The organism is Hafnia psychrotolerans (assembly GCF_014639435.1).
In the GTDB taxonomy this organism is placed as follows: domain Bacteria; phylum Pseudomonadota; class Gammaproteobacteria; order Enterobacterales; family Enterobacteriaceae; genus Ewingella; species Ewingella psychrotolerans.
Genome location: NZ_BMFZ01000002.1, coordinates 230,686 through 288,356 on the forward strand (window position 1 = coordinate 230,686; position 57,671 = coordinate 288,356).

A 57,671-nucleotide genomic window follows, 5' to 3' on the forward strand; every position below is an offset into this window, starting at 1 on the left:
TATGTTCAGCCTCATCCTGCATATAGTAGTACTGATGATAGCCACATGGAATTGCACCAAGTTGTTTCAGTTGCTCGGGTACCCATGTTACTTTGCCAAGGTTTTTCGGCAGTTCAAAGTCATCCCCTGAACACATTCTGTCAATGACGTCTTTAATATGGTCTTTCCCATGATTATCCCAAATGTGAAATGCATGGATAAAATGGTTTAGGCCTGCAAACTGGATCTGAACCTTTTTCCCAAGCAGTTCCTCAATGCCGTATTGAGTAATCACAGGGACATTGCATAAACCAATCACTTTAACGTTAGTATGCTTTAATACCGTTTCAGTAATGATACCTGATGGATTAGTAAAGTTAATCAGCCAGGCATCCGGGCATATTGCTTCAATATCCCGACAAAGATCCAGCGTAACCGGAATGGTGCGCATGGCTTTTGCAAACCCACCGATGCCATTGGTTTCCTGGCCAATCATTCCATATTTATGTCCAAGGCGTTCGTCTTTAATTCGTGCAGGGATCATACCCACCCGCATTTGCGAGCACACAAACGATGCGCCCTCTAACGCCTCGGCGCGGTTAAATGTTATCGTGAGATTAATCGGCAAGCCAGCCTTTTGAATCATTCGGATGGCAAGCGCACCAACGGTTTCAACTTTATAGCGGCCTTCTTCAATGTCATAGAGGACGATATCAGTAATAGGCAGTTCGTGATACCGCTTGATGAAGCCCTCCACTATTTCCGGAGTATAGCTGGAACCACCACCAATAATTGCGATTTTAAGCATTTTGTTTCTCCTTACATTGACGATACAACTCAACAATTTCAGTTGCCATTTCTTTGCATAACATACCGTTCATAATATGGTCTTGGATGTGGGTTAAAATCAGAGTCATCGTGACTTTGCCTTTACCTTCATCTAAACCAATTAACTCTGTCTGGCATTTATGGACTTCTTTAAATATTTCATCAGAGATCTGTAACTGATGAAGTGCTTCCGCATAACATCCCTCGAGGGCTTTATAAATAGCATTCATCGCCGCGCTTTTTCCCGCACCGGCCTGGCAAAGCAAATTCATTAAATATTCTTCATCAAGAAGAGAATGAGATTCCATAATTAAACCTATATCTGTTGTTTATATTAGATTATTCAGTTCGAAGGTGCTGTTCCGACTCTTCTTTTAATAATGACCTTTCATATATCTTAAAGAAGGGGAAATAAATAATGGTGGCAAGTGTAAAGTTAATCGCAACAATGACCAGAGCCTGAATTGACCAGTTTGTTGACCACATGGCACCAATCGGTGCTGGAGTCGTCCATGGCGGAATAATAACGATTCGATGGAGTAGCTCAAGTTTAAAGGCAAACCATGTCACCGTACCGCAAACGAGAGGCGCCACGACCCATGGAATGAAAAACAAAGGATTGAGCACAATTGGCGTACCAAAGACTACCGGCTCATTTATGTTAAAACATCCTGGAATTAATGATAATTTTCCAATTGATTTTAAATGTAATGAGCGTGACCGCAAGAACAGTAGGACTAACCCAAAGGTCGCGCCTGATCCCCCCAACTGAATAAAAAAGTCAATGAATGGCTGAGCAAAAATTGTGGGCAGTTCTTTTCCTGGAACGCCTGCGGCGAGCGCTTGCTGGTTCACCGCTAAGTTGGATAAAACAAAGGGGGCGATAACTCCGCTCGCAATCGTTGCCCCATGAACACCCGCCCACCATAACACCTGAGCAATGAGCGTGATCATCAGTACGGCCCACAGACTGTCAGAAGCAGAAATGAGCGGTTTGAATGCCTGCATGATTAGCTCAGGAATGATCATCCCCGTTTTCTGGTAAATAAACACACTCAGGGGATATACAACAATCATCACTAAGGCTATTGGAATCAGTAAGTCAAACGATTGCCTGATTTTATCGGGAACTTGCTCTGGTAATTTCAATCCAATGTTGTTTTTTATTAAAAATTGCATCATTTCAGGAATAAAAATCCCGATGATCATTGCCGTAAAAATCCCCGTTCCCCCCATATTTTTTATAGGTAACGCTCCGTCAGTCATGGGGGCTGAAAGCATTAAAAAGGTGACCAGTGATAAGAGGCCCGCGAGAAATGGGTTAAGCTTGCGGTAGTTTTTGGCTAAGTGATAACCGAGCCCAGTGACGACCCATAATGCCATCATAGCCATAGTGTAATTATACGGGGCCATAATTTCATTATGATATTTAGTTGCAAATACAGTCCAAAAATTCACAGTTTGCTTTGAGAATGGAGGGTACGCAATAACCAGTGCAAAGGAACCCACAATAATAAAAGGGATCGCACCAATGAAAGCATCCCTAATTGCCATAACATGTCGCTGGGCCCCAATTCTGCCAGCAAAAGGTGCAAGATGCTCTTCCAAAAAATAGAATAATTTGTTTTTCATAAGACACCTGATAAGTAGATTTTTGACAGGTCTCGATTTAGGCCTGCTTTTCTATTAAGCATGCCGCAATCTTTCTTTTTTATTCTAAAACAGGGTGGTTAATTTTTTGACAAGGCTTGATTTAGGATGGCTTCGCCATTAAGCATTCCATAATCTTTCATTTCTATTTTATAACACGGCTTATTTGACTCATCGCATCGCTTTTTGAAATCCTTGAATTTGTAACTGACCTGGGGAGCCACCATGCAAACATCATAACGTGGTAGCACATCTTCAAATTCAGAAATTGAATAGGCTTCAATCTCTACATCAAGATTTTTCTCCGTGACCACCTTCCTCATTTTATTAACAACCATTGATGTCGACATACCTGCAGCACAACATAAAAAAATTTTAGTCGTCATAATATCCCCTCATTGAACATGATTATATTGCGAATATTTTTTCATCGTGCATAGAATTCAAAGCTGTATTGGTTTAGTCGGAAAATATTAATGCTATACTCAAAGGCTTTCCCCTCTTCATACTCCCCAATTGAAATAACTTTCAACAGTGGGTGGTTGATTTTAACATCAAGCATTTTACTTAGTTTTTTATCAGCGAGTTCAACGGACACAATTTGTTTATTCCCATAAATATGCATTCCTTTCGAACGAACATAGCCATATTTTGAGCCTGACATAATCTCAACGGTCAGGTCCGAAAACATATTGACTGGCATATACGTTCTTTCAAAAATCTCAGGCTCATTATTGATATACCTGATGCGCTCAATATGAAAAACCTGATCTGTCGGTGCCAGGCTAAGCCGCTCACCGGCGACGGCATCTGGATGAATGACCTCAAATGTGATGACTTTGGTCGTGACCTCTTTTCCTTGTTGCTTAATCTCTTGCTGAAAACCGGTTAACTCAGCGGCGCCATGAATCGCTGATTTATTCTTTTTAACATAAGTGCCTGACCCTTTGACTCTGACCAACAGGTCCTGCTCCATCAGCAAAGCCAACGACTTACGTAGCGTCATCCTGCTGACGTTATAGATCTCACACAACGCCACTTCGGGGGGAAGCATGTCTCCTTCCGAATAAAAACCTTCATTAATTTTATAGACGAGGTCATCCGCAATACTGATATAAACAGGCTTCATAGCAACTCTTGTACATATTCATGAATGTACATATCGTATACATATCGCACTGGCATGTATACCATTAGTATACCTATGAGTTTGTTATTTTGTGACCGATCTCACATCATTTAGGCGTCAACACCCATGCTGAGTACCAATAGCGGTGATGAGTCAGTGTTATTGACACTGACGCCCCCAGATGACCAGGTGGTAGAAGACGTCAATGTAATAGAAGAATTAGCGTGGAAGACCTTCCTGGTGCAGGTTAGCTCATGGCCTCACTGGCGCGACAAACGCACGGCCCGTCGGTAGCGACGGGCCGTGGTACAAACACGGGTGAGTGCTTTAAGAGGTTTGAACAAAACGATCAAGCTGCCTGCGCAATTGATCGTTTTCTTTTTTTAACTGCTCCACTCTCTCAAGCAGTGTCAATGTCATGGCGACACCAGACCAGTCCAAATCTAGCTCATTTTGCAAGCGCCGGGCACGTTTAAGACCGTTCAATGCCTCTGCATTAAAAATCCAAACGCGGTCTGTTGGCTCTAACGGCACAATCACACCCAGCCCGACGACCTCGATCAATTCATCCTGCATGATCCCCGTTGACTGGCATAATTCAGTCACGGTATAGGTGATTTCTATTTCAGTCATAATCGGTTACTCCCATGCAGTCCGGGGATTAAATGCCGCCTGCTCTGACAGTTGTTGCCAAAGCGCCCGTGTTTTCTCGTCTGGTTTTGGTGGCATGACCACTTTGAGGATGGCGTACAGATCACCCGCGCCCTTTTTACTGACCAGACCTTTGCCTTTAATGCGCAATCGCTGACCACTTTGGCTACCCGCCGGGATAGTGATGGCAATTTTCCCCGTCAGTGTCGGTATTTCAACACTGGCACCCAAGGCCGCTTCCCAGGGAACTAACGGCACCACTATGTGTAAATTCTGGCCATCAACATCAAACATCGGGTGTGGCGCAATGCGAATAATCAGGAATAAATCGCCATGGCTTCCCCCACCAAAACCCGGCGCTCCCTGCCCCTTAAGACGGATGCGTTCGCCATCAGACACGCCTGGCGGTATTTTGACGTTGAGTGTCTTCGTGATCTCAGGGCCCGGGAAACCCGATGCATCAAGGGTCGGTATCTTGTAAGAGATCGAACGAGTCTGTTCCGTTAGCGTTTCTTCTAAAAAGATGGGCAGTTCCATCTCAAGATCCTGCCCGCGTACCCCAGCAGATGCTCGATGAGATGCATGTTGAGCGGAAGAACCACGATGACCAAAGTAAGATTCGAAAAAGTCTGAGAAGTCATGTGAACCAGCGCCTGCACTGCCGCGCCCCTGTTGACCACCGGTATTGTAGGCGGCCTGTTGTTGACCAAATCGTGGATCATTGCGGTGTGATCTTAGTTCGTCGTATTCAGCTCGCTTTTCAGCATCCTTTAATACTTCGTAAGCCTCGGCAACTTCTTTAAACTTACTTTCAGCATCGGTTTCAGAACTCACATCGGGGTGGTACTTACGTGCCAGCCTGCGATAGGCTGTTTTTATCTCTTTTTGGGAAGCCGTGGGCTCGACGCCCATGACGGCATAGTAGTCTTTAAATTCCATGCGGCAATATCCTTAAATTCAATGTGTTATACACAATAGATTTCAAGGTGCAGGGCGACAGCAAACGGAGACAAGCCCGGTAGATGGGCCGAGTCACAACTCAGCCAACCCCTGCAGTTTGAAAAATGACGGGCATAGTCCCTATAAGATATCCCCATCAGGCGGAGATAAAACCTATTTATGTCTCTTTCCAACTTTTTCAGCCCATCAAACGGGCAACCCTAACGGAGTCCTGCTTATCCACGTTCGTCTATAAGGCGACACTCTCAGCCTGAGGAGAATCATTCTCCAGACGCTGACGACGGCGCAGACCTGGGAACCACTTCATCCACAGCGCCACTACCACCAGCGTGCCTATCCCTCCGAGGGTAGCAGCCGGGACTGCGCCGAGCCATGCTGCCAGCATGCCGGACTCGAATTCACCAAGCTGGTTCGAGGTATTGATAAATATTGAATTGACCGCACTGACGCGGCCGCGCATATCATCCGGGGTATCAAGCTGTACCAGCGAGCCGCGGATCACCATGCTTATCATATCGAATCCACCGAGCGCAAAAAGCGCCAGCATCGACAACCACAGCGTACTCGACAGCGCAAACACCAGCGTAGCAACCCCAAAACCGGCGACAGCAGCAAACATAATCATGCCAACGTTACGGGTAAGAGCACGGCGACTGAGCCAGAATCCTACCAGCAGCGCACCCACGGCAGGCGCACCGCGCAGCAGGCCGAGCCCCCACGGACCCGTATGCAAAATGTCGTGCGCAAAAATAGGTAATAACGCAGTCGCCCCCCCGAGCAGGACGGCAAACAGATCGAGTGAGATCACCCCCAGGACATCAGGACGGTGGCGAATAAAGCTTATACCAGCAAAAAGCGTCTTGAAGGTTGCAGGGACACGGCGAGGAAGCGCTTGTTCGTAGCGCAGGCGATTGACCATCAATACCGAGATGAAGTAAAGCAGTGCGCAAACGCCATATACCACTTCGGCACCGCAAATATAGAGCAAGCCACCCAATGCGGGGCCAACCATTCCGGCTGCCTGACCGGCGACACTGTTGGCTGCCATGGCCCGGGGTAACACCTTAGGCGGTACCAGCGCCGGAAGCATTGACAGTAAAGAGGGCCCTTCCATCGCTTTGGCCATTGACGTGATAAACACCAGCCCCAACACCACCCACTCATCAACGTGATGGGTCAGGGTCAGCACCGCTAAACACACGATCGCCAGACCTTCAACGCACTGTGCCAGTACCACGATACGGCGTCTATCGAACTGATCGGCAATATGTCCGGCCACTAATGCCAGGGACACCGACGGTAAAAACTGCACCAAGCCAATCAGGCCAAGATCCAACGCGCGACCGGTTAATGAATATATCTGCCAACTCACTGCAATGGTCAGCATCTGAAAACCAAAGCTGGACGAAGCACGCGCTATCCAAAAAGCAACAAATGAACGGTGTTGTAACAGCGAATCCGGATTAACGGAGGGAGAGGACATGGTGATTCCCTGAGCGAGAATAGTGCTAATAATTAGCCACTATTCAACTATGCGAGAAATCTTTTTACCATAAAAAATTAACAAAAATTAAACATGCCCATCTTAAGTACTGCGCCGTACAACGGACAAACCTGGCAAACGTTGAAACGGCTTGAGAAGCGGAGCGAGCTTACCCGAAGGGGTATAACTGTGCTGATTCATATCAGCTTTATGTACCGCTAATATCACGTTATGACCACTCTATACGCCCTGATAATAATGTCAGGGCGTATAGGTTGAGCGAGTTCTTTATCGTTACTGTTTAGAGTCAAACCAGATTTTCCAAAGCGGGACTGCCGTGGCAAAGGTGCCTCTATGCGTCGTTTTCCCGGTGGATATGGCCTCAACTAACGTATTACCTACTCCCATAGACTGTGCATAAGTCATTGCCATTTTACCTACCCCTATTGTGATCGCTTCATCAGTCTCTCCGTAGTAGTTGTGTACCGGAGAAGCGATCACCCAACGATAGGCCTGGGCAGCGCTAATTAGCCGACCATAGGCGGAATTGGCGAAATATTGCGGGTCGAAATATTCAGGACGAATAAGTTTGTGCAGGTCAGAAGTAATATCCGCTGGATTAAAAGGTTGGCGGTCATAGGCTTTTTTCGCCACATCATAATATTCATCGGTAATAACAGAGTGCGCCAAGCCTGGAATACCGTAATAGTTTTCATAGGCAAAGGCTGAAAGTATCATAATACTATTTAACCAGTCCGCATCAAATTTGCGCGGAAATGAAAGAAATCCATTCATGAGGGCAAAAACATCTAGTGGTGCGCTGGCGGTTGCCGTCGCTTGTACTTTCATTCCTATAGCTTCGAGTTTTTCAAGCAATGCCATGGTCACAAAACCACCTTGTGACCATCCCGCCAGCAAAAGATGGGGATTTTCCAGCCCCATTTGTGCCAGAACCTGCCGCGATGAGTTAATCATGTCGTAAGTTGCCTGTTGATGACTACCTTTTACCATATAACCTTCGGGTTCAGTAGAGACTCCCAGGCCAAAATAATCAGCCCCAATAACGATATAGCCCTGTGAGGCAAATTGCGCGATCATCAATTGCGTCTCAGGAGATTCATCAGGAAAAGAGGGAACCTGGTGTTTTCCATAAATAGTCCCATGTTGGTAAGAAACCATTGGAAAAGATTTTCCCGCGGTGTCAGGAATGGCAAGCAGTCCTGAGGTCATCGTGGGTTTGTTGCCGCGTTCAGGAATGGATGAAGGATAGATCACTCGATAAAGCTTAACGGCATTTTGGGCCGGTGTGTATTTCACATTAACGCCTGAAAATGCGGGTGTATCAACTGTCAATATTTTATTCAAACGAGCTACGTCCCAGCGGCCAATAAACTCATAGGTTATCCCATCGGAAACTTTAATCGGTTGGTGCGTTGTCTCTTGTGCAAATGCCGATACCGCACAAAGCGCCAGCAACATATAGAAGAAATAATTAAAAGCTCTTAACATTTTCATCCCCTTATCTTTTTTATATAAATAATATTAAGCTCATGAAAAACAACGTCAACCCTATTACGTCCATTACCTATAAAAATGCAAGCCACTTAATTAAAAGTTATTATTTACTCAAAAATAAGTACTGTCGGGAATAATGATTGAAAAGACATTTCAAGCCCTGTCTGATCGTACAATAACACCCGTTTTTATAAATGCAATCTAGTAAAGCAGATAAAAATTTCTTATGTGAAGTTAGTTGAAAAATCGCAGTGGAGAATTGCATTAATAGAAAAGAATCCTTCTTTGGCTTAGGTGCCTATCGTATCACTGTCAAGGCAGGCCATTGCCATTCTTAAACAGATTACGAATATCTCCGTCCGGCCCTACATTCATCCTGCGATCGGGGATAACGCTAATCCTTACCGACAAAGATTTCCACTCGCTGTCACTTCTGACAAAGCGATTGTCTACCTCAACAAAGCCGCTATGGGCTGGCTGTTCTAGTTTGGAGTGACCCCCTTTTTCCGCTGTTGATCGGCGGCAATTCACTCTGAACAGGAAACAACACCATGGAAAACCTGCACTATAAAAGCTTGCTTGAGATAGGCCTGATCATCCAGTCGCGCGAAGTCTCATCCGTAGAAGTCACGCAAAGTTTGCTGAATCGTATTGCTCATCTCGATCAGACGCTACATAGCTTTTTCCACGTCATGGAAGAAAGCGCTTTGCAGGATGCCAAAAAGGCGGATGAAGAGATTGCCCAAGGTATTATTCGCGGCCCGTTACACGGCGTACCCATTGCCTTGAAAGATTTAATCTGGACCAAAAACGCGCCGACCACCCACGGTATGGCGATCCACCAGGGACGTATTCCTGCCGAAGATTCCACAATAGTCGAACGCTTTAAACAAGCTGGCGCAGTGATCCTCGGCAAGCTGGCACAAACCGAGAGCGCCTTTGCCGACCATCATCCCGACGTCACCCTGCCGACTAACCCGTGGCGTCAAGATCTGTGGACCGGCGTCTCCTCCAGCGGCTCAGGCGTGGCGACGGCTTCAGGCCTGTGCTATGGCGCCATCGGTACCGACACCGGCGGATCGATCCGTTTTCCCTGCAATGCCAACGGCCTGACCGGCATCAAACCAACCTGGGGTCGCGTGACTCGCCACGGTGCCTGTGAACTGGCCGCCTCGTTGGATCATATCGGACCTATGGCCCGCTCGGTAGGCGATGCCGCCGCCATGCTGCAGGCCATCGCCGGGCGTGATGATAAGGACCCAACATCAAGCAGTGTGCCGGTGCCAGACTATCTGGCGCTGATGACGCGTGGTGTAACGAAAATGCGTATTGGCGTTGATAAATCCTGGGCGCTGGAACGGGTTGATGCTGAAACGCGTGACGCATTACAAACAGTGATCGCCACATTCTCCTCGCAGGGCGCTGAAATCGTGGATATTTCCATGCCTGATACCGATCAGGCTGCCGAAGACTGGAGCGCGCTGTGTGCGGTTGAAACCGCGTTGGCTCACGAACACACTTACCCATCACAGAAAGATCGATACGGACCGGGTCTGGCCGGGCTGCTGGATCTGGGCCTCAGCGTTTCCGCGCTGGATTATCAGCGCCTGTGGCTAAAGCGCGCCGCGCTGCGTGGCAACATCAGCGCGCTGTTCACTCACGTCGATTTGATTCTCTCACCGGCAACTGCCTATGCGGGGCTGACCTGGGAAACCATGTCGCGGTTCGGCACTGATAACGCACTGTTCAGCGGCGTGTTGCGCTATACCAGTGCATTTGATCTCAGCGGGCACCCAACCCTTACCCTGCCTGGCGGGATGACAACCTCCGGGGCACCGATTGGATTCCAACTGGTCGCAGCCCATTTTGACGAAGCGCGGATGATTCAGGGCGGCTGGGCGTGGCAACAGGCCACGGACTGGCATAAACAGCACCCCGATTTCTGATTATTTCTGAAAAAGTTAGCGCAGGATGCTTCCCGGCATCTTGCGCTGATCGTCGGTAAATCCACAGCTAATGGCCTGAAAGTTGCATTAAAAATCATGTAGCAGCGTTGTTTGGGTTACCTGAAGAGGCATTGGCATGAAAGAAAACTTCACCACTGAAAACATGGATACCCGCCATCGGTTTGATGCATGGCGAGACGCGGTGTGCTCAAGATTAATCAAAGCAGAAGCACGCCAGACGCTAAAAGATGACTTTTCCGGCAGCTTTAGTTACAGCTCCTTGGGTTACGTCGACATCGCCACCCATACCTCGCATGCCTCACTGGTGTGGCAACGCACAGATCACTGTATTCGCCAGCATCCCAATCCTGACTTTTACCTGGGGATTGTGCAGTCCGGTGAAGGCAAACTCTCGCAGAATGGTCATTGTTCGGCGGTCAGCGAGGGAGATATGATCATTTACGATGCCGCGACGCCTTTTGATTTTGCCATGGAGAATATGGTGATTGATATCGTGCATTTGCCGCGGCAGATTATGGAAAAAGAAGCCCAGGGCATTGCGTCACTGGCGGGAAAATCCTTTGACCTGTCACGCCCTGGCATCACCTCGCTGAAGCAGATGATGGCCGAGGCTTACCTATTTAATGCCGAGCAGGAGCCGCCTTTTTTAACCGAGCAGTTTGCCAATACCCTATTCAGCGTGATTTCTGTCAGTATCAATTTGCAGAAAAGCAATGACGCGATAAAACCCGATCTTTACCGCCGTATCCTTCACTATTTGCGCCAAAATCTGCACGATCATCAGCTATCGATTGCCACAATTGCCAATGCGCACCATGTCTCCCCACGCACCGTCAGTCGGATTTTTGCCGCCCACGATACCACGCCGATGAACGTCGTTTGGTATGAGCGCCTGACGGCCAGCCGCAAAGCCTTAACCGAAGGCAAGGCGCGCAATATTACTCAGGTAGCGCTGGACCATGGCTTCAGCGATATGTCGCATTTCAGCCTGGCGTTTCGCAAGGCCTTTGGCTGCTCCCCCAGTAGCTTAGTTAATCGCATGCCTGATAACCCCGACGGCTAATCACGCGCTCGGCGGTGCTGTCCAAACTACTGCGCGAGTTCATCGCCTCACGGCGCATAAAACGGTAAGCCGTGTTTTCATCGATGCCATGTTTACGCATCAGGATGCCTTTCGCCTGAGTCAGCTTCTGTTTATCGCTCTGTCGACTGTGTTCTATTTTTTGACGAAGCGCCTGACATTCTCGCGCCAACCCCAGCGTCCCGATAATCTGCACGATCAGTGCGAACGGATTGATCGTTTTATCAAGTATCGCAGCGGGTTTTAGCTCAATCAACAAAGGGAATAATGCGGCATTTTGATAATCCGCCAGGGCGATAACCGGCACCTGCACGGCGGCTAATTCGGACATCAGTGTCGCCAATCGGTGTGGGTTATGCGGCTCAATACACAGAACCACCAGTTCGACATCCTGAGGGGCGCGGGCTGGCAATGGCCAGCAGTGCGTCGCTTCGCAGCCAAGTTGCGCCATGGAGGCAACCAGCACCTTGGCGCTCTGATGATCAGGATGGATAATGCACAATTTTAATCCGGTTAATGTCGCCAGTAAGGATGGTTCAATCATGCTTCCCCCTATCAGATTGTCTGTTTATCAGATCTCACTGTAAGGCACTGGCGGGCATTGTTCTTTGTTAAAACTGCCGGTGACTGTGTCGAACAGGACAGCCGTCACCGGCCAGTAAAATCAGGCATGAAAACCTAAATATTGCTCGGCGATAGACGCACTGGTGGTGGTCTGAGGGTCGATGACCTGGGTGATTTTCCCCTTTTCGATCACGTGAATACGATCGGAAAGCGAATACAAAAACTCGATATCCTGTTCCACTAAAATGATTGAGATATCCATGGTATGCCGCAGTTTTTGCAATGTTTCGATGATCTCCTCGCAGATATTCGGTTGAATGCCTTCGGTCGGCTCATCCAACAGCACCAACTGCGGTTCACCACACAAGCAGCGGGCCAACGCCAGCAACTGCTGTTCCCCACCTGACAGCGCCCCACCCGGTTGCGTCAGCAGACGTTTGAGGCGTGGGAAGATCTCCAGCATCTGCTCAATAATCTGCTGAGATCGCGAGAAGTGCTTCACGCAGCCCATGCGCAGGTTTTCCTCCACGGTCAGCAGCGGGAAAATCTGTCGTCCCTGCGGCACAAAACCGATCCCAGCCACCGCTCGCTGATGCGCCTGATAGCCGGTGATATCGATGCCATTCAGCAACACCTGGCCTCGCCATGCTGGCAATTCGCCCATGATGGCTCGCAGCAGTGTCGTTTTCCCCATGCCGTTGCGACCCAACACGCCGGTGAAAGATTTAGCGCCAACATACAATTCCGACAGGTTCAGCACCGGGATTTTATTGTATCCAGAGACCAACTGTTTAATTTCAAGCATGTTTTATCTCCATATTTCCGAGGTAAGCATCCTTAACTAATGGGTTACTCGTCACGTCCACAAACGAGCCCTCCGCCAGTACCTCACCCTGATTAAATACCGTGACCTTCTGCGCGATCATACTGATGAATTCCATGTCGTGCTCAACCACCACCACGGTGCTCTGTTGATTAATGGCCTTGATCAAATCGGCGGTTTTTCTCACTTCATGGTGCGTCATGCCTGCGGCGGGTTCGTCGAGTAATACCAGTTGAGGGCGAGAAATCAGGATCATCCCCAGTTCGACCCATTGCCGCTGGCCGTGCGCCAGCTCAGACAAAATGGCGTCTTTAAGATCCGTTAAGCCGATATCCTGCAACACGCTCTTAATGGCCCCGCTCAACGCCCGTTTCTCCATCTTGTTGGCCGCCGCCTGCCAGAGATTTTCCCAGACACTCAGTCCTTCAAACACGCTGGGTACCTGCGTTTTAATACCAATGCCGAGGCGGGCAATATCCCAGGGACGCATGCCAGAAATAATCTTGTCACGGTAAACACATTCGCCCCGCGTGGGCGAAATCTGTCCGCTGAGCATTTTGAAAAAAGTGCTCTTGCCCGCGCCATTAGGGCCAATTAAGCAACGTAACTCCCCTTCACGCAGCGTAAAATCGACCTCTTTAACGGCATGCACGCCACCAAAACTGACGCCTATTTTTTTAGTTTCAAGCAAAATGGCACTGTTCATGGTTTTACCTCCTGCACATCGGCATTAATTCGCGCCTGGGGCCGTTTTTTTTTGCGCATAAACACCCGCTTCAGTGTTGGCAAGATGCCCCCCGGAATAAGCAAAACAAAAATAGCCAGAATAATGCCCAGCACCAGATTGGTATCGACGGTCTGCTGGGCGCCAAGACGCGTGACCAGCCATTGCAGTGCAATACAGCTCAATACGGGGCCGATGAGCGTCCCACGCCCGCCGACAATCACCCAGATAATGATCTGCGCCGACTGGCTGAGACTGAACACGCCGGGGCTGACAAAAGCGCCCCAGTTGACATAAAGACACCCCGCCAACCCCGCAATCGCGGCGCCTATCGCGAAGGTACACAGCTTGTGTGCCGGAACGTTATAGCCGAGCAATCCGGCACGCTGTTCATTCTCACGGATCGCCACCACCGTCTTGCCGAAGCGACTCATCAGCGTGAATTTCAGCAATACGTAACACAGCACCAGACTACCGACAGTGACCATAAACAGCGCTTCGGGAGAGAGAACGTTGTCTGGATTGAACGGGATATTCAGCGTCGGCACGGAAGGAATACCGTTGAAGCCGCCGAGCAAGGCTTGCCCAAGATGGTATTCACTTCCGGAGGTGGAATTGATCCAGTTGAACAACACCAGGCTGACCGCCAGAGTAATCGCCCCCAGATACACATCGCTGACACCGCCATAAAAAATCACGTAGCCCAGCAGCAGGGAAAACAACATGGGTACGGCAATGGCCGCCAACACCGCCCAGGTTGAATCCCCCCAGTTAATCACCGCAATCGAATAGGTATAGGCGCCCAGGCCAAAGAATGCGGCCTGTCCAAAGCACAAAATACCGCCGTATCCCCAGATAAAAGCCAGGCTTAACGCCAAAATCCCCATGACAAAAAACACCGTCAACGACAGGAGCGTATACAGCTCGATAACCCCAGATAGCCACAACGCGGCCAGCATCACGACCACGGCCAATGCAAGGGTTTGATACGTCTCGGAAAATTTCTTCATTACAGCGATCTCCTGAAGAATCTGCCGGTGATACCCTGGGGTAACAGGCGCAGCAACACGATGGCGCTGAGCAATAACGCAACGGCACCAAATACGGGGGTATAGAGATACGTCACGATCTGCGAGATCACGCCAAACAGCGCTGAAGCAGAGAGCGTGCCAGCAATAATGGCGCTACCACCGCCGATCACCGTGATAAAGGCTTTGGCGATAAAACTGACGCCCACCGTCGGGATCACGCCGGTGATTGGCGCAAGCAGTGCGCCACCCAACCCCGACAACGCAGCGCCGAGGCCAAACGTCAGGCTATAGATTTTCCCCGGATTCGTGCCCAATGCCGCCGCCATCAGCGCATTTTGCATGGTGGCGCGGGCGCAGAGCCCCAGCGTGGTAAAACGCAACAACACCCATAGCGCAGCCAGTAAACACAGCGAGAAAACAATCATAAACAGTGAATAACCGCTGGTGCTGTAGCGCCCTATCGCCACGCTGGATAAAGGCGAGCTGATCCCCAGCGTGGTATTGCCAAAGATCATCGTTGCCGCACCAATCAGCGCCAGGCTTAGGCCCCAGGTCGCCAGCATAGTGTCAATCATTCGCCCATAAAGATGACGGATGATGACCCGTTCAACCACCATCCCAAACAGCCCAACGACCATCGGCGCGACGACCAGCATCGAAATCCAGATAGGCAATCCGAAGTGATTGGTCGCCAGAATCGCGCTGTATCCGCCGAGCATCATGAATTCGCCGTGGGCCATATTGACAATTTTCATCATGCCAAACACCACCGCCAGTCCGAGGCTCATGATGATCAGCACCGCAATCGCGTTCATCACTTCAATGGCATAGATAATAAATAGATCCATAGCGACTCCCGTTAAAGTTTGATCTGGTACTGTTTATTATCTCGGGGATTTTTTTGCAGATTGCACACCATGGCGGTATCCGCTGGGGCCTGCTGGGAGTAGGACTCCAGGATCTTCATCTCATGGTTTTGAACCTCTGCGATATGCACATCCAGGATGCAGTGATGGGTTGGCGGATCGACCGTGACTTTTCCGCTTGGCGAGGCCACTGAAATCCCGGTTTCAAGCGCAGCGATAACTTTCATGCGGTCAATATCACCGGCTTTACGCACTCCTGCAGCCCACAACAACATTCCCTGATAAGCCCCCATCGCAAGGTCATGCACGTAAGGGGCATTTTTGCCGTATTTGGCTTTGAATTTTTTAACAAAGGCTTCATTGTCCGGCGTCGGGATCTCCTGCATATAGTTGGCACAAACCAGAATTCCGTTGCTTTCTTCTGGCGACAAAATAATGTGCTCGTTACCACTGCCGAATACCGTTGAAGCAATAGGAATTTTTCCTGTCATGCCCGATGCGTGCCACTGGCGATAGAAAGAAAGATGCGCGCCGCCGACCAGCGCTGACCAGACGATATCCGGCTTGGCCTTCTGCACTTTAGAAATAGCAGCGCCAAAATCGGTGACATCTAACGGGAAGAATTCAATATCCATCACTTCACCGCCATTATCCTGGACATATTTCTTCACCCAGGCAGAAACGATTTGCCCGTAGTTATAGTCGGCCGCCAGAATATAAACTTTCTTGCCCCACTTTTTCATGGCGTAAGGCACCAGTTTTTCTACCGTCTGTGATGGCGTCGAGCCCGATGAGAAATAGTTTCTATCGCAGACACCGCCTTCATACTGGGCAGGATAAAAATAGAGTGTGCGGAAACGGTCCAACACCGGCCTGATCACTTCACGGGAAGCCGAAGTAATACCGCCATGCACCACCGCGACTTGATCTTTTAATGCCGCCTGCTGAGCATATTGCGCGTACAGCTGCATGCTGGATTGCGCATCGTAATTGATCATCTGCAAGGGACGCCCCAACAATCCCCCCGAGGTGTTAATCTCTTCTGCCGCCAGATTGATCGCATCAGACATCGCCTTACCATAAATATCTAATCCGCCCGATAGATCGAGGATAGTGGCGACTTTAATCGGCCCGTTGCTGTCGGCCGCAAAACCGAATTTAGGTAAGCCAGTCGCAGCCAAACCAACAGCAGACAACACCGTGTTATTAATGAATGAACGACGAGTAATAGCCATAGCATCCTCAGCAAATAGTTTTATAGGACTTTGGGGGAATAAGTGTTTCCGGGAACCGGAAATGGGTAAAAAAATGGGCATAAGCTGACGTCATTGTCAGTTATCAAATTAAGGAGTTACCACGTCGTTGGGGCAACAGTGAAAATAAAGCAATATTCAGGCCAATTACGATACTGCTATTTTATCGACTCAAAAAATGAGGGTTATTAGTCTAACCGCTAAAAAATAAACTTTAGAATGCTGATTGAGGAAGGGGTAAAAGTTGGAATAATTAATCACACGCACTACAGCGTGACAATCAGGCACTGAAAGAGTGCGCAACAAGCCAACCCTTTAAATAAGGTATTCAATGAGGTGTCCTTCTTAACAAAGTCATTGTCATTTTAAACAAAGCATTTTATTTAAATATAAATACTGATCAGCCAGGCGGATTAACGATAACAATGAGAATACGCTTTAATATCGCCAGGCGTTATTGGTGACCTTTTCCCTGAAAACCGGGCAAAATCCAAAGGTCACATTATTTAGCTGGCTAAACTTAACGGTATTTCCACAACCACTTCCCGCTCGCCAGACGCCAGTAAAAGAAAGCGCCGCGAATGATCCAATCCAGACACATACCGAGCCAGATCCCTACAACCCCAAAGCCCAGCACCACACCCAAGGTGTAACCTGCCACGATACGACCACCCCACATACTCAGCAGTGATATCCACATGGTGAAGCGTGCGTCACGCGCCCCTTTTAACCCTGCAGGAAGTACCCATGATGCCGCCCAGAAAGGCATAAATGCGGCGTTGAGCCACACCAGGACTTTGACCACGTGAATCACGTCATCTTCTTTGGTATAAAACGAAGCCAACACACCGGCCAGCGGCACTGAGAGCAGTGAGAGCGCGCACAAGCCGATAGTAGACAACCAAAAGATATGCTTGAGCTGATGCTCAGCCTGCCCCATTTGTCCTTTGCCTAAGCGTGTGCCGACAATAATGGTGGAGGTTGAGCCGAGTGCGTTACCCGGCAGGTTAATCATTGAGGCGATAGACGCCGCAATAAAGTTCCCGGCAATAACGTCAGTCCCCATTCCGGCCACGAAAACCTGCGTTAACAACTTGCCGCTGTTAAACAGCACCGATTCAATACTGGCAGGCACACCAATACTCAGCACTTCAATCAGAACACTGATATTGAGCGGCTTGAAATAACTTTTCAGCGGAATACGCAGCGCCGGGTTAAAGCCAATCATCAGCACATAAATGACCACGGCAGCACCGATATAACGGGCGATGGTTAGCCCCAATCCCGCACCGGTAAAACCCAGTCCACCCCAGCCAAAACAACCATAAATCAGCACGCTGCTGATCATAATATTCAGGATATTCATGCCGCCGTTGATCAGCATCGGAATTTTGGTATTGCCAGCGCCACGCAAGGCACCACAGCCGATCAGTGCAATGGCCGCTGCGGGGTAACTCCAGGCCGTGATGGTGAGATAATTGAGGGCCAGGGCTTTGACCTGCGGTTCGGCACTGCCGGCAATCAAATCGACAATGTGCGTCCCGGCAAACTCGATGCCAAGCGCCAGCAGAAACGCAAAACCGGTCATTAATACCAGAGACTGGCGGGCAGCAGATCGGGCGCGTTTACGGTTGAGTTTACCCAGGCTGAAAGCCACCACGACCGTGGTCCCAAGGTCTATCGCCGCAAAGAAAGCGATGATCACCATATTGAAGCTGTCTGCCAGGCCGACTCCCGCCATCGCCTCCTTGCCCAACCAACTGACCAGAAAAGTACTGAGGACACCCATCAGCAATACACACATATTTTCGAAAAATATCGGTATGGCCAAAGGCGTGATTTCTCGCCAGAACAACACACGGTAAGAACGCCGTTTGTGATACCACTTAGTGCGATCCAATGCGTGCTGCACAGAGACTCTGATGTTTTGCAAGATGGTTCCAGCGTTGAGTACGGACAAAGACCTGAAACAAGAATGGTAAAAACCTTCCTGTTTTGCAAAGTCTTTTCACGCAAAGAGAGGGAAAATTGTTGGGGAAATGTAAAATAGTTTAGTCTCAGGGCAGCACCGTCCTGACTTCGCCACATCACAGGCGACACATCCTGATACAGGTTCCTTTCAGACGATGTACTGACGCCGCAAAAATTTGACTCCCATCACACTTTACTAAAAATCGAACAGACCCTAACCGCTGGCTATCAAGTTTTCACGCTGAAGAGCCGATGACTTAGTCAGTGAGTCTATCAATCGCCACCAGCAACTCGCATTGTCTCTCGGTGAATTTTCATGCCCTTGCATAAAAAGAGAATGTCACAAAAAAGCATTAAAAACATAAAGTTGAATGATTTTTCCAAGGTGGTTGGCCTACCTTTTTAATGACAATTTCAGGGAGTTAAATCTATGCATTTTAAAAATACCACCGTGCGAACCCAACTGACTCTGGGGTTTGGCGTTTTAGTTGCGATTGTCCTTGCTGTCGTCCTGCTCTCTATTAACTCCCTGAGTCAGGCCAACAACAGATTCAAGAATCATGTGCAGCAAGTTTCTGCCCGTGAATCGTCGGTTAACTTAATCCTTAGTGGTGTCAAAGACAGCTCGCTGAGTATTTACGGCCTGGTATTGGTCAGCGAAGCTGCTGATATCGAAGCCGGTAAAAAACAAGTTGCCGCCGCTGAAGAGAAAACCGCTGTCGCGCTAACCCAATTGCAGGAGGCCATTAAACAGCACTCTGACGTTACCGACCAGGACCGGCAATTTGTGGCTGCGATTGCGCATGCTGAAGAGGAATATCGGCCTATTGCTAAACACATTGTCGATTTGGCCCTTGAAGAAAAGAAAGCTGAAGCGATCGACCGGATGAACCGTGAATTACGGCCTCAGTTGACCCTTTTACTTAACACGGCCAATGAATATCTCAAATACAGCACAGCACGTGCCAAAGAAAGTCTGAATACGTCACAAGACACTTATCAGCAAACCCGACTCATTTTCATCATTATCAGCTTAGTCGCGCTGACGCTGGCCATTATTTTGGGCGGGATTATTATCCGTTCTCTGTTCCGTGCTTTGGGAGAAGAGCCGGTAGTGTTAGGTCAGGTCGTACATCGCATTGCCGCAGGTGACCTCAGTCAGGTTAAAGGCGCAAACGACGCACCACAAAATAGTGTGCTGGCCGCGATTGGCCAGATGCAGGAGAAACTGCGCCAGCTCGTTAATCAGGTCGCCAACTCGGCTGAGAGTATCGTAAGCGCTTCAACCGAGATCACCCAGGGTAATGAAGATTTGAGTCGCCGCACAGAAGCGCAGGCCTCTTCACTCGAGCAGACGTCTGCCAGTATGGAGGAGCTAACCGCCACCGTTAAACACAACGCTGACAACGCGCATCAGGGGAACTTGATGGCAACGAATGCATCACATGTGGCGCAGCGCGGCGGCAGCGTGGTCGAACGCGTGGTGAGCACAATGCATGAAATTGCCGACAGTTCAGGCAAAGTGACGCAGATCATTACTGTCATTGAAGGCATCGCTTTTCAGACTAATATTTTGGCGCTTAACGCCGCAGTAGAAGCGGCGCGGGCCGGTGAGCAAGGCCGGGGTTTTGCCGTGGTGGCGGGCGAAGTGCGCACCCTGGCACAACGCAGCGCGACTGCTGCAAAGGAAATTAAAAACCTGATTGGCGAGTCCGTCGAGCGGATAAATATAGGGTCTAAGTTGGTTGATGAAGCGGGCAGCACCATGCAGGAAGTGGTTAATGCCGTTAAAGGTGTCAACGATCTTATGGCTGAAATCACACTGGCTTCAAGCGAACAGCACACGGGAATCGATCAGGTTAACAAAGCGGTTGTCCATATGGATGAGGCAACGCAACAGAACGCCGCGCTGGTTGAGCAAAGTGCAGCGGCAGCCGAAAGCCTCAAACAGCAGGCTTACATCTTGTTGGAAGAAATCTCTGCGTTTGATATTTCACGCGCGGGAAATATCACTGCAACGGCGATTCGCTAAGGTATTGAAATGAAAATTTTCTACACTTTTGCCATGGCGACAGTCATGCTGAGTTCAACAGCGTTAGCCGGCAGCAACGAGAGTATTACCATCGGGCTGATTACCAAGACAGACACCAACCCCTTCTTTTTGAAAATGAAAGAAGGGGCCATGCTTGGCGCTACAGTGCATGGTGTGAAACTGCTCACCGCCGCGGGTAAAGAAGATAGCGATTACCCTACGCAGATAACGGCAATCCAATCCATGGTGTCGGCTGGGGCCACTACCCTCCTTATCACCCCCAGCGATGCTAAAGCCATTGTGCCAGCACTGGATGAGGCACGAGCAAAAGGTGTTCAGATCATTGCTCTCGATTCGCCGACGGATCCCATCAGTGCGGTCGATGCACTCTTTGCTACGGACAATTACAAAGCGGGCGAATTGATTGGCCAATATGCCCAGGCCGCGATGCCATTACGGTTTTCGGGACAACCCTTAAAAATAGCTATGCTGGACTTATCAGCAGGGCATTTAGTGGGGGCAAGACGACACAATGGCTTTATGAAAGGTCTGGGACTGCAAGCTGTGGGCGCCGACTCCAGTGACTTATCTGCCGCCACCGAAATAGTCTGCTCTGGCTTTACGGAAGGGGCGGAAAAACAAGGTTACGAGGTCATGGCAAGCTGCCTGAAAGCACATCCTGATATCAACCTTGTCTATACCGTCAATGAACCTGCTGCAGCAGGTGCTTACAAAGCATTACAGGAAGCAGGTAAAGAAAAAAATGCCATGATTGTGTCGGTTGATGGCGGGTGTGCGGGAGTCAATAACGTTCGCGAAGGAAAAATTGCGGCGACAGCCCAGCAATATCCTCTCACGATGGCAGCGATGGGCGTTGATGCCGCCGTCGCCTACGCCAAACACGGCAAAAAAGTGTCTGGGTATGTTGACACTGGTGTCACACTTATCGCCGACAAAACAATGCCTGGCCTACCAAGCAAAGACACTCAGGCAGGACTTAATGCGTGTTTTGGTGCCAAATAATCTGCACAGACATTGTAGCGTTGGCACCTGGCATTGATGTTTTTAAAAATAAGGTCCTGAGTTCAATGATTTTTATCGCAACGAGCTCAGAGACCCAAAATTTATTCACAGCCTTGGTTATTCTAATCAAGGCCCCTCACCTCATCAGATATTGAATTAACTGTCTTCGTTGAGAATAAAACGACACCAACCGTGATGCATTAAATCACGAAGCCCTTTTCCTATAACCGCTAACAGAAAACACCAAGAAAATAAAACCTCACTTACCTATAAAAACACTTCACAGAAAGCATTATTATACAACACTCAAAAGATCAACAACCTTCATCTATGGATGGATGGCGAGTCATTTTCACCCACTTAAAAAGTATTGACTGGCACCATCAATATAAAAATTTATCGATTGATATACCCAGGGAGCGCATTAGCGCCAGAAAATTCAATACAAATTTAGTACTTATACTATATTTTTTTTTGCTGAAAGTGATAGCTTGGCTTTTCGCTTTCGCACTTTTAGTGCGTCATTTTTATTTAAAATTAATGGACTAATTATCATGAAAGAACTTTCTATTGACCAAATTGAACAAGTAAGCGGTGCGAGTGTCCAGGCTGCTTTTGAGGGTGCTGTTATTGGCGCCACTAGCTATGCTCTTAGCGCCGGGAAATGGGGTGGCCTGAGCATCCTGAACTTTGGTATAGGGCAAGCAGTCGGTGTATCCCTGGGAATTATTATTGGCGGTGTGGGTGGAGCGCTCTACGGTGCGACACATGACTCAATCCAGACAGAAAACTTTTTCAATAATATTTTAGCGAATGTTGGCTAATAACTGTTTTTGCTTGATCACAACAACATCATCTCCTCTGGCGGTGATGTTGTCTATGCATGGCAATATCCTGACAACACAAACTCCTCTCTGTTACCCCGACGACTGCTACGCATGCTGCGTGGAGTAAACCGGTCCTCATCTTAGTTAAAACCAACACACGGCAAGATTGCTCATTGGATTATTCTTATCCGGGATTGGCACCCGCCAGGTTATTCGTCACTCAGGGTACTATCATTCCTAAGTCTATTTAATTAAACAAAACCTATATTTTATTAAAATAAGTCTGAATGAGATCAAGTATGGATGTCATGACAGATGACCCACCCTCATTTTCATGGTAAATACACCCTCTTGGAATCGGATTCCATAAATATTAACAGGTTGTTAATAGCTATTGCTTTATGTTTATAAATTTAAAGGGACTTAAATGAAGATCAAGTATCTTGCCATATTTTGTTGTGGATTTTTTACGTCAACCTCCCTGATTGCGGGCATTATGCGCGAAGACGTCTCGGTTCAGGACTATCGTGATTTCGCCGAAAATCTTGGGAAATATCGCGTTGGTGAAAAAAATATCGAAGTTTTCAAAATCGACGGGACTTCTGCCGGTACGATCGCTTTCCCGATGCCCGATTTTGGTGCCATTGTATCCGGCGGTTATGCCACTTTATATTCCCCTTCTTATCTGGTGGGCGTGAAACATAATGGGGGTTATAAATCCGTCGATTTCGGCAATAATGCTAAATACAAAACATCCTATAAATTAATTAATCGTAACGAATACTCCGCACGTGACTTTCATATGCCGCGCCTGAATAAAGTGGTCACCGAAGCATCCCCTGTCCCCTCGATTGTCGGTACTCAATTAGCGGCGAATCCAGACCGTTATACCTGGTATGCACGTGCCGGAGCCGGTACGCAACTACAGGTTAATGCAGAAACACAGGAACTTATGCAGGTTGCGTCCGCTTACAGCTGGAAAAGCGGCGGAATGATGACCAATCCAACGTTTGAGAGCTGGCGTCTGCGTTGGTATAACTACAGCCCTGACGACCCAAAGGTGCAGATATTTGATAGCGCAGCTCAAGGTGGCGATAGCGGAAGCCCGTTGTTTGTTTATGATAATTATGAAAAAAAATGGAAATTAGTGGGTGTTACCACCTCCGGTTCCGGTACGCCTCCGTATAACATGCGAACCTATAACTTATTCATTCAGGATAAGTTTGTTTCTGAGGTTATCACTGCCAATACGGATCCGGATGTGACTGACATACGCACTGACGGCATTATTTCATGGAATAAGGACGCGATTACCCAGGGAAAGAATAGCTGGGCATGGCATGGCGTGGAGGCCCTATTACCCAGCGATGCGACGAACAATGCGCTGGATGCAACCAAAGATCTGCGTTTTAACGGTGAGGGTGGAACTCTCGTGTTGGATCAATCCATCAACCACGGCGCCGCAAAATTACAATTCTCAAATGACTATCGGGTGACCTCTACTGATGGTCAGAATAACACCTGGGTCGGCGGCGGAATCGACGTCGATGCGGGCAAGACCGTACTGTGGCAGGTCAATGGCCTGGCTGGCGATGCCCTGCACAAAATTGGGGAAGGTACGTTACATGTCAATGCTAACGGGGTGAACGGGGGGCGCTTAAATGTCGGCGACGGCACGGTCATCCTGGATCAACAGGCGGATGAAAACGGTTTAAAGCAGGCTTTTTCTACGGTCACATTGGTCAGCGGACGCCCTGTGGTGGTGCTGAGTGATAAAGACCAGGTGGCGACTAAAAACATTCAGTTCGGCTACCGCGGAGGCACGCTGGATCTCAATGGTACCCACTTGAGTTTCAAGGAAATTAATCATAATGATAATGGTGCGACGCTGGTTAACCGCAATCGGGCTCAAACATCGTCCATCACTCTCTACGGCAAGGGTTTCAACTTCCTGGGCCACATCGGCGAACAGAACAGCGGCAAACTCAACCTGGCGTATTACGCGTCTGACAGCGCGTATCGCGCTACGTTGTCTGGCGGAGCGGATGTGCAGGCTCTTAATGTTAAACAAGGTGAGCTGGTTCTCTCCGGTGAGCAAACCTTACATGCTGGCAATGTGTTATACGCCGACGATTGGCGTTTTCACTCCTACCTTGCCGATACGGCAAAAGTACTGACGGGGGCAACACTGACAGTAAGCGATCATGCTGAACTGAGTGCAGATACCACCGTCGATGAAGGTGCCATCCTCAATCTGTACGCCCATGCCGCGCTGTCCGGCAACCTTGTGCTGACCGGGATCAACAGTCTGCTAAAAGCGGATATTGTCGAACGAGACAGCACCGTAGCAGGCCTGTCCTCAATGATCACCGCCGATGTCAGTGGTAACGGCCAGCTGATCAAAACGGGTGAAGGCACCTTGCAAGTTGATGGTGATATCACCACCACCGGGGATACCGAGCTACGGGCGGGCACGCTGGCGCTAAATGGCAATGTCAGCTCACCGGTAAAGATGGCCTCCGGCACCGTCCTCGCGGGAAGTGGCACACTGCAGGATCTTTATGCGGCGGATCAGTCAACCCTTTATCCTGGCGCTTTGTTCGCCAATACAGCCCAATACGCGACGCTGCGTGTCGGCTCTCTCTACACTACCGGCACGGTTAATGTGGCACTGAACAGTGACTTCAGCCGCACGGCGACGGATAAACTGTTAGTCGATGGCGACGTCATTGGCGACAAGCCAATCCTGGTCAGCGTGAGCAGCCAAAGCCCGTGGACAGACAGCGATATCAATCAGAACAGCATCGCTGATAACACCGAAGGTGTCTCGATTATTCAGGTGGGCGGTCAATCAACTAAAGACAGCTTCGCGCTGGCTGGCAACTATATGGCTCGTGGTGCATGGGCCTACGGCCTGTATGCCTTTGCGCCGGGTAAATCGGCTGAGCGTGAGCGTGACGTGAGCGGCACAGGCGATCAGTACTGGGATTATCGTCTGCAAAACATCATGTTATCTGAAGGAGGCAATTCAACCCCTGCGGTGCCGGATGAAACCCCCGCCGTCGTGCCGGATGAAACACCCGCCGTCGTGCCGGACGAAACACCCGCCGTCGTGCCGGATGAAGCACCCGCCGTCGTGCCGGATGAAACACCGGCAGCCAGCCCACCACAGCCTGTCAAACCAGTACGCCGCGCAGTAACACCTCAGGTTCCCAGCTATATCTCTTTGCCTTCGGCATTATTCCGCGCCGACGAGCAGCGCACCATACTGTTTAAAGAAAGTGCACTGGATGCCTCACTGGAAGGCCATTCAAGCTTCTTCCTGTTTGGCTATCGGGGTGAAGAAAACTATCAGTCCGGCAATGGTTTTATGCAATACGGCTACAACTACAAAAGTCGCGATAAAGGCTGGATGATGGGCGCCAATCTGGCCTCGTGGCAAAATGAGGGACAATCTTTGAGCGTGAGCGGTGCTTTTTCCAAAGGCGATACAACCTTTACGCCTGAGGCTGTCGATGGTGACAGTCAGGGGAGTTTCCATTCCAACGCGGTGAATCTGATGGTTTCCTGGCACGATGAGGATTATTACCTTAACTTGCTGTCCGGTTACGGCTGGTCGAAAGGCGACATAACCACCAACCTGCGCGGCAAGGTCGCCTCACCCCATGTTAAGCAGACCTTTGCGGAGATTGAAGGCGGAAAAAACCTGCGTTTCGGCGCACATCGTCTCCGCCCTTATGCAGGTTATCGCCATCAGCAGATGCAGGTTAAAAGCTTCACCGATGTCGATAATACGCGGGTCAATTATCAGCAACAACGCCGGGAAGCCTGGATTGGCGGGCTGGCATATGATTACACACTGCCACTAAATCGACTGGGCACCTTACGCCTGGGCACCGATGTTAGCCTCGCCATGCGCCCATCAGGGAAAGGGAAAGTGACGATCGGTGATGGTCAGCAAAGCGATGCTTTCCGCACCGGTAATGGCGGCGACAACCTGAATATCAAAACCGAAGCTAAGCTGGAACTGAGTCAGGATATCGCGCTCACGACGCAAATACGCCACCAACGAAAATTGCAGCAAGAAGGGACTAATGACTGGCTGTTCGCGGGTGGAATCAATTTTTACTTCTGATCCTGACGCCTCACTCAGGGTAATGTGCGGATACACTGTTTCTCACAATATTGCGCACATTACCCAAACAGTCATTGCCCGTGTTGCAGCCTGAGAGAGCACTGGTGTCGGATTAACCCCAGACCCTTTTAAGGATATATCGCCTTAAATTGGGTCTTCTTCCTGGGTCCGGTCATGATCCCCTCCAGCGCCTCAACACACTGGAGATAATGTGGTGTTTTCTTATGTGCCGCGACCGCCGTGTCATCGACATAGGCCTCATAGATATAAAATCTTGTCGGCTCCTGCTCGTCCTGTAATACATCAAACCTGAGATTCCCTGGCTCTTTAAGCGCCCCTAAATGGTTAGCATGAAAGACCTTCAGAAACTCTTCAACCTTGTCCTGATGGACATTAATCTCAACCAGTGTCACTTCCATGATTCACCCCTTTTCGTTAAGAAACAGTTCATAAGCGTGGTCGGCGCGGGCGTTATCATGCACCACGGCGTGGACCGCCCTGAGCATGGCAACAGGCGATTCCGACTGGAAGATGTTTCGCCCCATATCCACACCGGAGGCGCCCTGATCGATCGCCCGGAAACACATTTCCAGCGCATCACGCTCCGGCAACTTCTTACCGCCGGCGATCACAATTGGTACCGGACAGCCTGCCGCGACGCGCTCAAAACCGCTATCGACATAATAGGTCTTGATGATCTGCGCGCCCATTTCAGCGGCAATACGTGTCGCGAGCGAGAAGTAACGCTGGTCCCGCACCATATCTTTACCGACGCCAGTAACCGCCATGGTTGGCATGCCATAGCGCGTACCCTGATCGACCAGTTGAATAATATTTTTGATCGACTGATGCTCATATTCACTCCCGATATACACCTGCGCGGCCATCGCCGCGACATTCAGACGCAGCGCATCTTCGATGGCCACGGCCACCGTTTCATTCGACAGTTCCGCCAGAATCGAATTACCGCCGGAAGCCCGTAGCACGACAGGTTTATTCACCGCAGGCGGCACGACACTGCGCAGAATACCGCGCGTACACATCAGCACGTCGGTATGAGCAAACAGCGGCGCAATATTGATGTCGATACGTTCAAGACCGGTAGTCGGCCCCTGAAAATAACCGTGATCAAAAGCCAGCATCACGGTGCGCCCGGAGGCAGGATTGAAGATCCGCGCCAAACGCGACTGCATACCCCAGTCCAGCGCACCGCTGCCTTTGAGGAAAAACGCGCTGTTGGTTTGCGGCGTGCCAATGCCAAAATCCTTACCGTCTTTGATGTCGTCTAAATCAGCCATCTCTTTTTCTCCCCGCAGTAACGTTAAAAGTCGTATTTGTCGATGTTATCTTTGGTGAATACCACGCGTTCTGGCAGCAGCACGATGCCGTTACCTTTCGCTTCATACTGGTAGCCCTGTACGCTGTTCGGTGACACTTCCACTTGCCCTATTTTTGGTATATCGAGTTTATCGCCAACGTTCATCTGACCTTTTTTCAGCAGCTGATCGGCGACGTAAACTGAAATTTTCCCTTGTGCCACCACGTCCCAAAGACCAAATTGTTTTACCGTGCCGCGCTCAACATAAGGCCGCATTACGTTTGGCGTACTGAAACCGACGATGGCGATATTTTTACGCCCCAGATTTTCTGCTGCCTGTGCAGCGGCCGGTAACGCATTGGCATCCGGCGCGATAATGGCATCGAGATCACCCCAGGATTTCATGATGCCTTCAGCCGTTTGCAGTGATTTAGTGGCGTCGTTGTAGCCATACTGCGTGGTGACGACTTCCCAGCCAGGATGCTCTTTGGCAATCTTCGCTTTAGCCTCTTTCACCCACTGATTCTGGTCAGTTACCGTTGGGCTGGAGTAGAAAAAGGCCACCTTGGCTTTCTCTTTGGTGACCTGGCTGGCCGTCATGTCCACCAGCATTGACCCCAGTTGCTTTGGCGTCCCTTGATCGATATAAATCGAACGACATTCCGGTTTAGTGTCTGAGTCCCAGGTGAGGACTTTCACTCCGCGTTGCATCGCGCGTTTCAGCGCCGGGCAGAGGCCATCCGGTGACACTGCCGCCACCACAATCGCGCCGTAGCCCTGGTTTACGAAGTTGTTGATCATCTGCACTTGCCCCGACACGCTGGGTTCGGTCGGGCCATCGTAGGTCACATCAATGCCCAATTCTTTGCCTGCGGCCATCGCGCCATTACCGCCGCTGGTGAAGTAGCCGACCCCCACCAGTTTAGGGATAAACGCGATACGGTCTGCGGCCTGTGCCCCCGCACAGACCAACGCCAGTACGCTAACGGCGGCAAGATTTTTCCACGGTGTTGTTTTCATCATTCACTCCAGATTATTTTGACGTCAGGGAAGGAGAAGACGCAGACCAGCGACGGCGATAGCGCTGGAAAACACTGCGGATAAGGCCACGGTTAAGGCTGGCAGAACGGCCAATCACCACCAGAATGAGCAATGCGCCGGACAGCGCACTGGAAACCTGGCTGGAAATACCGACCATCTGTAACCCTTGCTGTAAATAACCGATTAATAATGTCGCCAGCGCGGTGCCCAGTACTGAGCCAGCACCGCCGTAGATGTTGGCGCCACCGAGTACCACCGCCGTGATGGCGGGCATCAACAAAGAAGCACCAAGGTCGGAGCGCGCCGAGCCAAAATAGGACGTCATGACGATGGCGGCGACCGCGGAAGCCAGACCGGTCATGCCATACAGCGCGAACAATGTGCGGCTAACCGGCAGTGCACCATAACGCGCCACGCGAGCATTTTGCCCAATGAGAAACACGTTGCGACCAGTGCGGGTACGGTGCATCAGCATCCAGAAAAACAGCGTCGCCAATAGGAATATCACCAGCGGCATCGGCAGGCCGAATACCACCTGATTAGCAAAATCGGTGAAGGCGGGAGGGAAATCCCCGATGCCTTCAAAACCGGTCGCACCGGCCAACCCGGAGAGCAGTAAAGCACTGCCGCCAAACAGATAGAGCGTTCCCAGCGTGATCACCAGCGGGTTAACGCCGGTGTAAAGGATCAGCGCGGCGTTAAGCAGGCCACAAGCCGCGCCGAGCGCCAGCGTCAAGCCAATCGCCAACGGTAATGGCACGTCAGCCTGACACAGGACGCCAAGGGCAATCGCGCACAAACCGATGGTGGAACCGAAAGAGATGTCAATGCCGCCACTGACAATCACCATCGTCAGCGGTAAGGCAACAATGCCGATGGTGATAAAATCACTGGTGCTAAACAGCAAGGTATTGGCATCCAGCATGCGTGGATTAGCCAAGCCAAACAGCAGGATCTCGGCGATTAACAAACCTAATAGCGCGGCTTCCCACCCATAGCGTTTTAAAATACTCATCACAGCACCCCATTTTTATTGGCGTTCATCCGCCGCGACGGGCGCGGGGCTTCCGGTTTGGGCTTAGATTTATCTGTCTCCTTTTGGGGCTGAAAACGGGCATACTTTTGCCGCCTCAGATTCTTGTCCAGCGCCTGATGCAACCGCCCGTCAAACACCAATACCGCCAGCAAAACCAGTCCGGCAATAAAGTCATTCCACCAGGCTGGAAGCCGTAACAGCACTAATACACTGTCGATTTGAGTGAGGAAATAGGCCCCCAGTACCGCGCCAATAATGCTGCCGGTGCCGCCGAGCAGGCTGATACCACCCAATACACAAGCGGCGATAGCTTTCATCTCTAGCCCGCTACCGGTCTGGTTAGGGACAAAACCGATTTGCGAGGCAAACACCATTCCTGCCAGCGCCGCCATCGCGCCGTTAATACCGAAGGCCAGAATACGGATACGATCGACCGGTACACCGAGCTGGCGCGCGCCCTGCAAGTTGTCGCCAACCGCATAGAAACTGCGGCCCAACGTGGTGCGCGAGAGTAGCCAGAACATCCCCAGCAGCAGAATAATCACCAACCCGCCGAGCGGTGAAATGCCAAGGAAGATCGGCGAAGAGAGAACTTTAAGATTGGCAGGCAACCCTTCGATCCATCGGCCGCCGGTGAGCAATAACATCAGGCCGCGATAGAGCCCCAACGTACCGAGAGTGGCAACAATGGCCGGAATACGTAACCAGGCCACCAGCACACCATTGAACAACCCGGCGGCCATACCGACGCCCAATGTCGCCAGACAGGCCAGCAGCAAACTCACGCCGCTGTTGAGTAAAATGCCGAGCGATACCGCACACAGACCGGTGATAGAGCCGACCGACACGTCAATATTACGGGTCAGCATCACCACCGTGGCCCCCATTGCCAGCAGCATCAGGATCTGTGCACTGCCAAAAATCATGCCCAACGTCTGAAAGCTGAATGATTGACTGTCCAGCGCACCGAGCAGGCCAAACAGTGCAACGATTGCCAGCAGCGCGGTCAGTTCACGGTTACTCTGAATCAGTTTCAGCATGATGATGCTCCGGCAGACGTTGGTTGATGGGCATTGCCAAACGCAATGTGCATGATGCCGTTAACGTTGATATCGTCTCCGCGCAATTCGCCGCTCATCTCTCCCTGGTGCATGACAAAAACTCGGTCGCCCAGCCCTTCAATCTCATCCAGGTCGGAGGAGATCAGCAGTACCGCCACCTGTTGTTTCACCACGCTGCGTAATAGCTGGTAGATGTCGGCGCGTGCCGATACATCCACACCACGCGTCGGTTCATCGACAATCAGCAACACCGGTGCTGCTTCCAGACACTTGGCGATCAATAGCTTTTGCTGATTACCGCCGGAAAGTGTGCGGGCATGCTGTTCGCCATCGGAATATTTGATGCCTAACGCACGGTGGTAGCGCTCCAGAATGGCCGCTTCACGTTTAGGATTGAGCCACCAGCCACGGCGATTAAATGTCAGTGAGTTGGTATTCCATGACAGCGGCGCATCGAGATAGAGACCCGATGCCTGGCGATCTTCCGGCAGATAGACCAGCCCATGCGCCAGTCGCTCAGAGGTACGCTGCCCGGTGATCTCTTTGCGGGCCAGCCAGACTTTCCCCTCACGAGCCGCTCTCAGGCCATAGAGGGTTTCTGCCAATTCGGTGCGCCCTGCTCCCACCACCCCCGCCAGCCCAACAATTTCTCCGGCATTGACGCTAAAGGAAATATTGATAAAGCCTTCTCCGGTTAGATTTTCCACCGTCAATACCGGCTCAGCCTCTGTCAATGCGCTCTTGCGCCGCGCACCGGGTAAATCCAGCCACAGTTGCTGTTCCGCTGGAATCGCAGCATCCGGGGTTTGCGGGGTAATGGCACGGATAAGCTGATCATTGTCGATATCATCTAGCTTGCCGCTCAGCACAATCTTCCCGTCACGCATGACGCTGACCCGGTCAGCTATCTGGCGGATCTCCGGCAATTTGTGCGAGATAAACACCACGCCCACGCCCTGTGCGGTGAGTTGACGCACCTGAGTAAACAGGCGGGAAGACTCCGCTGGCGTCAGCGAAGCGGTCGGCTCGTCGAGGATCAGCAGACGGGCGTCACGCATCAGCCCGCGCAAAATTTCGACCAATTGTTGATCGGCCACTTCCAGCGTTCCCGCCAAGGCATTAAGTGGCAGCGCACAACCCAGCTGATCCAGCCGTTGCTGTAGTTTCTCGCCGTTGGCCTGATGGGCAGGTAACCGAAATAGAATGTTCTCTTTCACCGTCAGGCTTGGGAATAACATCGGCTCCTGCGGCACCAGGTAGATCCCGGCCTGATGCGCTTTTGCCGGTGTCATTCCGGTCTGTAATTCACCCTTCAGCCACAGATTGCCGCTGTCAGCCGTTTCGACCCCGGCGATGATCTTCATCAGTGTGGATTTTCCCGCCCCGTTGCCACCCAGCAGTGCCAGGATCTCGCCGGCATACAGCATGAAATCAATGTTCTTCAGTACCGGTACGCCCGAAAAACCTTTGTTGACGCCGGAAACCTGTAATAACGCGATATCGGGTGATAGCTGCATAAACGGCCCTCAAAACAAAACACACGAATTGAACAAATGTATTTATTATTCAACATTGTTCAAAATCCTAGTCTGGCTGATGAGATAAAACTTTCGCGCCGATCACAATTTGTTCAATTCATATACTGTGCGTTATGATTGAAGCAGCAATCATTCAAGATTTGCCATACACATCACAGTTAACAACATTTCGTTAACGAACAATTGATCTATATTTTGAAAAGTGTTCACTATGAATGACAAAATAATGCTGACCGACCCGACGACTCCACTGGAATACGGCATGGGTGAAGAAGAGCTATTGGCACGTACCGCATGGTTCTATTACCACGATGGGCTAACCCAAAATGAGATTGGTGACCGGCTGGGGCTGACGCGGCTCAAGGTCTCGCGGCTGCTGGAAAAAGGCCGTCAGTCTGGGGTGATCAGAGTACAGATCAACTCGCGTTTTGAGGGATGTCTGGCGCTGGAGAACACGCTTTTGAATCGCTTTGGCTTGCAGCACGTGCGCGTATTACCGCAACTGTCTGCCGGCCTGCTCAGCAGCCGTCTCGGCGTTGGTGCAGCACATATGTTGATGACGCTGCTAAAACCGGGTCAGTTACTGGCGGTGGGGTTTGGTGAAACGGCGATGAGCACGCTGCAACATCTGAGCGGCTTTATAGCCTCGCAACAAATCCGCATGGTGACGCTCTCCGGTGGTGTCGGGCCTTATATGACCGGCATCAGCCAGCTCGATGCCGCCTGCGGTGTCAGTATTATTCCTGCGCCACTGCGGGCGTCATCGGCCAGCGTGGCGGCGATATTCCGTCAGGAACGTAACGTTCATGATGTGATGCTGGCGGCGTGTGCGGCAGATATTGCCATCGTCGGCATTGGTTCCCTGAACCAGAAACACGACGCCACCATTTTGCGCTCCGGTTATATCAGTGAAGGTGAGCAACTGATCTTTGGCCGCAAGGGCGCAGTCGGAGACATTCTCGGTTACTTCATGCAACGCAACGGCGAGCTGGCAGAAAATATGGCGATCCACGACGAGCTGATTGCCGTTTCACCCGACGAGCTGGCTAATATTCCAACCGTACTGGGTGTGGCAGCCGGCGTCGAAAAAGCCGAGGCAATTGTCGCGGCGCTAAAAGGTAAACGTATTAACGCATTGGTTACCGAAGAGAGCACGGCACAGGCAATGCTGTCGCTGCTCGGCTAAACGCAGGCAGTGTGTGGCGTAGGGCGATAACCAGTATTCGCAACTTCTCGATATCAGCCAGAAGAGAGTGATTATGAGCACATCGTCCACACCCTCATCGCCCCACCATCACGACACTTACTTAATGGCGCTGGATGCAGGGACCGGCAGCATCCGCGCGGTGATCTTTAATCTGGAAGGGGAACAGATAGCCGTCAGCCAGGCCGAATGGCTACATTTGGCGGTGCCCGATGTGCCAGGTTCGATGGAATTCGATCTGGCTAAAAACTGGCAACTGGCCAGTCAGTGTATCCGTCAGGCGCTGCATCAGGCGCAAATTCCCTCTTCGGCTATCCGCGCGGTGGCCGCCTGCTCCATGCGTGAAGGCATCGTGCTGTATAACAAAGCCGGTGAACCAATCTGGGCCTGTGCCAACGTGGATGCGCGAGCCAGCCGTGAAGTCGCGGAACTCAAAGAGATCCACGATTCCCAATTTGAACGGGAAGTTTACGAATGCTCCGGCCAGACGCTGGCACTCAGTGCGATGCCACGTTTACTGTGGTTGGCGCATCACCGCCCGGATATCTACCGCCAGGCGGCGACCATTACCATGATCAGCGACTGGCTGGCTTATATGTTGAGTGGCGAACTGGCGGTAGACCCGTCCAATGCCGGCACCACCGGGATGTTAGATCTGGTGACCCGCAACTGGCGGCCTGAGCTATTGGATATGGCGGGATTAAGGGCTGATATGCTGTCGCCAGTGGTGGAAACCGGTACCCGTCTGGGTTCCGTCACTGCCGCTGCTGCTGAAGCTTGTGGTTTACAGACGGGAACCCCCGTGGGTATGGGGGGCGGAGATGTCCAGTTGGGAGCCTTGGGGTTGGGCGTGGTGCACGCCGGACAAACCGCGGTTCTCGGCGGCACCTTCTGGCAACAGATAGTCAATTTACCTAAACCGGTCACCGATCCGGAGATGAACATCCGCATCAACCCGCACGTTATTCCTGGAATGGCACAGGCGGAATCCATCAGCTTCTTCACCGGCCTGACCATGCGCTGGTTTCGTGACGCATTCTGCTCGGAAGAGAAGTTGTTATCTCAGCGTCTGGGGGTGGATACCTATTCACTGCTGGAAGATATGGCGGCCCGCGTTCCGGTCGGTTCATGGGGCGTAACGCCCATCTTCTCCGACGCAATGCACTTCAAAACCTGGTATCACGCCGCGCCTTCTTTCATCAATTTGTCGATAGATCCCGAGCGCTGTAATAAACAGACGCTCTTTCGCGCACTGGAAGAAAATGCGGCGATTGTGTCAGCCTGTAATCTGGATTTGATTGCCAACTTCTCAGGCGTGCGGGCCAAATCACTGGTGTTCGCTGGCGGCGGTTCGAAAGGAAAACTATGGTGTCAGATCCTCAGTGATGTGACGGGGATACCCGTGAAAGTGCCGGTGGTCAAAGAGGCCACCGCGCTGGGCTGCGCCATTGCCGCTGGCGTCGCCGCTGGCTTATATTCTAACCTGGCCGAAACCGGCGAAGCGTTGGTACGCTGGGACCGGGAGTACCAGCCAGATGCGGTTAATCATGAGATTTATCTTTTGCAGAAGCGTAACTGGCAGGCGGTTTATGCAGACCAACTGGGGTTAGTGGATCGGCAATTGACGACATCCATGTGGAAAGCACCGGGGCTGTGAGGGAGGCGGCCCTCTGAGCCGCTTTTAAATTCAAACTCAACTTCAACTTCAAATTCAAGGTCGTGGGCGCCGGCCCACACCGGGTTAAGGGCAGTAAACGCTGCCCTTAACAATCCTGCGTTTTTTGCTGCTGCAACACCGCTGCTGCGCTAGTCACCATGGCCGTGTTTCAGAGACCCCAGCGATAGCCGTAAAATGTCAGCCCTGCGGGCTTCCCGGCTGCGGGTTCGAGCCAACGGTAAAGAGGTTGTCTCTCCACCGACTTGCCGGTGACATTTTGAATACGGCCGACACTTCTTTAAATTCAAAATCAAAACCTGCTTTTCTTACCCGATGTCGTTTTGAACATGGCCGGGGCTAGTTTAAATTCAAAACCTGTAGGGTGTTGACGTTTAAAATGTCGAGGCCGCATTCAAAAATGGCGCTGAGCGAGCGGTTCGAGACCCAAGGCTCGAAACCCGAAGCGAAGGTACCGCCTAAGCGGCGACATTTTGCGGCGATAACCACGGCACCTGAAACACGTCCATCCCGATTCAGCGATAGCGCGCAGTTAAAAGAGCCGGGGATTCTGAAGGGGTGTGGCGATAGACACCCCTTCAGGCCAGTTTGGGTTGCAACCCAAGGTCTTGAATAAAAAGGTTATCTATCCACCGACTTGCCGGTGACATTTTGAATACGGCCGACACTTCTTTAAATTCAAAATCAAAACCTGCTTTTCTTACCCGATGTCGTTTTGAACATGGCCGGGGCTAGTTTAAATTCAAAACCTGTAGGGTGTTGACGTTTAAAATGTCGAGGCCGCATTCAAAAATGGCGCTGAGCGAGCGGTTCGAGACCCAAGGCTCGAAACCCGAAGCGAAGGTACCGCCTAAGCGGCGACATTTTGCGGCGATAACCACGGCACCTGAAACACGTCCATCCCGATTCAGCGATAGCGCGCAGTTAAAAAACGCAGGGGTCCAGGGGAGGTGCGTTTACGCCTCCCCTGGTCGGTGTGGGCCGACGCCCACGACCTTGAATTTGAATTTGAATTTGAATTTGAAGTTAAAAGTTAAAAGTTAAAAGTTAAAAGTTAAAAGTTAAAAGTTAAAAGTTAAAAGTTAAAAGTTAAAAGTTTCCCTTAGCTTTCCAAAGCTAAACTCACCCAACGGCTAATAGCGGCTCCACCACCTGATTGCTCTCCTCCTCCAGTAACCCTTGTAAGGTCTTATAAACGGCCTGCGCCGTCGCCGACAATGGCTGCGTCGTGGAGATTTTCAGTGACAGCGGATGGCGCGCTGAGACGCCATTGATCACCGCCATATCCATGCGGCCTGCAGCGACCAGTTCGTTTAGAGTGGAAGGGAAGTTTTCATTCAGATAGAGCAAAATGCCGGGGTACTGCTCGCGGACGGCCTGCAGTAAAGGCATCGCCAGCCGGGATGACACACTGCCAAGCGCCAGACCGACTGACACCTGCCCGGTCAGGGACTGTCCGGCGCAGTTTACTGCGCTGTGGGCCTGTTCGCACTGGCGCAATATGGTGGTGGCATGCTTGTAGAGGATATTTCCTGCTTCGGTCGGCGTGACGCCGCGCTTGCTACGGATCAAAAGTCGCTGTTGCAGTTCTCCTTCCAGCGTCGCCAGTTGCTGACTCAACGCCGGCTGTGCAATGTGCAAGACCTCTGCGGCCTGCGTCAGGCTGCCGATATCGACGATTTTCACGAAGTACTTCAAGCGTCTGAAATTCATCACTGTCTCCATTATTCCCTGAAAAGGGTTGCCCCTGAGAAAAGTGCCAACGGAATTGGGTATCAGTAAGGAGCAAGAAGCGGGCCAATCGGGAGAGAATTCTAAAAATCAGCCAGCTTAATAACATGAGTCAATGATAAGTAAGAATAAAAACAACTCGCAAGATTAAAGTATTAGGCAGCCGTGCATTGCTGCGTGCTGCGCGGGTGCACCATCATAATGCAATCTTATGGCTGACTAACGCAGTTGCCCTTTCGGTAAAGTGGCAAAAAATGCAGCATGAGAAGGAGAGCGAGTCTGTTGCAGGATCTCCGCTAATGCCTCCAGCGGTGCATCGGACCAATCAGCACGCAGATCAACGCTGGCATATTGGCGGTCGCACCAAATTTTCAGCGCCGCAGATTTTAACCCGCGCCGGTCGCCTCCGGCCTGAGCGCCGGCCTTCATGGCTGCCAGCAGGCGGTCGGCCAGCGGCAGATCTCTCCGCTGGCGATAACTTTCCAGCATGGCAAACAAGGTTTTTTCCCCGGTCAGTAAATTCCCACCGACAACACACTGCTGCCCTGCAAGGCTTCCGGCCCAGGCTCCGCAAGCGTCTCCGCTCCACTGCGCCGTATTCCCCTGATTATCGACAATCAACAGTTGCCTTCGAGCGGCGTCGGCATCCTGCGCCAGCAGGTTTCTTAGGGTATATGCGGCACTGGCCCCCTGCTGCAACAACGTCAGACCCTGCTCGCCGTAAAGAGGATTCGTCATGGCCTGGGTGGCAATCGCGCCGGTCTGCGCTCGTCCATGTACCACTAAGGCACCCACGGCCGGGCCCGCGGTGGCGGTGGCGACACCCAGCGCACCTGAGAGTGGATCTCGCGCCACAATTGAAAAGGTCATAAGTACTCCGTGACAGACGGGTTAAATTTATACGCATAAATTATTGCAATTCAGTTAATTTATACGCATAAATAATAAACAGGACAATGCCTGATTCTTTCTGAGGTTTTCAACATAGTGTTTTATTAAGCGACGAGGTCGAGATGCTGCCAGCTTTGCGAAAGTCATTTATGCCACTCTGTTTTTGTCTCTGCGCGCTGTTGTGGCAGGTCCAGGTGCAGGCCAAAACCCCCGCCGATGTGCTGTTGATTGGTCAAGTGGCTGAGCCACAATCACTGGACCCGCAAGTTGCCACCGCGGCAAACGACGCGAGGATCCTGGTGAATATTTACGATGGGCTGGTGCGTAACGGTGAGGGGAAACTGGATATCGAACCGGCACTGGCCACTCGCTGGACCATCAGCCCCGACGGTCTGACCTACCGCTTCCATCTGCGTGAAGGCGTGAAATTTCAGGACGGCACGCCGTTTAATGCCGATGCGGTGAAATTCACCTTTGAGCGTATGTTGGATGATAAAAATCCATGGCATAACACCGGGCCATTCCCGTTGTCGTTTTTCTTCTCATCGATAAAAGACATCCAAACACCGGACCCAAACACGCTGGTCTTTACGCTGAAAGAGCCTTTCTCACCGTTCCTCTCTAACCTCGCCACACCGACCGGCCTTATTGTGTCGCCAGCGGCAGTGAAAAAATACGGCAAAGAATTTGGTCGTCACCCTGTCGGCACGGGCGCATTCCACTTTGCCGAATGGAAAGCCAATCAGCGCGTGCTAGTGACAGCCAACAGTGATTACTGGGACGGTAAACCGACGGTGCAAAACGTGGTGTTCCGGCCCATCACCGATGCCAATACGCGAGTCGCAGAGATGCTTTCCGGCGGCATTGACGCGATGGTGGAAGTGCCGCCTGACACGGTGAAATTGTTCACGGAGCAAAGTGACCGATTCCGCCTGTACCAGACCACCGGCCCACACGTCTGGTACGTGATGCTCAATACGCAAGTGCCTCCCTTCAACGACGTGCGCGTGCGACAGGCCGTGAATTACGCCGTTAATAAACAGTCGCTGGTCAATAATATATTGCAAGGTTCAGCCGACGTCGCCGACGGGCCGATCCCGCGCGCCTTTAACTGGGCGGCCAACCCAGATGTCGTCCCCTACCCTTATGATCCCGCCAAAGCCCGCGCGCTACTGAAAGCCTCCGGAGCCGAAGGGGCGACGCTCACCTTCTACGTCACCGAAGGCGGTTCAGGCATGCTGGACCCTATCCCTATGGCCACCGCCATTCAGGCTGACTTGAAAGCCGTCGGCCTGAATGTGTCGATACAGACCTATGAGTGGAATACCTATCTGTCGAAGGTTAACGCCGGACTGGATAACCATACCAACATGGCGGAAATGGCCTGGATGACCAATGATCCTGACACTCTGCCGTTCCTGACGCTGCGCACCGACGCCTGGCCGAAAAAAGGCGGTTTTAACTCCGGTTATTACAGCAATCCGCAAGTGGATACTCTGCTGCAACGCGCACGCATGACCACCGACACGGCGGCCCGTGCCGCACTTTACCGACAGGTACAGCAGCAAGTGCATGACGATGCGCCGTGGATTTTCGTCGCCAACTGGAAACAGAACGCCGTGACCTCCACGCGCATTCAGCATTTCGCACTGCAACCGAACTTCAGCCTGTTGCTCAACCGGGTAACGAAACAGTAATCGGAGAGAAATTTATGGGGAGTTACGTGCTTAAAAGGCTGCTCTCGACAATCCCGGTGTTTATCGGGCTGTCGCTGATTGTCTTTCTGATTATGGCGATGATCCCGGGGAATCCGGCTCAGGCGCTGCTGGGTGCCTGGGCCACGCCGGAAAACGTCGCGCGGATCAATCAAGAGCTGGGGTTGAATAAACCGCTGTATCAGCAATACCTGATCTGGGCGGGCAATATTTTGCATGGCGATTTTGGCCGTTCTTACGTGCTTAATCGGCCTGTTATTGATGAAGTGATGGAGCGTTTTAGTGCCACGCTACTGCTTGGTGGCTGCGCATTGTTGTTAAGCACCGTGCTGGGGTTGCTGGCCGGGATATACTCCGCCGTCCGCCAGTTTGGCTGGGGTGATCGCATCATGACACTGCTGGTGCTGCTGGGAATTTCCATGCCCTCGTTTTGGATTGGCCTGCTAATGATCATGCTGTTTGCCGTCCAATTACAATGGTTCCCCGCTTCCGGTATGTATTCTATTTGGGGCGGCGGTGGCGGGCTCGACTTGCTGCATCATCTAACCTTACCCGCGATGACGCTGGCGATTGTCACCACCGGCGTTATCGCCCGCCTCACCCGTACCGCGATGCTTGAAGTGTTACGTCAGGACTTCATTCGAACTGCCCGCGCCAAAGGCGTGTCCGAGCGAAAAGTGATCTATAAGCACGCCTTTCGTATGGCGCTGGTGTCGGTCATTCCGGTGATCGGTATTCAGGCCGGTTTTGTGCTCGGCGGCGCGGTGTATATTGAGACGGTATTTCAGTGGCCGGGGCTTGGCGCAATGATGGTGAAAGCCGTCGCCACCCGCGACTTACTGTTGGTTCAGGGCGGCGTGCTGATTGCTGCGGCTGCCTATGTACTGATCAACCTGTGTGCTGACATTTTACAGGCGCTTCTCGATCCGAGGTTAAAATCATGAGCCAGAACATCACCATGCCAACGCCGCGTCATCGCCAACCGTTGTGGGCGCTGCTGCTGGCCAATCGACTGGCCACACTCGGCCTGATCCTGCTGGTGCTGGCCGTGGTTGCCGCCTTCGCCGCCCCGCTGCTGCCGTTGCCCGATCCTGACGCCACCGACCTGCTTAACCGCCTGCTGCCGCCGTTCTCACCCGGCCACTGGCTCGGCACGGATCCCCTTGGCCGCGACATGCTCGCCCGTCTGCTGTGGGGGACCCGCGTGTCACTGGCCGTGGGCGTTTGCGCCACACTGCTGGCTGCCCTGTTCGGTACGCTGATTGGCCTGGTCGCCGGGTATGCCGGTGGGAAAACTGACAGCCTGCTGATGCGTTTGATCGATATGCTGATGGCCTTCCCTTATATCCTGCTGGCGCTGGTGATCGTCGCCGTTCTCGGCCCCGGCCTGCTCAATGCACTGTACGCCATCGCCGTGGTCAATATTCCTTTCTTCGCCCGTAATATTCGCGGCCTGACTGTCGGCCTGCGTCAGCGCGATTTTATTCAGGCGGCCCGGCTGTCGGGCAAAAATCATGGGCAAATCTTGCTGACCGAAGTGCTACCCAACGTCATGCCGGTGGTGGTAGTCACCATGTCGACCACCGTTGGCTGGATGATTTTAGAGACCGCCGGTCTGTCTTTCCTCGGTTTGGGAACCCAGCCGCCCAACGCTGATTTAGGCTCCATGCTCGGTCAGGGGCGCGCCCAGATGTTCAGCGCGCCGCACGTTTCCATCGTACCTGGATTGATGATCTTCCTGCTTGTCATGAGTTTTAATCTGCTGGGTGATGGCGTGCGCGACCTCCTCGATCCACGGCTAAAATCCGGCATTTTATTACGCAGTAAAGCCGCCACCACGGTCAATCGCCCCCGTATTCCGGATGCCGTTCAGGGCAATAATGCGCTGCTCGAAGTGGTCGACTTGCAGGTGAATTTCCGTTCCGGAAACCAATCGGTCGCGGCGGTCAAAGGCATCAGTTTTCACGTCGCCAAAGGAGAGTGTCTGGGGCTGATTGGCGAGAGTGGGTCCGGGAAAAGCGTCACCGCACTGTCGGTGATGGGGCTGGTATCTTCACCTCCGGGGGAAATCTCCGGCGGTGCGATTTACGTCGCTGGCGAAGAGATGTTGTCGCTGACGCAAAGCCAGCTGCAACAGCGGCGCGGCGCACGAGTGGCCTACATTTTCCAGGATCCGCTGACGACCCTGCACCCGCAGTTCAGCATCGGCGCACAGATCATTGAAGCCATCCAGGCCCATCAGCCGCTGTCGAACCGGCTAGCGAAAGAGCAAGCCCTGACACTGCTCGACCGTGTGGGAATCGATGAGGCGGCGAATCGGTTCGACGCCTTCCCGCACCAGCTTTCTGGCGGACAGCGTCAGCGTGTCGGTATCGCCATGGCACTGGCCAATGACCCGGAAATCATCATCGCTGATGAGCCCACTACCGCGCTGGATGTCACGGTACAGGCACGCATTCTCGAACTGCTGCAACAGTTGCGTCGTGAACGTGGCCTGACACTGCTGTTCATCACGCATGATTTTGGCGTGATCGCCCAGATTTGCGACCGCGTGGCGGTGATGCGCCACGGCGAAATTGTGGAAAGTGGTGACACCCGTTCGGTGCTGCGAGACCCGCAGCATGATTATACCCGCAGGCTGATTGCCAGCGTGCCGAAGCTCGGCCAGGGGCGCGGCTTCCTCAAACAAGTCGGCGAACTGTATGCCACCTCAACACCACAGCCGGAGGTCATATGAGCAACGTGATTGAAGTCGACGCACTGGTGAAAACTTTCGGCCGTTCCTCAGGCTGGTTCGCCGGCCGTAAAACACAGGTTGACGCGGTAAAAGGCATTTCTCTGTATCTGGAAAAAGGGGAAACCCTGGCGATAGTCGGAGAAAGCGGTTCCGGTAAAAGTACACTGGCGCGGATGCTGGTCGGTCTGGAACGTCCGACATCTGGCACCATTAAATTGATGGGTGAAACGATGGCAGCGCATGCTAAACGCGGTGACCAAGCCTTCGGCCAGATGATTCAGTATGTTTTTCAGGATCCTGTCGCCTCGCTCAACCCGCGAAAAACCATCGCGGATACGCTGGACGTGCCGCTGCGTTATTTATGCGCCTACCCCACCGCCCGACGTAAAGCGCGCATGCTGGAATTAATGGAAGCGGTGCAGATGCCTGCCGGCGCGCTGAGGGGTTATCCCCATGAGTTTTCCGGCGGCCAGGCACAGCGTTTGGCGATTGCCCGTGCTCTGGCGGCAGAAGCCCGGATTCTGGTGCTCGATGAACCGGTCAGTGCTTTAGATGTATCAGTACAGGCACAGGTTCTGTTATTACTCGATCAGTTGAAACGCGAGTTTGGCCTGTCATACCTGTTTATCAGTCATGATTTGGCGGTGGTGGAGTCCATTGCCGATCGCGTAGCGGTGATGTATCGCGGCGATTTGGTAGAATGCGCGGACAATGCCCCACTGTTCAACGCGCCGCAGCACGACTACACGCAACGTCTGCTGGCCAGCGCGCCTCGGGTTTGAAGCCATTAAGGGATTTATGAACACTGAAACGACACACCAGCCAGACCCGGTACGCCGCAAGCGCACTGACGAAATTGTCGATGCCATCAAAGAGAGCATCATCAGCGAAAATCTGCTGCCCGGCGACCGTCTGCCGCAGGAGAAAGACCTGATAACGCGTTATGCCGCGGGCAAAGGCACCGTGCGGGAAGCACTGAAATCACTTGAGGTTCAGGGTTTGATACGTACAAAAACCGGCCCCGGCGGCGGTGCGTTTATTGATTCAATGACCGAATCACGCGCCATGAGTTTGCTGTCGAATTATCTGTTTACCCGTCAGCTTTCCATCAGCAATATTTATGCCCTGCGCAAAGCGCTGGAGCCTTTGGTGGCGGTCAGCGCCATCGGCAATATCGACGCCAAAGGCTTCGAGCAGTTGCATCAACTGATTGCGGTCTACGACCATGAGCCCGCTGATGAAGCTGAACGCTGGGACCAACGCATGGCCGAGCTGGATTTTCACGGCGTGGTCGCGAGTTATTCTGACAACGTGTTGCTGGCATTTATCTGCCATTTCCTGCAACGCCTGCTCAAAGATCTGGCTGTCTGCAAAGACATTTACCAGCGGCCAGAACCGGTGGAACGCAATGTCGGCATTCATTATCAATATCGCCTGATCGACGCGATGCGCCGCCAGGACGCTGCCGCCGTTCAGCAGATCATGACCGAACACATGCAACATGCCGAAGACGCGATGCTTGGGCTTGAAGCCACGCTGGAGGAGCGTTTTCTGAGTGACCGGCCTGAGTGACGCCTACCCGGAGATCTGTTTCGGCTCATTTCTCAACAACTTGGCTAAACTGCAAGCAAACGAGCATAAATATACAGATGCCCCTTTGACATACCTGCGGGCAATCGCTATTATTCGCCCCGTTCAAACGATTCCTCTGTAGTTCAGTCGGTAGAACGGCGGACTGTTAATCCGTATGTCACTGGTTCGAGTCCAGTCTGAGGAGCCAAATTAGAAAAGCCCGCTTAAGGCAACTTAAGCGGGCTTTTTGTTCTTCTGCCTGATGGCAGAGTTTTCTACGCTTCTATTTCCCTCTCGCTGTCAGACACCGGCATATATTACGAAATAGAAGGTTTCAAACGATTGAGCCATACCCGTAAGGGCTCATCCAGAGTTAACCCCCCATTTCATCTAACGTTGTGCCCGCCCCATGGGATTCATGGCATAAGTAAATGTGCGCCCTGGCAACGAGCGTGACCTGTCGCCCACCAGATATGCAGATGGGCTAGGAAAATGGCTTATCGCGCCGGCGCACGATGTGGATTATAAAGGTTTATGCGCTGTCTCTTTGGCGGTGAAAACCGCTACCAACGTGATCAGCAGTGCCAGTGTCACATAGGCGGAAATGACCAGCGTACTGTTATACTCTTTATAGAGTGTGGTGATAATCAACGGGGCAAAGCCGCCGCCGACAATACCCGCCAATGTATAGGCCAGAGACGAACCAGCATACCGTACGCGCGTCGGAAACTGTTCGGTCACGAACGCCGCCTGTGGGCCGTACATCATCGCATGAATCAATAATCCGATAATCACCGCCAGGCAGATAAGCACCGGCTGGGTACTGTCGAGCAACACGAAAAAGACAAAGGCCCAGACGATCGCCAGCAACGCGCCGACGATATAAACCGGTCGGCGGCCGAAGCGGTCGGATAGCGCGCCGAACACCGGTACCGTAATCGCATTGCCCAGCGCGCCGAGCATAGTGGCGGTCAGCGCCAGCGGACGCGGCAGATGCAATACAGTGGTGACGTAGGTCAGCGTGAATACCACCACCAGCGCATACAATACATCGGACCCGATACGCGACCCGCCGGCGATAAGCAGCGGTCGCAGATGTTGACTAAACACTTCTTTTACCGGCGTATGGGTGGTGTTTTTGGCCTGTTCCAACTTGAGAAACGCCGGCGTTTCGCCCACGCCGCTACGCAGCCATAAGCCAAAAAATACCAGTAGCAGACTCAGCAAAAACGGCACGCGCCATCCCCATAGCTGGAAATCTTCCGCAGACATCATCACCGTCACCAGCGTGATAAACCCGGTCCCAATCAGGGTGCCACAGGATGGGCCGACCTGGGCGAAGGAGGCATTGCGCCCTCGCTGTCCGGCGTCGCCGTGTTCCATTGACAGCAATACCGCCCCCGCCCATTCGCCGCCAAGCGCGATACCCTGGATAAAACGCAGCGTGACCAGCAGCAGCGGACTCCAGATACCTAAAGATGCGTAGCCGGGTAATAGCCCCATCAGCGCGGTGGTGACGCCCATGATGATAAGCGTCGCCACCAGCACGAAGCGACGCCCCATCACATCGCCCAGGTGACCAAACAGAATGCCGCCGATGGGCCGCGACACATAACCGACGGCATAGGTGGAAAAAGCCAGGATAGTGCCCACCAGCGGATCGAATGAAGGGAAAAAAACATGATTAAAAATCAGCGCCGCCATGATGTTGTAAACGGTGAAGTCATACCATTCCAGGGCAGTGCCGATCGAACTGGCCGCGGCCAGCCGACCGGTATTGGGCGGCAGGCGCACACCCCCCTCCAACGCGCCGACGTCCTTTGGGATAAGGTTATTCTCGCTGGAAAGGTTCATGATTTAAGCTCCTGTGCGGTAAGTTGCCAGCTCAGGCCGTAGTACTGCACCTCGCCGGGAGGGTGTTGCAACGTCTGGCAGGTGCTCGCCGCTAATGTCCGGCTGGCCTCGGCGCTGCTGCTTTCAAGCAATATCATGGGCAACAACTCTCTGTTGTCGCGCGACTCATTGGGCAAGGATGAACTGAGGGTTTCGTCGGGCGTCAATAGCGAACAACGGACAAACCCGTTTTGTTCGCGCAACTGCGCGCCAAGGGCGGCGACTTCAGCGTTCAGTTTGTCCCCCGGCGACCGGGAGGCCAGGACCAGGATAGCCAAGTAACTGCCGGTGCCGATCCCGGTCACCGACTCGACGGCGCAAACCCGGCGCATGGGATCCTGCATTTTTGCCAGGTTAGCCACCGACCACGGCGTTTGGCGGGTAAAGGCCGTCTGGTAGGCTTGCGAGGTAAAACTCGCCAATGACTCGGTCAGATAGAGCCCCAGATACTTGCGCCCGCCCAGCAATGACTGATAGCGGGTGCCCGACAGAAATCCGGCAATGCGTACCCGCTCCTCCACGTGTTCCCGGTCATACCACCGGTTAAAATCCTCTTCATCCGCCGGCGCGATGTCCGTCGCGACCAACAGCATAGCGTTCGATTTGTGTTCCATGGGCACTCTCCTCAAGGTTAACGTCGATAGGAAATTATTTTTCCGCAGGGAATCGTGCTGCGCTAAGGCAGCGTTCAATTTGCAGCGCCCAATTCAGCAATGCACCGTCCCGCATCGACAGGGACGCAACCATCAGCCCCACCGGCGCGGCGTCCACCGGTTGGCAAGGTAGTGATACGGCGCAGCCGTCGAGAAAATTGATCACCGCCGGATTACGCAGCACCGCGCCATTGACACGGAAATACACGTTTTCATCCGCTTCCAACGTGTCAATATGCGGCGCAATCAATGGCACTGTAGGCATCAGCAGCGCGTCATACTCACCAATGACGGCGGCTACCCGGCGCTGCCAGTCGGCGCGCTGTAGCACCAGTTGCCGACGGTCGTTCTCATCGAACGCCTCGCCGCGACGGATGCGTGAAATAACCCGGGGGTCATACTTCGCGCTGTTTTGTTCGATCAGGGGCCGGTGCCATAACCAGGACTCCAGCGCGGTAAATCCGCCGGCGGCGTTGATGCAGGCCAGTTCGCTAAATTCAACGCAGGGGATCTCATCAATACGCGCGCCGGCCCGCCGTAAATGCGCCAACGCGGCGGAAAACGCCGCCGCTACGTCGTCGTCGAGATCGTCGAGCACCAGCGTTTGCGGTACGGCAAAATGTGCCTGAGCCAGCGTTCTTCGGGCCAGCGTCAACGGCTGGTCACTGATGATATTGTCGAGCGCCAGGCAACTGGCCACGTCATGGGCTATCACCCCCACCGAGTCCAACGCGGGAGACAATGGCAATACACCGGCAAGGTCGATACGACGCGCGGTGGGTTTATAGCCGGTCAGCCCGCAAAGGGCTGCGGGAATACGCACCGATCCACCGGTATCACTGCCGACCGAACCTAGGCACATACCATCGCTGACGGCAACGGCGCCGCCGGATGACGACCCACCGGGAATGCGGCGTGTGGTACGGTCATAGGGGTTGGCCGGCGTGCCGTAATGCGGGTTGATCCCCAAACCGGAATAAGCAAACTCGGTCATATTGGTTTTGCCGACGATGACCGCACCAGCACGCAGCAGTCTGTCGACGATGGCGGCATGGCGCGCGGCGACGGGAGCATCGGCCAATACCACCGAGCCGCCGGTGGTGCTTTCGCCTGCCACGTCGAATAAATCCTTGATAGATACTGGCGCGCCATCCAGGGCTGAGAGGGGAGTTCCGGCTCTCCGGCGCTCATCGGAGGCTGCCGCCTGTTGCAGTGCCTGCCGGCGATAAATGCGGGTAAAGACGCGCGCGCCTTCACCCTGAGGATCATCCATTACCGCCAACGCCGCCTCAGTCAACTCCCGGGAGCTGACTGTGCCGGCATTAAGCCGTTCCGCTGCCTGTGATAAGGTCATCTCGCTCTTTTTCATAATCGGTGCCCCCCTTACGCAACAACCGGTAATTCGGTGCAGTAATAGCGGTGAGTGATGGTCCGGCCCAGGACGTCATCTACCAGCGCCATTCGGAATTCCGTGGACGGGCGGATGCCACCGATGGCGGCCACCGTTCCGCAGACTATGGCCAAGCCGTCGATCGGCCCGGACGACGGAGGTAGTCCCCTTGCCAACATTTCTTGGCTAGAGAAATAGCACTCCAGCAGTTCGGCCGGTTTACGCAGGCTGGCCAACGTTCCTTGCTGATACAAACGAAGATCGCCATCCTCTCTGATCCAGGAGCGCAAGATGAGTTGGTCCCAGTGCCCTGCCACCTCATGCAGCGGCCAGGCGGTACGGGCTACCGGTTTGGCACAGATTTGCTTTGATAGCGCGATGCTGTGTGTTTCCAACCGACGATCGGTATGGTCGGACGCCAATGAGACGTAAAGACAGCCCTGATGGGAGAAGACCAGGGGTTCAACTTCGCCCGACGTCGCGCCCCCCATCACTTCGATAACCTCTTGCTGGGTTAACTGGTTGGCAGCCACGCGATAAAACAACGGTGTTGCACTTGGCCGGGGCACGCCCAGCGCTTCAAGTTCACTGATATGGTGCAGGATCGCCTTGGGATCGCGACCGGTCCAGCCGGCAACGATTAATTGATTAATGTCGGTCTGTAGGTGCCCGGCGCCAGTGGATCCGGGTAGCTCAAAGGTCAATTCCATAGTTGCCAGCTCGCTATATTGGATTAATTAATGAAAATATCGTGAAATTTCACTGTATTTTCATTAATTAAATAAGCGATTTTCATGCCACCTTTTGTGTAGAATGACTAAAATGTTTTAAACAGGACATTACGCGTGAAATCTTCTGATACCGTGAGCCAAGATTTGCCGATGGATGATGAGTCCGATTTGTCGCTCAATGAGCTGGCCTACCGCCGTTTTAAACAGGCGCTGGTAACGCTGAGCTATAAACCGGGTGATTTTCTCAATACGGCGCAGGTGATGAATGAGCTGGATATGGGTAGAACACCGATCAACCAGGCGATCCACCGCCTGGCCAATGAGGGCATGCTGCAAATTATTCCGCGCAAGGGTGTGATGGTATCGCCGCTCTCCATTGACGACGCGCTGGAGCTGATTGAGGTTCGGCTGGCGAATGAGATGTTATGTGTGAAACTGGCCAGCAAACGAATTTCCGCTGCGGACGTTGCCGACCTGAGGGAAATAAACGAACGAATTGCCGACGCATGCCGTACCCGGGAGCGTGACCGGATGATGGCCCTGGATTACCAGTTTCACCAATTGCTGGCGCAAATCGCCGGCAACGCGATGCTGGCGGATATTTTGCGGGTTCTGCATGCCAAGGCACAACGATTCTGGGCCAGTTCGCTGTCGAAAGAGGGCCATATGCAGGAAGTTATCGCGGAACATCAGGCGATCATTGCCGCGCTGGCCGCACAGGACAGCGAAGCAGCCGTGCTTGCGGCAGAGGCACATATTCTATCATTCCGCGGTGCCCTGCTTCGGGGATAAGCCAAATCACGCGACGCGGATTTCATTAGCAAATGACAGACCTCAAATTTGTCGGGTCGCTGCGCGCCGGACAAAGCATGGCGGCTATCCTGAGCCTGCTGGAAACTGCGAAACTGAACGGCCACGACCCTTATATCTGGCTGCGGGATGTGTTAACACGGTTGCCCTCCTGGCCTAACAGCCGAATAAACGAGTTATTGCCTTACGCCGAGAACAGCTTCACCTAACCCTTGCCGCTTCGATCGATTTCCCCTCTCTGCTAGTACTGTGAGGTGCGAAAACGCTTTTTGTAGCCTAAGTTCGGGAACTCCGTATAGGCGTTCCCTTGAGATAGTGAGAACCACGACTATCCGTAACCGACTAGTGGGAAATCACGGACCTAAAATACGTCAAATCCCTCTTTCGGCCTAAATCCGCTCTCTAGACCAAGTAAGGATTCAGACATTTCGGCTATTGGAAAGGTGTGTACAAAAAGTTGTTTTAAGCGCCGTTTATCGATTCGCCACCCCTTGGGTGTACGTTTCCAATGGTCCAGCCAATAGCCCACGAGGAAAACATTTCCATCAGACTTTTTAGTCTCGTGCATGTGAACATGTAGTGAGATCGAGGTCGCCTCATCGCCGCTGATGATAATCTTTACGGGATGTTCAAGGTGCGCCCAGAGCGTGAAGTATTTCTCGATGCCACCGTCGTTTGAATCCTTTCCACGCATCATTTCAATATACGTTTCCAAGCCTACCGGCTCTGTCATTCCGGTGTCACCGATATCGAACGTGACGTCATCAGAAAATACCTCTGACCATTCGCGGTATGAGTCCTGATCCTTCCATCCCGGCTGGTGAAAATCCTGCCCTAATGCGTATGTTGCAATGCGCTCATGGATCTCAGCACGGTCCATCAAATATCGTACATCTTCTTCCAACGACATAAAGCCCCTTAAAAATCGATAATTGTGATGTGTTAGCACCACCACCTGGTGCATGGTATTCAGTGTTCACGCCCCATGTCGCTTTCTGCGCCATTGAATTTTGACGCCGACATTTTTTATATCAGCCAGCCCGGTATGCTCAATTGCGGACATGGTGCATTCCTTTGTTGTGTTGCCAGAAGTATGAACCGGGGAGAAAACTGTTGGTACCGAGTCGCTCGTCAAGGTAGTATTGAAATTATGTCCACACAATTTGACAACGTGTCACTCTCGCAGCTCCGCTGCTTCATAGCGGTCATCGACGCCCGATCGTTTGCCGGTGCTGCCCGCCACTTGGCGCTGACCACCTCTGGGGTCTCGAAAACAATTTCGCGGCTGGAGGCGGCTTATGGATTACGCCTGCTGCATCGCTCGACCCACTCGATTTCGCCGACTGAGGCCGGCGAGAAATTGATTGGACCGGCACGCGCGGTGCTGAACGGAGCAGCGGAAATCGACGCCATCCTCACTCACGCAAGCAAGAGCGCCGCAATGGGAAACGTCCGAATTAGTGCGCCTCCTGCTTTTATTCGCCGCTGCCTCGTGCCACTTCTACCGGCATTCATCGAACGGCATCCCGACATCGTTCTTGATTTACGGGCCAGTGACGCGATCGTCGATCTTGCAGAAGTTGGACTTGATCTCGCGATCCGCAGCGGGCCGCTCGATGGTGTGCCTGGGCACGTTGGTCGGTTGTGGTTCGAATTCGACTGGGTCACGTGTGGATCGCCCAGCTACCTGAAACGGCGCGGAACGCCGAGGACTCCGGCCGATCTTGCCACGCATGGCTTGATTGGTTATCGCAATACGCGCACGGGCCTCGTCGAGCCCTGGCGACTCCGCGCCGAAAGTTTCCCGCGACCACCCGCCTGGAGTTTCGTTACCGACGATGCTGAATCGGTCTTACAAGCCGCGGTAAATGGCGCGGGAATTATGTGGGGCCCAAGATGGTTGGCAGCCGACGGGCTCGCCTCCGGTAAGGTGATCGAGGTGCTGCCGGATTGGCGGGGGAACACGACGCCGGTGTCCATCCTACGCCGAGGGCAAACCCTGCTGCCAACCCGCGTACGAGCGGTGATCGACTTTCTCCGCTCTCGGGCAGCGACCTTTGGCGAAGCTAAATAGGCGATGCAGTCACAGTTTTGATTGTCGTGTGTAATGGCCTGCTTGGCCTGCTTGGCCTCCGCGAAAGTGAAATAACCGCCATCAGGGATCCATTGTAGGCGTCACGTCTGCGCCATCTGTTAATTGCTCACCGATTTGATGAATATAGTGTCCATCAATTATTTTAATGGACGCAATGCATCGTGGATAAGCAACCCGCCAAATCTTCTCGCCGTCGCCCCAATTTCCCCCTGGATTTCAAAATCAGCTTGGTGGAACAGTCGCTCCAGCCTGGTGTTTTTATTGCACAGTTGGTGCGGGAGCCACACGGATGTCATGGCTTATCGCGATCGAAACCGTGCCACTTTGGTTATTCTGTCCAGCGCCAACCATCCGGCAGTGGCAAGGCCAAATTGGTGGCAGCAATCTAGTGTTAAGCAGTAGCAAAATTGCAAAGCCTGCTATGTTGTATATTCTGGTGGCAAGCCGATCTTCAAGGGGTTTATATGAGCAAGTCGCTTGACGCAGTCCTTTCGGTACGCCGCGCGGAAGAAGATGAAGCAGAATTAGTGCGTGGGATAGTGTGTGCAGCCTATTCCAAATGGATTTCGGTTATTGGTCGCGAACCGACTCCCATGACGGTCGATTTTAACAAGACCGTCCGTGAGCATGATATTAACCTCGCTATTGTCGCAGGGGAAGTTGTCGGCCTGATCGAAGTATGGCCAGGTGCCGATCATTTCTGGATAGAAAATATAGCGGTCCACCCGCACTGGCAGGGAATGGGGATCGGGCGAACATTACTGGCGCATGTTGAAAGTAAGGCAGCTCAATCGAAGCTTGGGGAAATCCGCTTGCAGACGAACGAGGCGTTCGAGGCGAACATCGCACTATATACAGTACTCGGATATAAAATCGATAGACGTGAACCGTTCAAAGGTGGGACGACCGTTTTTATGAGCAAAAAACTGTAATGGTTACTAAAACTGACCACAGTACAAAGTTTTCTTGGAACATTTTAATGTTGGTTTCTGACCCTGATCTGCCCGTTGAAGGATCAAGGGCAGTTATCAGGGAAAAACCGAATTATTAGTCCGAGTTGTAAAGTGTTATCAGGCAGCAAAAAGACTTCAAATAAAAGTGTTAATAAAGAAAACTCCGCTGTATGAATTCATTACATTGGGAAAAGCCTCTTACTACGGAGTTTTGCCAAATGGCTGGAGCGAAGCAGAGCAGAACACCCCACCTCGGTTGATCGGAGCCTGCCCCGCGCGGCACAGCATACAGTAAGGTGAACATGTGCAACCGATACAATATGTAGCGTTTTCCACAGAAACGGGGCCGATAAGTAGGGGGCGGAAGAATTGGCGTTTTACCGAACTCTTATTAAGCGCGCAGAGTTGAGTACTGAATCATCGATTTCGTAAAACTTTCGTTCTGCGCGGATTGGGAAAGGATTCTCAATTTTCTTGATTGTTTTTATCTCCCAAGCGAACCAACCTGCTTCATAATAAGATGCGCACGCTTCAAGGATATCCTCTTGTCTAAACTCTCTGATGTCTCCCAAGGTAATGATAGCGACAGCGGTTCCAACCTCCCCTTGGCCATCGGTCGTGAGGAAGTGTTCATTTTCAACCAGTAATATCTCTTCCCCTGTTCGAACGTCAGGCTTCCATCGCCTTATTTCTAGCGTTTTTAGACCATTTGCGATTCGAGTTCCGGCAGGCCGAACAATTGAAAGTGCTTTCATTGGAATCTCATCAATATTTATTAACATATCATGGTGTTCATAATGCACGTCTTTGGCACAGAGCTGTCGATGCAACACGATGGGACTGCTGTGAGTGGCAACGGGCATAGCATCTTCGGGATAGCCAGGAATCAGAGTTGTCCCATCACCCGCTTCGGGATGATGCTTTTCCAGGCAGGATACTTTATGCTGGTCATCGTCTTTTTGTAGGATATCGCCATGATAACCGTAGAGAAATCAGATCCATTTTCTTCAGAATCCCATCGCTTAATCGAAATGCTGTCAGCAGAACTTGCCGCTATTACGGGTGATAACGGCAAAAGCAATTTCACTGTTGATGCAATGAATGGTGACAAGGCGTTATGGGTATTGGCAAAGAATGCCCAAGGCGATGCGATAGGATGCGGCGCTATCCGGCCATTAACGCACAATATTGCCGAGCTTAAGAGAATGTTTTCAGACCGAAGTGTGCCAGGCGTGGGTAGCGCTTTACTCACTTTTCTGGAAACCTCCGCAAAGGAAATGGGATATCTCGAGCTGAGGCTGGAAACCCGACAGATCAACCATCGGGCGGTAAATTTTTACGAGAAAAATGGATATGTCCGTATTGAGAATTATGGCCCATACATAGGCAGAGAAGAGGCAGTCTGTTTCTCAAAGGCATTGTGCTAATGGCATTAATGGAGCTTAATCTCCGCGCTTGTCACCAGAAAAAGAGTTGTCATACCTGCAATGAGCGGACGTTAATCTCACACGGGCATAATCAGTTTGTCGGAAGCGCTCTAAATGTGGACGGTTCGAATGACAGGAGCATTTAGATTTCAAGTGCAGCAAGAATTACGGTTTCCATTTTCTCTGGGGTGGTGAACGGTGCAAAACGCTTGAGTGGTTTGCCGTCCCGTCCGATCAGGAATTTAGTGAAGTTCCACTTTATCCTTCCACCCAGCACGCCGGGCAATTCGTCTTTCAGATAACGAAACACCGGATGCGTAGCGGCGCCGTTGACCTCCACTTTCTCGAACATCGGGAAGCTCACACCGTAGTTGATGTGGCAGGTCTGCGCGATTTCGGCGGCGTCTCCGGGTTCCTGCTTACCGAATTGGTTGCAGGGGAAACCAAGCACGACCAGGCCGTGGGCGGTGTACTTCTTGTAAAGCGCTTCAAGCCCTGCGTATTGTGGCGTGAAGCCACAATGGCTGGCGGTGTTAACCACCAGAACCAGCTTACCCGCGTAGTCGGCCATAGAGATAAGCTGGCCACCCAGACTGGTGGCCGTAAGTTGATGAAAGGTGATCATGTCGGAATCCTCAGAGCAGATTGGCAAAGTCGAACGAAAAGAACAACAAACAGGTGACCTTTGACCGGCTAAAGGCCTCGTGCAGCTATGAGTGAGATAGCGTCATTAGCGGCGATTCAATGAGAATTCACAACCGCGGCTGGCAGCCCGCCCGGTCAACCATAAAATCCATTATGGCGGTGATGCACTACAGCAAACTCGCGCTTTTCGTTGCGTCCTGTGGACCTGGATTACATTGTTCTTTTGTTCCAGGCAGATAAAACGTGCCGTTCTCATCAGGATTCGTTCCTCCTGGGCATCCTGCTCTACCTGGTGAGTTATCTGAACTGCCTCCGTCTGAACCTCTTCCTCCGTCGGTACCGGGTTTACCGGGTTGCCCCATAGACCCACCATTACCACCATCCCCTCCCTTTCCTCCCGCACCACCATTTCCAGCACTGACAGAAAAAGCGACAAGCGCGAAAATACAGACAAAAAGGTGTTTACCCATATGTGCATCTCCATTATTGAATAGGCTCATGCTAGCGACATGAATTTACCACAATATCCGTTGACGCTACCCTCCATCAATTAACGTATTTTGGTGTTTGAAACGTCCGCGCCAGGCACTCATCCTCCTCTCGAAACATCGCCGGCAGCGTTGAGCGAACCTAACATCGTGTTGTGTTTATCAACGGGTAGCAGGTCAGCACTGCGACCTTATCCAGGAAAGCTCGATTCTCTCTACATCCATAGTTCAGTTATTAACGAAGTATCTATGTCTCTAACAATTACAATTGGGCAAAAATTATTTGAGGATGCCGATTGATGAGAACATCGAACTTTTTTGGCAAAAAAGTAGTTGTTGCGACTTTTGTGATGGCCATTTTCGGCTGGGGTATCGGTTTTTATGGGCCGCCAATATTTATTTATACCATCATGCAGAAAACAGGTTGGTCATTGTCATTGTGTTCAACCGTTGTGACTGTGCATTTCTTAGCTGGAGCTTTGCTCGTCGTGAAGCTGCCTTTTTTTTATAAACGTGTCGGCATCCCCGTAACCACTCTTTTTGGGGTGATAATACTTTCACTCGGAGTGTATGGATGGTCGATAGCAACACAGCCTTATCAGCTATTCATAGCGGCAATTTTCAGCGGGTTCGGATGGATAACGATGGGAGCAGCAGCAGTCAATGCCATCATCGCACCCTGGTTTGTCAAAAAACGTCCAGGAGCCTTGGCTAAGGCTTATAACGGTGCAAGTATCGGTGGTGTTATCTTTCCGTCCATCTGGGTCTATACGATTGGATGGTTTGGATTCCCAAACACGGCAATGGGGATCGGAGTTATTTCGGTGGCAGTAATCTCGGCGCTTTGCTTCATGGTATTCAGAATCCGCCCTGAGCAAATTGGCCAATATTCAGATGGGGAATTCAACGAGCCCAACGAACTTGAATACTCGTCACATACAATAGCGCTCCCTCTATGGACAAATAGGCAATTTCTCACTTTAGCTATGGCTATGTCTCTCGGCCTATTTGCCCAGATAGGACTAGTCAGTCAGCTGTTCTTGATATTGGTCGATCATATTGGAGAAAAAAACGCCGGTTTAGCCATGGGACTAGCAACGATTAGCGCCATAGCTGGCAGGTATTTTGCCACCTCATTGATATCGCGAAATATCAATCGACGTAGGGTTGCCTGCATTAGTTTTAGCTGTCAGTTCGCAGGATGCTTAAGTTTAATGGGGATAATGATATGCCCAGCACTCCTGTGGATAGGCATGACTCTTTTCGGCATGGGTATTGGCAACGCGACGTCCCTACCACCTATCATCGCTCAGTCAGAGTTTCCCCGTGAGCAAATCCATCGAGTGATTACGCTGATCGTTGCAATATCCCAAAGTGGCTACGCTTTCGCTCCATTATCATTTGGCGTTGCCAAATCTTTGCTGACCGTGGGTCATGGAGAGTTATTTTTGTTGGTTTTGGCAGGAAGTATTCAAGGTCTTGCAATACTTGCGCTTTATATTGGTCGCAACAGCCATAAAACTCGGGAAATATCTCAACCTGCAAGACAATGAAAACATAATAGTTAAGGATAAAGTGAGAATGCCAGGACGATGATATATTTCGAACCATGTACCATTCATTCCGCTACTCTCTGACCTGTGACCCACTGATTAAGGATAGCGTTGCATCGCCCCGTTGAACTCACAACGAAAAGCAGACCGTTAGGCGTTACAGCCGAAATGGATCTCATACCACAATGAGGTCATGACTCACTACAATGTGCCTTGAACAAAGAGAGAGCTGTTTACAGGGACTTCCACTTTCGTGCCAGGAAGCACATAATTGATTGATATTTAAGCACCACTTAGCGTCTTTATGGATCTCTTCTGAAGTGCGGGGTAACTCTGTATGAATGTGCCGCAAACAAAATCTGAATTGCTTTTAGCCATTGATAAAAATTTCAATAAATTAATGAGTTATCTTAATGCCATCCCCCCCGAACTCACCTCAGATAACTCAATGGATGGGCACTGCAAGGACACGGAAATGAGTGTTCGAGATCTGGTTTCCTATCTGCTCGGGTGGAACACTCTGGTTGTAAAGTGGATCACTTCTGACGAGAAAGGATTGCCCGTTGATTTCCCAGAAACTGGTTTTAAGTGGAATCAACTTGGGCTTCTGGCGCAAAAATTTTACTCTGATTATAGCGAATTGAATTATAACGCGTTAATTACTGAGCTCGAGGCAGTAAAAGACGAAATAGTAAAACTTATTGATGAGCTCACTGATGACGCTTTGTATGGTAAACCATGGTACACAAAATGGACTATGGGGCGAATGATCTCATTTAACACATCATCACCCTATGCCAATGCTAATGGCAGATTAAGGAAATGGGCGAAAAATAATAATATCAGCTTAAAATAAAAAAACTGTGTGAGATTTTTTTAGACAAAAAACGCTGTGAACTTGCCTCCTTGATCTGTCAGCACAATCGTCTGGAGTATATCGAGGCTAATTTTTCACACTGGCTAACCAATCCGCTGAGAAGCAGACGCGGGGATATTGCTGCACTGCAAGATGAGTTCATCCG

Annotated in this window: 51 protein-coding genes, 1 tRNA gene and 2 pseudogenes (2 of these 54 only partly in view); 23 read left to right on the forward strand and 31 right to left on the reverse strand. The window is 51.7% G+C overall.

The window, feature by feature from the left end; all coding sequences use genetic code 11:
- From IEV89_RS04220 to IEV89_RS04240, 5 genes are all read right to left on the reverse strand, one after another.
- Positions 1-787 carry the 5' portion of a 6-phospho-beta-glucosidase gene (locus tag IEV89_RS04220; RefSeq protein WP_188470740.1) on the reverse strand. It extends 509 nt beyond the left edge of the window, so only the first 787 of its 1,296 coding nucleotides appear in the window; the start codon lies at positions 785-787; its stop codon lies off the left edge, out of view.
- The gene (locus tag IEV89_RS04225; RefSeq protein WP_188470742.1) at positions 780-1,115 is read right to left on the reverse strand and encodes a PTS sugar transporter subunit IIA; all 336 of its coding nucleotides are present in this window, start codon (positions 1,113-1,115) and stop codon (positions 780-782) included. Before IEV89_RS04225 ends, IEV89_RS04220 begins: the two co-directional genes overlap by 8 nt.
- Positions 1,116-1,146: 31 nt before the next feature.
- Positions 1,147-2,439, reverse strand: coding sequence for a PTS sugar transporter subunit IIC (locus IEV89_RS04230; protein WP_188470744.1), 1,293 nt, complete (start codon positions 2,437-2,439; stop codon positions 1,147-1,149).
- A 98-nt stretch (positions 2,440-2,537) separates the two neighbouring features.
- Entirely contained in the window at positions 2,538-2,843 is a 306-nt protein-coding gene (locus tag IEV89_RS04235) for a PTS sugar transporter subunit IIB (RefSeq protein ID WP_188470746.1), read from the reverse strand.
- Positions 2,844-2,884: 41 nt separating this feature from the next.
- Complete coding sequence (locus tag IEV89_RS04240) at positions 2,885-3,586, reverse strand: GntR family transcriptional regulator (protein WP_188470748.1); 702 nt, start codon at positions 3,584-3,586, stop codon at positions 2,885-2,887.
- A 126-nt stretch (positions 3,587-3,712) separates the two neighbouring features.
- On the opposite strand from IEV89_RS04240, the gene IEV89_RS04245 reads away from it, so the two are divergent.
- Positions 3,713-3,880, forward strand: coding sequence for a hypothetical protein (locus tag IEV89_RS04245; RefSeq protein WP_188470750.1), 168 nt, complete (start codon positions 3,713-3,715; stop codon positions 3,878-3,880).
- A 33-nt stretch (positions 3,881-3,913) separates the two neighbouring features.
- On the opposite strand, the gene cbpM is transcribed toward IEV89_RS04245, so the two are convergent.
- The 4 genes from cbpM to IEV89_RS04265 all read right to left on the reverse strand — a co-directional run bounded on the left by cbpM (position 3,914) and on the right by IEV89_RS04265 (position 8,189).
- A complete protein-coding gene (cbpM, locus tag IEV89_RS04250; RefSeq protein ID WP_188470752.1) occupies positions 3,914-4,219 on the reverse strand; it encodes a chaperone modulator CbpM in 306 nt (101 codons plus the stop codon).
- A 6-nt stretch (positions 4,220-4,225) separates the two neighbouring features.
- Positions 4,226-5,176 carry a curved DNA-binding protein gene (gene cbpA / locus IEV89_RS04255; protein ID WP_188470754.1) on the reverse strand — a complete coding sequence of 317 codons (951 nt, stop codon included), beginning with the start codon at positions 5,174-5,176 and terminating at the stop codon, positions 4,226-4,228.
- Between the two features lie 250 nt (positions 5,177-5,426).
- Positions 5,427-6,680: an MFS transporter gene (locus IEV89_RS04260; RefSeq protein WP_188470756.1), complete on the reverse strand. Its 1,254-nt coding sequence runs from the start codon at positions 6,678-6,680 to the stop codon at positions 5,427-5,429.
- Between the two features lie 294 nt (positions 6,681-6,974).
- Positions 6,975-8,189: an alpha/beta hydrolase family protein gene (locus IEV89_RS04265; protein ID WP_188471345.1), complete on the reverse strand. Its 1,215-nt coding sequence runs from the start codon at positions 8,187-8,189 to the stop codon at positions 6,975-6,977.
- A gap of 557 nt (positions 8,190-8,746) precedes the next feature.
- On the opposite strand from IEV89_RS04265, the gene IEV89_RS04270 reads away from it, so the two are divergent.
- Entirely contained in the window at positions 8,747-10,141 is a 1,395-nt protein-coding gene (locus IEV89_RS04270; RefSeq protein WP_188470758.1) for an amidase, read from the forward strand.
- 136 nt (positions 10,142-10,277) lie between these two features.
- Complete coding sequence (locus IEV89_RS04275) at positions 10,278-11,225, forward strand: AraC family transcriptional regulator (protein ID WP_188470760.1); 948 nt, start codon at positions 10,278-10,280, stop codon at positions 11,223-11,225.
- Here IEV89_RS04275 and IEV89_RS04280 read toward each other — a convergent pair.
- From IEV89_RS04280 to IEV89_RS04310, 7 genes are all read right to left on the reverse strand, one after another.
- The gene (locus tag IEV89_RS04280; RefSeq protein ID WP_188470762.1) at positions 11,194-11,787 is read right to left on the reverse strand and encodes an ANTAR domain-containing response regulator; all 594 of its coding nucleotides are present in this window, start codon (positions 11,785-11,787) and stop codon (positions 11,194-11,196) included. The genes IEV89_RS04275 and IEV89_RS04280 overlap by 32 nt on opposite strands.
- A 120-nt stretch (positions 11,788-11,907) precedes the next feature.
- A complete protein-coding gene (locus tag IEV89_RS04285; RefSeq protein ID WP_188470764.1) occupies positions 11,908-12,612 on the reverse strand; it encodes an ABC transporter ATP-binding protein in 705 nt (234 codons plus the stop codon).
- Positions 12,605-13,336 carry an ATP-binding cassette domain-containing protein gene (locus tag IEV89_RS04290; RefSeq protein WP_188470766.1) on the reverse strand — a complete coding sequence of 244 codons (732 nt, stop codon included), beginning with the start codon at positions 13,334-13,336 and terminating at the stop codon, positions 12,605-12,607. The genes IEV89_RS04285 and IEV89_RS04290 overlap by 8 nt, the downstream gene beginning before the upstream one ends.
- Complete coding sequence (locus tag IEV89_RS04295; protein WP_188470768.1) at positions 13,333-14,364, reverse strand: branched-chain amino acid ABC transporter permease; 1,032 nt, start codon at positions 14,362-14,364, stop codon at positions 13,333-13,335. The genes IEV89_RS04290 and IEV89_RS04295 overlap by 4 nt, the downstream gene beginning before the upstream one ends.
- Complete coding sequence (locus IEV89_RS04300) at positions 14,364-15,233, reverse strand: branched-chain amino acid ABC transporter permease (RefSeq protein WP_188470770.1); 870 nt, start codon at positions 15,231-15,233, stop codon at positions 14,364-14,366. Before IEV89_RS04300 ends, IEV89_RS04295 begins: the two co-directional genes overlap by 1 nt.
- Before the next feature lie 11 nt (positions 15,234-15,244).
- A complete protein-coding gene (locus IEV89_RS04305) occupies positions 15,245-16,486 on the reverse strand; it encodes an urea ABC transporter substrate-binding protein (protein WP_188470772.1) in 1,242 nt (413 codons plus the stop codon).
- Between the two features lie 538 nt (positions 16,487-17,024).
- The gene (locus tag IEV89_RS04310) at positions 17,025-18,437 is read right to left on the reverse strand and encodes an EmmdR/YeeO family multidrug/toxin efflux MATE transporter (protein WP_229746370.1); all 1,413 of its coding nucleotides are present in this window, start codon (positions 18,435-18,437) and stop codon (positions 17,025-17,027) included.
- 468 nt (positions 18,438-18,905) lie between these two features.
- Between IEV89_RS04310 and IEV89_RS04315 the strand changes: the two genes are divergently transcribed.
- The 4 genes from IEV89_RS04315 (at position 18,906) to IEV89_RS04330 (ending at position 26,492) form a co-directional block, all read left to right on the forward strand.
- Positions 18,906-20,507, forward strand: a complete 1,602-nt coding sequence (locus IEV89_RS04315; RefSeq protein WP_188470776.1) for a methyl-accepting chemotaxis protein — start codon at positions 18,906-18,908, stop codon at positions 20,505-20,507.
- Positions 20,508-20,516: 9 nt separating this feature from the next.
- The gene (locus tag IEV89_RS04320; RefSeq protein WP_188470778.1) at positions 20,517-21,530 is read left to right on the forward strand and encodes a substrate-binding domain-containing protein; all 1,014 of its coding nucleotides are present in this window, start codon (positions 20,517-20,519) and stop codon (positions 21,528-21,530) included.
- A 554-nt stretch (positions 21,531-22,084) separates the two neighbouring features.
- On the forward strand, positions 22,085-22,354 hold the full coding sequence (locus IEV89_RS04325; protein ID WP_188470780.1) for a hypothetical protein: 270 nt from the start codon (positions 22,085-22,087) through the stop codon (positions 22,352-22,354).
- A gap of 430 nt (positions 22,355-22,784) precedes the next feature.
- A complete protein-coding gene (locus tag IEV89_RS04330) occupies positions 22,785-26,492 on the forward strand; it encodes a S6 family peptidase (RefSeq protein WP_188470782.1) in 3,708 nt (1,235 codons plus the stop codon).
- A 128-nt stretch (positions 26,493-26,620) separates the two neighbouring features.
- Here the strand turns inward: IEV89_RS04330 and lsrG are convergent, their stop codons facing one another.
- From lsrG to lsrA, 6 genes are read right to left on the reverse strand one after another with little or no spacing between them, the layout of a single operon-like run.
- Positions 26,621-26,911: a (4S)-4-hydroxy-5-phosphonooxypentane-2,3-dione isomerase gene (gene lsrG, locus IEV89_RS04335; protein ID WP_188470784.1), complete on the reverse strand. Its 291-nt coding sequence runs from the start codon at positions 26,909-26,911 to the stop codon at positions 26,621-26,623.
- A 3-nt stretch (positions 26,912-26,914) separates the two neighbouring features.
- Positions 26,915-27,790: a 3-hydroxy-5-phosphonooxypentane-2,4-dione thiolase gene (lsrF, locus tag IEV89_RS04340; protein ID WP_188470787.1), complete on the reverse strand. Its 876-nt coding sequence runs from the start codon at positions 27,788-27,790 to the stop codon at positions 26,915-26,917.
- Between the two features lie 23 nt (positions 27,791-27,813).
- Positions 27,814-28,830 (reverse strand): autoinducer 2 ABC transporter substrate-binding protein LsrB, encoded by a 1,017-nt coding sequence (lsrB, locus tag IEV89_RS04345; RefSeq protein ID WP_188471347.1) that lies wholly within the window; start codon positions 28,828-28,830, stop codon positions 27,814-27,816.
- 13 nt (positions 28,831-28,843) lie between these two features.
- Positions 28,844-29,866 carry an autoinducer 2 ABC transporter permease LsrD gene (lsrD, locus tag IEV89_RS04350; RefSeq protein WP_188470789.1) on the reverse strand — a complete coding sequence of 341 codons (1,023 nt, stop codon included), beginning with the start codon at positions 29,864-29,866 and terminating at the stop codon, positions 28,844-28,846.
- Positions 29,866-30,927: an autoinducer 2 ABC transporter permease LsrC gene (lsrC, locus tag IEV89_RS04355; protein WP_188470791.1), complete on the reverse strand. Its 1,062-nt coding sequence runs from the start codon at positions 30,925-30,927 to the stop codon at positions 29,866-29,868. The genes lsrD and lsrC overlap by 1 nt, the downstream gene beginning before the upstream one ends.
- Positions 30,921-32,465 carry an autoinducer 2 ABC transporter ATP-binding protein LsrA gene (lsrA, locus tag IEV89_RS04360; protein ID WP_188470793.1) on the reverse strand — a complete coding sequence of 515 codons (1,545 nt, stop codon included), beginning with the start codon at positions 32,463-32,465 and terminating at the stop codon, positions 30,921-30,923. Before lsrA ends, lsrC begins: the two co-directional genes overlap by 7 nt.
- 232 nt (positions 32,466-32,697) lie before the next feature.
- On the opposite strand from lsrA, the gene lsrR reads away from it, so the two are divergent.
- On the forward strand, positions 32,698-33,672 hold the full coding sequence (gene lsrR / locus IEV89_RS04365; protein ID WP_229746371.1) for a transcriptional regulator LsrR: 975 nt from the start codon (positions 32,698-32,700) through the stop codon (positions 33,670-33,672).
- 73 nt (positions 33,673-33,745) lie between these two features.
- A complete protein-coding gene (lsrK, locus tag IEV89_RS04370) occupies positions 33,746-35,347 on the forward strand; it encodes an autoinducer-2 kinase (protein WP_188470795.1) in 1,602 nt (533 codons plus the stop codon).
- Between the two features lie 1,263 nt (positions 35,348-36,610).
- Here lsrK and IEV89_RS04375 read toward each other — a convergent pair.
- A pseudogene (locus IEV89_RS04375) lies at positions 36,611-37,078 on the reverse strand (LysR family transcriptional regulator); the annotation flags it as partial.
- Between the two features lie 237 nt (positions 37,079-37,315).
- Entirely contained in the window at positions 37,316-37,966 is a 651-nt protein-coding gene (locus IEV89_RS04380) for a DUF1028 domain-containing protein (protein ID WP_188470799.1), read from the reverse strand.
- A gap of 143 nt (positions 37,967-38,109) precedes the next feature.
- Here IEV89_RS04380 and IEV89_RS04385 point away from each other — a divergent pair, with 143 nt between their 5' ends.
- The 6 genes from IEV89_RS04385 to IEV89_RS04410 all read left to right on the forward strand — a co-directional run bounded on the left by IEV89_RS04385 (position 38,110) and on the right by IEV89_RS04410 (position 44,219).
- On the forward strand, positions 38,110-39,684 hold the full coding sequence (locus tag IEV89_RS04385; RefSeq protein ID WP_188470801.1) for an ABC transporter substrate-binding protein: 1,575 nt from the start codon (positions 38,110-38,112) through the stop codon (positions 39,682-39,684).
- A gap of 14 nt (positions 39,685-39,698) precedes the next feature.
- Entirely contained in the window at positions 39,699-40,646 is a 948-nt protein-coding gene (locus tag IEV89_RS04390; RefSeq protein ID WP_188470803.1) for an ABC transporter permease, read from the forward strand.
- Complete coding sequence (locus IEV89_RS04395) at positions 40,643-42,439, forward strand: dipeptide/oligopeptide/nickel ABC transporter permease/ATP-binding protein (protein ID WP_188470805.1); 1,797 nt, start codon at positions 40,643-40,645, stop codon at positions 42,437-42,439. The genes IEV89_RS04390 and IEV89_RS04395 overlap by 4 nt, the downstream gene beginning before the upstream one ends.
- Positions 42,436-43,221 carry an ATP-binding cassette domain-containing protein gene (locus IEV89_RS04400; protein ID WP_188470807.1) on the forward strand — a complete coding sequence of 262 codons (786 nt, stop codon included), beginning with the start codon at positions 42,436-42,438 and terminating at the stop codon, positions 43,219-43,221. Before IEV89_RS04395 ends, IEV89_RS04400 begins: the two co-directional genes overlap by 4 nt.
- 16 nt (positions 43,222-43,237) lie before the next feature.
- Positions 43,238-44,011 carry a FadR/GntR family transcriptional regulator gene (locus tag IEV89_RS04405; RefSeq protein WP_188470809.1) on the forward strand — a complete coding sequence of 258 codons (774 nt, stop codon included), beginning with the start codon at positions 43,238-43,240 and terminating at the stop codon, positions 44,009-44,011.
- Between the two features lie 132 nt (positions 44,012-44,143).
- Positions 44,144-44,219: transfer RNA gene (locus IEV89_RS04410), tRNA-Asn, on the forward strand.
- Between the two features lie 314 nt (positions 44,220-44,533).
- Here the strand turns inward: IEV89_RS04410 and IEV89_RS04415 are convergent.
- From IEV89_RS04415 to IEV89_RS04430, 4 genes are read right to left on the reverse strand one after another with little or no spacing between them, the layout of a single operon-like run.
- Positions 44,534-45,865: an MFS transporter gene (locus tag IEV89_RS04415; protein WP_188470811.1), complete on the reverse strand. Its 1,332-nt coding sequence runs from the start codon at positions 45,863-45,865 to the stop codon at positions 44,534-44,536.
- A complete protein-coding gene (locus tag IEV89_RS04420; RefSeq protein WP_188470813.1) occupies positions 45,862-46,518 on the reverse strand; it encodes a DUF4286 family protein in 657 nt (218 codons plus the stop codon). The genes IEV89_RS04415 and IEV89_RS04420 overlap by 4 nt, the downstream gene beginning before the upstream one ends.
- 34 nt (positions 46,519-46,552) lie before the next feature.
- Positions 46,553-47,926, reverse strand: a complete 1,374-nt coding sequence (locus IEV89_RS04425) for an amidase (protein WP_188470815.1) — start codon at positions 47,924-47,926, stop codon at positions 46,553-46,555.
- A gap of 14 nt (positions 47,927-47,940) precedes the next feature.
- Entirely contained in the window at positions 47,941-48,657 is a 717-nt protein-coding gene (locus tag IEV89_RS04430; protein ID WP_188470817.1) for a DUF2848 domain-containing protein, read from the reverse strand.
- A gap of 171 nt (positions 48,658-48,828) precedes the next feature.
- Between IEV89_RS04430 and IEV89_RS04435 the strand changes: the two genes are divergently transcribed.
- The gene (locus IEV89_RS04435) at positions 48,829-49,470 is read left to right on the forward strand and encodes a GntR family transcriptional regulator (RefSeq protein ID WP_188471350.1); all 642 of its coding nucleotides are present in this window, start codon (positions 48,829-48,831) and stop codon (positions 49,468-49,470) included.
- Positions 49,471-49,517: 47 nt separating this feature from the next.
- Positions 49,518-49,697: pseudogene (locus IEV89_RS04440) on the forward strand (transposase domain-containing protein); the annotation flags it as partial.
- Positions 49,698-49,849: 152 nt separating this feature from the next.
- Here IEV89_RS04440 and IEV89_RS04445 read toward each other — a convergent pair.
- Positions 49,850-50,398, reverse strand: a complete 549-nt coding sequence (locus IEV89_RS04445) for a nuclear transport factor 2 family protein (protein WP_188470819.1) — start codon at positions 50,396-50,398, stop codon at positions 49,850-49,852.
- Positions 50,399-50,473: 75 nt separating this feature from the next.
- Here IEV89_RS04445 and IEV89_RS04450 point away from each other — a divergent pair, with 75 nt between their 5' ends.
- Together IEV89_RS04450 and IEV89_RS04460 are read left to right on the forward strand one after the other, a co-directional pair.
- Positions 50,474-51,562 carry a LysR family transcriptional regulator gene (locus IEV89_RS04450; RefSeq protein WP_188470821.1) on the forward strand — a complete coding sequence of 363 codons (1,089 nt, stop codon included), beginning with the start codon at positions 50,474-50,476 and terminating at the stop codon, positions 51,560-51,562.
- Positions 51,563-52,047: 485 nt separating this feature from the next.
- Positions 52,048-52,515, forward strand: a complete 468-nt coding sequence (locus tag IEV89_RS04460) for a GNAT family N-acetyltransferase (protein WP_188470823.1) — start codon at positions 52,048-52,050, stop codon at positions 52,513-52,515.
- 398 nt (positions 52,516-52,913) lie between these two features.
- Here the strand turns inward: IEV89_RS04460 and IEV89_RS04465 are convergent, their stop codons facing one another.
- A complete protein-coding gene (locus tag IEV89_RS04465; protein WP_229746373.1) occupies positions 52,914-53,399 on the reverse strand; it encodes an ASCH domain-containing protein in 486 nt (161 codons plus the stop codon).
- 111 nt (positions 53,400-53,510) lie between these two features.
- On the opposite strand from IEV89_RS04465, the gene IEV89_RS04470 reads away from it, so the two are divergent.
- Positions 53,511-53,963, forward strand: coding sequence for a GNAT family N-acetyltransferase (locus tag IEV89_RS04470; protein ID WP_188470825.1), 453 nt, complete (start codon positions 53,511-53,513; stop codon positions 53,961-53,963).
- A gap of 142 nt (positions 53,964-54,105) precedes the next feature.
- Here the strand turns inward: IEV89_RS04470 and IEV89_RS04475 are convergent, their stop codons facing one another.
- Positions 54,106-54,588, reverse strand: a complete 483-nt coding sequence (locus tag IEV89_RS04475; protein ID WP_188470827.1) for a glutathione peroxidase — start codon at positions 54,586-54,588, stop codon at positions 54,106-54,108.
- 807 nt (positions 54,589-55,395) lie between these two features.
- Here IEV89_RS04475 and IEV89_RS04480 point away from each other — a divergent pair.
- The 3 genes from IEV89_RS04480 to IEV89_RS04490 form a co-directional block, all read left to right on the forward strand.
- Positions 55,396-56,649, forward strand: a complete 1,254-nt coding sequence (locus tag IEV89_RS04480; protein WP_188470829.1) for an MFS transporter — start codon at positions 55,396-55,398, stop codon at positions 56,647-56,649.
- A gap of 337 nt (positions 56,650-56,986) precedes the next feature.
- Entirely contained in the window at positions 56,987-57,505 is a 519-nt protein-coding gene (locus IEV89_RS04485) for a ClbS/DfsB family four-helix bundle protein (RefSeq protein ID WP_188470831.1), read from the forward strand.
- Positions 57,506-57,555: 50 nt separating this feature from the next.
- A protein-coding gene (locus IEV89_RS04490) for a hypothetical protein (RefSeq protein WP_188470833.1) crosses the window boundary here: on the forward strand, positions 57,556-57,671 show its start. It continues 235 nt past the right edge of the window; the window shows 116 of its 351 coding nt (coding positions 1-116); the start codon lies at positions 57,556-57,558; the stop codon falls past the right edge of the window.

Bases quoted from the DNA above. Each gene is read 5' to 3' on its own strand.
- IEV89_RS04225 (WP_188470742.1), bottom strand. From the start codon at position 1,115: ATGGAATCTCATTCTCTTCTTGATGAAGAATATTTAATGAATTTGCTT.
- IEV89_RS04230 (WP_188470744.1), bottom strand. From the start codon at position 2,439: ATGAAAAACAAATTATTCTATTTTTTGGAAGAGCATCTTGCACCTTTT.
- IEV89_RS04235 (WP_188470746.1), bottom strand. From the start codon at position 2,843: ATGACGACTAAAATTTTTTTATGTTGTGCTGCAGGTATGTCGACATCA.
- IEV89_RS04240 (WP_188470748.1), bottom strand. From the start codon at position 3,586: ATGAAGCCTGTTTATATCAGTATTGCGGATGACCTCGTCTATAAAATT.
- IEV89_RS04245 (WP_188470750.1), top strand. From the start codon at position 3,713: ATGCTGAGTACCAATAGCGGTGATGAGTCAGTGTTATTGACACTGACG.
- cbpM (WP_188470752.1), bottom strand. From the start codon at position 4,219: ATGACTGAAATAGAAATCACCTATACCGTGACTGAATTATGCCAGTCA.
- cbpA (WP_188470754.1), bottom strand. From the start codon at position 5,176: ATGGAATTTAAAGACTACTATGCCGTCATGGGCGTCGAGCCCACGGCT.
- IEV89_RS04260 (WP_188470756.1), bottom strand. From the start codon at position 6,680: ATGTCCTCTCCCTCCGTTAATCCGGATTCGCTGTTACAACACCGTTCA.
- IEV89_RS04265 (WP_188471345.1), bottom strand. From the start codon at position 8,189: ATGTTAAGAGCTTTTAATTATTTCTTCTATATGTTGCTGGCGCTTTGT.
- IEV89_RS04270 (WP_188470758.1), top strand. From the start codon at position 8,747: ATGGAAAACCTGCACTATAAAAGCTTGCTTGAGATAGGCCTGATCATC.
- IEV89_RS04275 (WP_188470760.1), top strand. From the start codon at position 10,278: ATGAAAGAAAACTTCACCACTGAAAACATGGATACCCGCCATCGGTTT.
- IEV89_RS04280 (WP_188470762.1), bottom strand. From the start codon at position 11,787: ATGATTGAACCATCCTTACTGGCGACATTAACCGGATTAAAATTGTGC.
- IEV89_RS04285 (WP_188470764.1), bottom strand. From the start codon at position 12,612: ATGCTTGAAATTAAACAGTTGGTCTCTGGATACAATAAAATCCCGGTG.
- IEV89_RS04290 (WP_188470766.1), bottom strand. From the start codon at position 13,336: ATGAACAGTGCCATTTTGCTTGAAACTAAAAAAATAGGCGTCAGTTTT.
- IEV89_RS04295 (WP_188470768.1), bottom strand. From the start codon at position 14,364: ATGAAGAAATTTTCCGAGACGTATCAAACCCTTGCATTGGCCGTGGTC.
- IEV89_RS04300 (WP_188470770.1), bottom strand. From the start codon at position 15,233: ATGGATCTATTTATTATCTATGCCATTGAAGTGATGAACGCGATTGCG.
- IEV89_RS04305 (WP_188470772.1), bottom strand. From the start codon at position 16,486: ATGGCTATTACTCGTCGTTCATTCATTAATAACACGGTGTTGTCTGCT.
- IEV89_RS04315 (WP_188470776.1), top strand. From the start codon at position 18,906: ATGCATTTTAAAAATACCACCGTGCGAACCCAACTGACTCTGGGGTTT.
- IEV89_RS04320 (WP_188470778.1), top strand. From the start codon at position 20,517: ATGAAAATTTTCTACACTTTTGCCATGGCGACAGTCATGCTGAGTTCA.
- IEV89_RS04325 (WP_188470780.1), top strand. From the start codon at position 22,085: ATGAAAGAACTTTCTATTGACCAAATTGAACAAGTAAGCGGTGCGAGT.
- IEV89_RS04330 (WP_188470782.1), top strand. From the start codon at position 22,785: ATGAAGATCAAGTATCTTGCCATATTTTGTTGTGGATTTTTTACGTCA.
- lsrG (WP_188470784.1), bottom strand. From the start codon at position 26,911: ATGGAAGTGACACTGGTTGAGATTAATGTCCATCAGGACAAGGTTGAA.
- lsrF (WP_188470787.1), bottom strand. From the start codon at position 27,790: ATGGCTGATTTAGACGACATCAAAGACGGTAAGGATTTTGGCATTGGC.
- lsrB (WP_188471347.1), bottom strand. From the start codon at position 28,830: ATGAAAACAACACCGTGGAAAAATCTTGCCGCCGTTAGCGTACTGGCG.
- lsrD (WP_188470789.1), bottom strand. From the start codon at position 29,866: ATGAGTATTTTAAAACGCTATGGGTGGGAAGCCGCGCTATTAGGTTTG.
- lsrC (WP_188470791.1), bottom strand. From the start codon at position 30,927: ATGCTGAAACTGATTCAGAGTAACCGTGAACTGACCGCGCTGCTGGCA.
- lsrA (WP_188470793.1), bottom strand. From the start codon at position 32,465: ATGCAGCTATCACCCGATATCGCGTTATTACAGGTTTCCGGCGTCAAC.
- lsrR (WP_229746371.1), top strand. From the start codon at position 32,698: ATGAATGACAAAATAATGCTGACCGACCCGACGACTCCACTGGAATAC.
- lsrK (WP_188470795.1), top strand. From the start codon at position 33,746: ATGAGCACATCGTCCACACCCTCATCGCCCCACCATCACGACACTTAC.
- IEV89_RS04380 (WP_188470799.1), bottom strand. From the start codon at position 37,966: ATGACCTTTTCAATTGTGGCGCGAGATCCACTCTCAGGTGCGCTGGGT.
- IEV89_RS04385 (WP_188470801.1), top strand. From the start codon at position 38,110: ATGCTGCCAGCTTTGCGAAAGTCATTTATGCCACTCTGTTTTTGTCTC.
- IEV89_RS04390 (WP_188470803.1), top strand. From the start codon at position 39,699: ATGGGGAGTTACGTGCTTAAAAGGCTGCTCTCGACAATCCCGGTGTTT.
- IEV89_RS04395 (WP_188470805.1), top strand. From the start codon at position 40,643: ATGAGCCAGAACATCACCATGCCAACGCCGCGTCATCGCCAACCGTTG.
- IEV89_RS04400 (WP_188470807.1), top strand. From the start codon at position 42,436: ATGAGCAACGTGATTGAAGTCGACGCACTGGTGAAAACTTTCGGCCGT.
- IEV89_RS04405 (WP_188470809.1), top strand. From the start codon at position 43,238: ATGAACACTGAAACGACACACCAGCCAGACCCGGTACGCCGCAAGCGC.
- IEV89_RS04415 (WP_188470811.1), bottom strand. From the start codon at position 45,865: ATGAACCTTTCCAGCGAGAATAACCTTATCCCAAAGGACGTCGGCGCG.
- IEV89_RS04420 (WP_188470813.1), bottom strand. From the start codon at position 46,518: ATGGAACACAAATCGAACGCTATGCTGTTGGTCGCGACGGACATCGCG.
- IEV89_RS04425 (WP_188470815.1), bottom strand. From the start codon at position 47,926: ATGAAAAAGAGCGAGATGACCTTATCACAGGCAGCGGAACGGCTTAAT.
- IEV89_RS04430 (WP_188470817.1), bottom strand. From the start codon at position 48,657: ATGGAATTGACCTTTGAGCTACCCGGATCCACTGGCGCCGGGCACCTA.
- IEV89_RS04435 (WP_188471350.1), top strand. From the start codon at position 48,829: ATGGATGATGAGTCCGATTTGTCGCTCAATGAGCTGGCCTACCGCCGT.
- IEV89_RS04445 (WP_188470819.1), bottom strand. From the start codon at position 50,398: ATGTCGTTGGAAGAAGATGTACGATATTTGATGGACCGTGCTGAGATC.
- IEV89_RS04450 (WP_188470821.1), top strand. From the start codon at position 50,474: ATGTCGCTTTCTGCGCCATTGAATTTTGACGCCGACATTTTTTATATC.
- IEV89_RS04460 (WP_188470823.1), top strand. From the start codon at position 52,048: ATGAGCAAGTCGCTTGACGCAGTCCTTTCGGTACGCCGCGCGGAAGAA.
- IEV89_RS04465 (WP_229746373.1), bottom strand. From the start codon at position 53,399: ATGCCCGTTGCCACTCACAGCAGTCCCATCGTGTTGCATCGACAGCTC.
- IEV89_RS04470 (WP_188470825.1), top strand. From the start codon at position 53,511: ATGATAACCGTAGAGAAATCAGATCCATTTTCTTCAGAATCCCATCGC.
- IEV89_RS04475 (WP_188470827.1), bottom strand. From the start codon at position 54,588: ATGATCACCTTTCATCAACTTACGGCCACCAGTCTGGGTGGCCAGCTT.
- IEV89_RS04480 (WP_188470829.1), top strand. From the start codon at position 55,396: ATGAGAACATCGAACTTTTTTGGCAAAAAAGTAGTTGTTGCGACTTTT.
- IEV89_RS04485 (WP_188470831.1), top strand. From the start codon at position 56,987: ATGAATGTGCCGCAAACAAAATCTGAATTGCTTTTAGCCATTGATAAA.